The 57,671-nt window shown below is 34.6% G+C and carries 47 protein-coding genes and 1 pseudogene; 16 read left to right on the forward strand and 32 right to left on the reverse strand.

What is annotated here, in order from left to right:
• The first annotated feature begins 288 nt into the window (after positions 1-288).
• Positions 289-1,182, forward strand: a complete 894-nt coding sequence (locus ABD692_RS20620; protein ID WP_344770029.1) for a winged helix-turn-helix domain-containing protein — start codon at positions 289-291, stop codon at positions 1,180-1,182.
• 42 nt (positions 1,183-1,224) lie between these two features.
• Here ABD692_RS20620 and ABD692_RS20625 read toward each other — a convergent pair whose 3' ends face one another.
• The 5 genes from ABD692_RS20625 to ABD692_RS20645 are packed head-to-tail and all read right to left on the reverse strand — an operon-like array spanning position 1,225 to position 5,064.
• Entirely contained in the window at positions 1,225-1,695 is a 471-nt protein-coding gene (locus tag ABD692_RS20625) for a cupin domain-containing protein (protein ID WP_344770031.1), read from the reverse strand.
• A gap of 37 nt (positions 1,696-1,732) precedes the next feature.
• The gene (locus ABD692_RS20630) at positions 1,733-2,794 is read right to left on the reverse strand and encodes an alpha/beta hydrolase (RefSeq protein ID WP_344770033.1); all 1,062 of its coding nucleotides are present in this window, start codon (positions 2,792-2,794) and stop codon (positions 1,733-1,735) included.
• Position 2,795: 1 nt separating this feature from the next.
• Positions 2,796-3,542, reverse strand: a complete 747-nt coding sequence (locus tag ABD692_RS20635) for a carboxymuconolactone decarboxylase family protein (RefSeq protein WP_344770035.1) — start codon at positions 3,540-3,542, stop codon at positions 2,796-2,798.
• Between the two features lie 26 nt (positions 3,543-3,568).
• On the reverse strand, positions 3,569-4,003 hold the full coding sequence (locus ABD692_RS20640; protein ID WP_344770037.1) for a nuclear transport factor 2 family protein: 435 nt from the start codon (positions 4,001-4,003) through the stop codon (positions 3,569-3,571).
• A gap of 11 nt (positions 4,004-4,014) precedes the next feature.
• Entirely contained in the window at positions 4,015-5,064 is a 1,050-nt protein-coding gene (locus ABD692_RS20645; protein ID WP_344770039.1) for an alpha/beta hydrolase, read from the reverse strand.
• A gap of 204 nt (positions 5,065-5,268) precedes the next feature.
• Here ABD692_RS20645 and ABD692_RS20650 point away from each other — a divergent pair, with 204 nt between their 5' ends.
• The 3 genes from ABD692_RS20650 (at position 5,269) to ABD692_RS20660 (ending at position 9,641) form a co-directional block, all read left to right on the forward strand.
• A complete protein-coding gene (locus ABD692_RS20650) occupies positions 5,269-6,165 on the forward strand; it encodes a helix-turn-helix domain-containing protein (RefSeq protein WP_344770041.1) in 897 nt (298 codons plus the stop codon).
• Positions 6,166-6,350: 185 nt separating this feature from the next.
• On the forward strand, positions 6,351-8,441 hold the full coding sequence (pta, locus tag ABD692_RS20655) for a phosphate acetyltransferase (protein ID WP_344770043.1): 2,091 nt from the start codon (positions 6,351-6,353) through the stop codon (positions 8,439-8,441).
• 3 nt (positions 8,442-8,444) lie between these two features.
• The gene (locus tag ABD692_RS20660; RefSeq protein ID WP_344770045.1) at positions 8,445-9,641 is read left to right on the forward strand and encodes an acetate/propionate family kinase; all 1,197 of its coding nucleotides are present in this window, start codon (positions 8,445-8,447) and stop codon (positions 9,639-9,641) included.
• Between the two features lie 50 nt (positions 9,642-9,691).
• On the opposite strand, the gene ABD692_RS20665 is transcribed toward ABD692_RS20660, so the two are convergent.
• Both ABD692_RS20665 and alaS read right to left on the reverse strand, forming a co-directional pair.
• A complete protein-coding gene (locus tag ABD692_RS20665; protein WP_316758912.1) occupies positions 9,692-10,255 on the reverse strand; it encodes a hypothetical protein in 564 nt (187 codons plus the stop codon).
• 213 nt (positions 10,256-10,468) lie between these two features.
• Positions 10,469-13,084 (reverse strand): alanine--tRNA ligase, encoded by a 2,616-nt coding sequence (gene alaS, locus ABD692_RS20670; RefSeq protein ID WP_344770047.1) that lies wholly within the window; start codon positions 13,082-13,084, stop codon positions 10,469-10,471.
• A 116-nt stretch (positions 13,085-13,200) separates the two neighbouring features.
• Here alaS and ABD692_RS20675 point away from each other — a divergent pair, with 116 nt between their 5' ends.
• Positions 13,201-13,536 (forward strand): MerR family transcriptional regulator, encoded by a 336-nt coding sequence (locus ABD692_RS20675; protein ID WP_344770049.1) that lies wholly within the window; start codon positions 13,201-13,203, stop codon positions 13,534-13,536.
• Positions 13,537-13,839: 303 nt separating this feature from the next.
• On the opposite strand, the gene ABD692_RS20680 is transcribed toward ABD692_RS20675, so the two are convergent.
• From ABD692_RS20680 to ABD692_RS20735, 12 genes and pseudogenes are all read right to left on the reverse strand, one after another.
• Positions 13,840-16,008, reverse strand: coding sequence for a S9 family peptidase (locus tag ABD692_RS20680; protein ID WP_344770051.1), 2,169 nt, complete (start codon positions 16,006-16,008; stop codon positions 13,840-13,842).
• A gap of 94 nt (positions 16,009-16,102) precedes the next feature.
• Complete coding sequence (locus ABD692_RS20685; protein WP_316758902.1) at positions 16,103-16,753, reverse strand: DUF4412 domain-containing protein; 651 nt, start codon at positions 16,751-16,753, stop codon at positions 16,103-16,105.
• Positions 16,754-16,775: 22 nt separating this feature from the next.
• Positions 16,776-17,552, reverse strand: coding sequence for an enoyl-CoA hydratase/isomerase family protein (locus tag ABD692_RS20690; protein WP_344770053.1), 777 nt, complete (start codon positions 17,550-17,552; stop codon positions 16,776-16,778).
• 7 nt (positions 17,553-17,559) lie between these two features.
• Positions 17,560-19,647 (reverse strand): annotated as a pseudogene (locus ABD692_RS20695) (ComEC/Rec2 family competence protein).
• A gap of 3 nt (positions 19,648-19,650) precedes the next feature.
• Entirely contained in the window at positions 19,651-21,681 is a 2,031-nt protein-coding gene (locus ABD692_RS20700) for a helix-hairpin-helix domain-containing protein (RefSeq protein ID WP_344770055.1), read from the reverse strand.
• Positions 21,671-22,471 carry a PorV/PorQ family protein gene (locus tag ABD692_RS20705; protein WP_344770057.1) on the reverse strand — a complete coding sequence of 267 codons (801 nt, stop codon included), beginning with the start codon at positions 22,469-22,471 and terminating at the stop codon, positions 21,671-21,673. The genes ABD692_RS20700 and ABD692_RS20705 overlap by 11 nt, the downstream gene beginning before the upstream one ends.
• A 118-nt stretch (positions 22,472-22,589) precedes the next feature.
• The gene (locus tag ABD692_RS20710) at positions 22,590-23,300 is read right to left on the reverse strand and encodes a DUF3307 domain-containing protein (protein ID WP_344770059.1); all 711 of its coding nucleotides are present in this window, start codon (positions 23,298-23,300) and stop codon (positions 22,590-22,592) included.
• On the reverse strand, positions 23,300-23,911 hold the full coding sequence (locus tag ABD692_RS20715; protein WP_344770061.1) for a hypothetical protein: 612 nt from the start codon (positions 23,909-23,911) through the stop codon (positions 23,300-23,302). Before ABD692_RS20715 ends, ABD692_RS20710 begins: the two co-directional genes overlap by 1 nt.
• 169 nt (positions 23,912-24,080) lie before the next feature.
• Entirely contained in the window at positions 24,081-24,377 is a 297-nt protein-coding gene (gene trxA, locus ABD692_RS20720) for a thioredoxin (protein WP_344770063.1), read from the reverse strand.
• Between the two features lie 93 nt (positions 24,378-24,470).
• On the reverse strand, positions 24,471-25,802 hold the full coding sequence (locus ABD692_RS20725; RefSeq protein ID WP_344770065.1) for a dihydrolipoamide acetyltransferase family protein: 1,332 nt from the start codon (positions 25,800-25,802) through the stop codon (positions 24,471-24,473).
• Positions 25,803-25,849: 47 nt separating this feature from the next.
• Positions 25,850-27,103 carry a competence/damage-inducible protein A gene (locus ABD692_RS20730; RefSeq protein ID WP_344770067.1) on the reverse strand — a complete coding sequence of 418 codons (1,254 nt, stop codon included), beginning with the start codon at positions 27,101-27,103 and terminating at the stop codon, positions 25,850-25,852.
• Between the two features lie 3 nt (positions 27,104-27,106).
• On the reverse strand, positions 27,107-29,764 hold the full coding sequence (locus ABD692_RS20735) for a putative LPS assembly protein LptD (protein ID WP_344770069.1): 2,658 nt from the start codon (positions 29,762-29,764) through the stop codon (positions 27,107-27,109).
• Between the two features lie 74 nt (positions 29,765-29,838).
• Between ABD692_RS20735 and ABD692_RS20740 the strand changes: the two genes are divergently transcribed.
• From ABD692_RS20740 to ABD692_RS20750, 3 genes are all read left to right on the forward strand, one after another.
• Complete coding sequence (locus ABD692_RS20740) at positions 29,839-30,702, forward strand: N-acetylmuramoyl-L-alanine amidase family protein (protein WP_316758875.1); 864 nt, start codon at positions 29,839-29,841, stop codon at positions 30,700-30,702.
• A gap of 10 nt (positions 30,703-30,712) precedes the next feature.
• On the forward strand, positions 30,713-31,489 hold the full coding sequence (locus tag ABD692_RS20745) for an N-acetylmuramoyl-L-alanine amidase family protein (protein ID WP_316758873.1): 777 nt from the start codon (positions 30,713-30,715) through the stop codon (positions 31,487-31,489).
• Between the two features lie 169 nt (positions 31,490-31,658).
• Positions 31,659-32,615, forward strand: coding sequence for an MlaD family protein (locus ABD692_RS20750; protein ID WP_316758870.1), 957 nt, complete (start codon positions 31,659-31,661; stop codon positions 32,613-32,615).
• A 144-nt stretch (positions 32,616-32,759) separates the two neighbouring features.
• Here the strand turns inward: ABD692_RS20750 and ABD692_RS20755 are convergent, their stop codons facing one another.
• The 5 genes from ABD692_RS20755 to ABD692_RS20775 all read right to left on the reverse strand — a co-directional run bounded on the left by ABD692_RS20755 (position 32,760) and on the right by ABD692_RS20775 (position 36,536).
• Positions 32,760-33,665: a ribonuclease Z gene (locus ABD692_RS20755; RefSeq protein WP_344770100.1), complete on the reverse strand. Its 906-nt coding sequence runs from the start codon at positions 33,663-33,665 to the stop codon at positions 32,760-32,762.
• Positions 33,666-33,734: 69 nt separating this feature from the next.
• Positions 33,735-34,112: an STAS domain-containing protein gene (locus ABD692_RS20760; RefSeq protein ID WP_316758868.1), complete on the reverse strand. Its 378-nt coding sequence runs from the start codon at positions 34,110-34,112 to the stop codon at positions 33,735-33,737.
• Between the two features lie 45 nt (positions 34,113-34,157).
• Positions 34,158-35,102 carry a phosphoribosylaminoimidazolesuccinocarboxamide synthase gene (locus ABD692_RS20765; RefSeq protein WP_316758866.1) on the reverse strand — a complete coding sequence of 315 codons (945 nt, stop codon included), beginning with the start codon at positions 35,100-35,102 and terminating at the stop codon, positions 34,158-34,160.
• A 106-nt stretch (positions 35,103-35,208) separates the two neighbouring features.
• On the reverse strand, positions 35,209-35,487 hold the full coding sequence (locus ABD692_RS20770; protein WP_344770071.1) for a hypothetical protein: 279 nt from the start codon (positions 35,485-35,487) through the stop codon (positions 35,209-35,211).
• 89 nt (positions 35,488-35,576) lie between these two features.
• Positions 35,577-36,536: a PhoH family protein gene (locus tag ABD692_RS20775; RefSeq protein ID WP_316758862.1), complete on the reverse strand. Its 960-nt coding sequence runs from the start codon at positions 36,534-36,536 to the stop codon at positions 35,577-35,579.
• 103 nt (positions 36,537-36,639) lie between these two features.
• Between ABD692_RS20775 and ABD692_RS20780 the strand changes: the two genes are divergently transcribed.
• The 3 genes from ABD692_RS20780 (at position 36,640) to ABD692_RS20790 (ending at position 38,232) form a co-directional block, all read left to right on the forward strand.
• A complete protein-coding gene (locus tag ABD692_RS20780; protein ID WP_344770073.1) occupies positions 36,640-37,419 on the forward strand; it encodes an SAM hydrolase/SAM-dependent halogenase family protein in 780 nt (259 codons plus the stop codon).
• A gap of 167 nt (positions 37,420-37,586) precedes the next feature.
• Positions 37,587-38,105, forward strand: a complete 519-nt coding sequence (locus ABD692_RS20785) for a hypothetical protein (RefSeq protein ID WP_344770075.1) — start codon at positions 37,587-37,589, stop codon at positions 38,103-38,105.
• A complete protein-coding gene (locus tag ABD692_RS20790) occupies positions 38,086-38,232 on the forward strand; it encodes a hypothetical protein (RefSeq protein ID WP_344770077.1) in 147 nt (48 codons plus the stop codon). The genes ABD692_RS20785 and ABD692_RS20790 overlap by 20 nt, the downstream gene beginning before the upstream one ends.
• A 67-nt stretch (positions 38,233-38,299) precedes the next feature.
• On the opposite strand, the gene ABD692_RS20795 is transcribed toward ABD692_RS20790, so the two are convergent.
• Both ABD692_RS20795 and serC read right to left on the reverse strand, forming a co-directional pair.
• Entirely contained in the window at positions 38,300-39,250 is a 951-nt protein-coding gene (locus ABD692_RS20795) for a D-2-hydroxyacid dehydrogenase (RefSeq protein ID WP_316758853.1), read from the reverse strand.
• A gap of 60 nt (positions 39,251-39,310) precedes the next feature.
• Entirely contained in the window at positions 39,311-40,384 is a 1,074-nt protein-coding gene (serC, locus tag ABD692_RS20800; RefSeq protein ID WP_316758851.1) for a 3-phosphoserine/phosphohydroxythreonine transaminase, read from the reverse strand.
• 256 nt (positions 40,385-40,640) lie between these two features.
• On the opposite strand from serC, the gene ABD692_RS20805 reads away from it, so the two are divergent.
• Complete coding sequence (locus ABD692_RS20805) at positions 40,641-42,254, forward strand: S8 family peptidase (protein WP_344770080.1); 1,614 nt, start codon at positions 40,641-40,643, stop codon at positions 42,252-42,254.
• 134 nt (positions 42,255-42,388) lie between these two features.
• Here the strand turns inward: ABD692_RS20805 and ABD692_RS20810 are convergent, their stop codons facing one another.
• The 4 genes from ABD692_RS20810 to ABD692_RS20825 all read right to left on the reverse strand — a co-directional run bounded on the left by ABD692_RS20810 (position 42,389) and on the right by ABD692_RS20825 (position 50,218).
• Positions 42,389-44,542 (reverse strand): GH92 family glycosyl hydrolase, encoded by a 2,154-nt coding sequence (locus ABD692_RS20810; protein WP_344770082.1) that lies wholly within the window; start codon positions 44,540-44,542, stop codon positions 42,389-42,391.
• A gap of 285 nt (positions 44,543-44,827) precedes the next feature.
• Positions 44,828-46,951, reverse strand: a complete 2,124-nt coding sequence (locus ABD692_RS20815) for a carboxypeptidase-like regulatory domain-containing protein (protein WP_344770084.1) — start codon at positions 46,949-46,951, stop codon at positions 44,828-44,830.
• 145 nt (positions 46,952-47,096) lie between these two features.
• Positions 47,097-48,521, reverse strand: a complete 1,425-nt coding sequence (locus tag ABD692_RS20820) for a glycoside hydrolase family 125 protein (protein WP_344770086.1) — start codon at positions 48,519-48,521, stop codon at positions 47,097-47,099.
• Positions 48,522-48,988: 467 nt separating this feature from the next.
• Positions 48,989-50,218 (reverse strand): contractile injection system tape measure protein, encoded by a 1,230-nt coding sequence (locus ABD692_RS20825; RefSeq protein WP_344770088.1) that lies wholly within the window; start codon positions 50,216-50,218, stop codon positions 48,989-48,991.
• A gap of 523 nt (positions 50,219-50,741) precedes the next feature.
• On the opposite strand from ABD692_RS20825, the gene ABD692_RS20830 reads away from it, so the two are divergent.
• Together ABD692_RS20830 and ABD692_RS20835 are read left to right on the forward strand one after the other, a co-directional pair.
• Positions 50,742-51,095 (forward strand): MmcQ/YjbR family DNA-binding protein, encoded by a 354-nt coding sequence (locus ABD692_RS20830; protein WP_316758839.1) that lies wholly within the window; start codon positions 50,742-50,744, stop codon positions 51,093-51,095.
• Positions 51,096-51,129: 34 nt separating this feature from the next.
• On the forward strand, positions 51,130-52,317 hold the full coding sequence (locus ABD692_RS20835; protein WP_344770090.1) for an acetyltransferase domain-containing protein: 1,188 nt from the start codon (positions 51,130-51,132) through the stop codon (positions 52,315-52,317).
• A gap of 58 nt (positions 52,318-52,375) precedes the next feature.
• Here ABD692_RS20835 and ABD692_RS20840 read toward each other — a convergent pair whose 3' ends face one another.
• Together ABD692_RS20840 and ABD692_RS20845 are read right to left on the reverse strand one after the other, a co-directional pair.
• Positions 52,376-52,957 carry an HPP family protein gene (locus ABD692_RS20840; RefSeq protein WP_316758835.1) on the reverse strand — a complete coding sequence of 194 codons (582 nt, stop codon included), beginning with the start codon at positions 52,955-52,957 and terminating at the stop codon, positions 52,376-52,378.
• A gap of 170 nt (positions 52,958-53,127) precedes the next feature.
• A complete protein-coding gene (locus ABD692_RS20845) occupies positions 53,128-55,413 on the reverse strand; it encodes a GH92 family glycosyl hydrolase (RefSeq protein ID WP_344770094.1) in 2,286 nt (761 codons plus the stop codon).
• A gap of 186 nt (positions 55,414-55,599) precedes the next feature.
• On the opposite strand from ABD692_RS20845, the gene mnmA reads away from it, so the two are divergent.
• Both mnmA and aqpZ read left to right on the forward strand, forming a co-directional pair.
• A complete protein-coding gene (gene mnmA / locus ABD692_RS20850; RefSeq protein WP_316758831.1) occupies positions 55,600-56,691 on the forward strand; it encodes a tRNA 2-thiouridine(34) synthase MnmA in 1,092 nt (363 codons plus the stop codon).
• Between the two features lie 195 nt (positions 56,692-56,886).
• Positions 56,887-57,594 (forward strand): aquaporin Z, encoded by a 708-nt coding sequence (aqpZ, locus tag ABD692_RS20855; RefSeq protein ID WP_344770096.1) that lies wholly within the window; start codon positions 56,887-56,889, stop codon positions 57,592-57,594.
• The last annotated feature ends 77 nt before the right edge of the window (positions 57,595-57,671 follow it).

Consider the following 57,671-nt stretch of genomic DNA (forward strand, 5'->3'; position numbering starts at 1 on the left):
GTAAAAAGTCAATGTAAACCCTGAACCGGACGAAATAACAATTGTAAAGAATACTTAGTATTAACAGTTCCCAACTGTAAAGACTTTTCCGGACGAGACAATAAATGTTAGCCATATAGGTATATAGCCCATATAGAATATATAGATAGAAGACCTAAGTCGCAGGTTCTATCGCTAATGTACACGCCTTGTTTGTATGTGGGAAGGCCAAACGTATTAAAAAGAACGCTTTTTATACGATCATACAGACTAAAGATTTAGTATTTTTGTAAATAAAAACCTGATGTTATGAGTCTTAGTCGAAATATCTTAGTTGAAAAAGGCAAATACATCTATGGATTGATATTGCTTTTGACTGGAGTGGTAATCTGTGTGGCTTTTAATAAATCAGGCAGCCACGATTTCGATCTGGCCAGAAGGGAAATTCTGATTCGTAGGATTGGGCACGAATTGCTTTTAAAGTCTGGCGATAGCACTTCGAGGGTTTTGCCCGTAAAGAAGCTGGCAGAAAATGAATATCAAATTAGATTCGAGAAGGCCTTTACCTTTCAAACGGATGATCTGGTAAACATTACCCAGCGGGTTTTTGCGAACGATCCGATTACGGGGGATTATGTAGTTAATGTTCTGAATGGCAGCAGCAAAAACGTTTTTTATGGATATGCGATCTCCAAAAATAAAAAAAATGAAATTGTGCCCTGTAAAGGAAGAGTGCAACCTAAGGCGCCCTACACGATCGATATTAAATTTAAACCAAAAGATATGCACACCGCATTAAATGGATACCTTTTGGGTGGATTACCATTTTTAGCATTCGTCGGTTTTATTTTTTTTAAATCGGTTAAGCCGAAGAACCCATTACCTGATCATAAAGATCTTAAGGCCTTTACTTTAGGCTCCACATTATTTGATGCACAGCAACAACAGCTAATTATAAATAAAGAGATCATAAATCTAACGGGTACTGAAACACGTTTGCTCCTTATTTTTTCCTTATCTCCAAATGAAACCATACAAAGAAGCCGATTGCAAAAAGAAATCTGGGAGGATGAAGGTGTGATCGTTGGCCGGAGTCTGGATATGTTCATATCAAAACTTAGAAAAAAACTGGAACCCGATGCGAATGTAAAAATTGTTGTTATTCGTGGTAAGGGTTATAAACTGGAAATTAACAGCATTTAATTGAAAAAGATCGGCTAATCAGATCTTGTGGGAAAATGATTTTTATTCGCCTACATACTGATATTCTTCATCTGTTACTTTGCTCAACCAAACAACGGTTCCTTTATTAATATTGGTTCCAATGGCACGGTGTGTCATCCGATCGGTAGCCGATGCGCCGTGCCAGTGATGAACGTTTGGTAAACATTTTATAATATCGCCCTTTTGTATAACCTGAACTTTTTTTCCTTGTTCCTGGTACCAGCCCTTACCTTCTGTTACCAACAAAATTTGCCCACCAGGATAATGCCAGTTCGTTCTGGCACCAGGTTTAAAACTTACAGAACCAATATGGCTATTATAAGCGGTGTCTGCTGGCATTAACATATTGAGCCGAACCTCCCCTGTAAAATTACCATTGCGTACTTGGTTACCCTCAGAAAAAAGGGCTGTTTTAACTGGTTTAGTTGCAATTTTTGGGTGACAGGCCGTGAAGAATACCATACCGATCAAAGCAATCATTATATTTTTCATGTGCTATAGTAAGATTTGATAATTAAGCGTTTTTGTTTTATAAATTATCCTGGTAGAAACTGTTCAATTTAGCTACGGCCTGTTTAACATATTCTGGCTTATAATAAGTTTGAATATGCGTTGCACCCTCAATTACATATAGTTCTTTCTTTTTAGCATTTGTGGCTTTGGCAATAGCATCATCGGTCATATATTTTGTATCAGCATTGCTTCCAGCAATCATTAATAACGGTTGATCGATTAATTCAATCTGGCTGGTGGCATCCCAGGTCATTAAATCCATTAAACTACTGGTGGTGTACAAAAAGGTAGAATTAGGGTGTGCATGAGTTCTGTAATAATAATCCATACCCTCGCGATACAAACCAGCTGGCATTTTAGTAATCTCCTCATCGGTTACGCTGGCCACCCCAGTTAAAAGAATTTTACCACTTGCAGCTTCTTGTACTCTGGCATCAGAAGCTTGTTTTAAACGTTCTGGTATGGTATTCAATTGAGAATTTAAGAAGCCATTACGTCTAACCTCGCCAGAATTGAACATACTTAGCGTGGCAATGGCTTTGAATCTTTTATCGGATTGGGCAGCTTTTAGAGCGTAACCACCCCCACCGCAGATGCCTAAAACGCCTAAACGTGATGGATCAGCGCCAGCGTACTGGCTAATAAAGTCGGCCATACCACGAATATCTTCGGTACGGAATTGGGGCTTGTCTGTATGGCGTGGCAAACCACCACTTGCACCTTGGTACGATGCATCTTCAGCCATTGTGATATAACCAGCCTCTGCCAAACGCTGTGCATATAAGCCTGCGGTTTGTTCCTTTATACCGCCATTAGGGTGCGCCACTACAACTGTAGGATATTTTTTTGATGCATCGTAATTTGCTGGTGTATAAACGTTTGCAGCAATATCAATTCCGCTTAATTTATAAGTTACAGGATGAATGTTTACTTTTCCTGGTTCATTTTTAATAATCGCCCCATCATATACCAAGGTCCATGGGTTTTGTTCATGCTTCTTTTCAATGGATCGTGCATACACAAATTCTGTAGGTACGATGAATGCGGCTAATGCTATTATTGATGTTATATTTCTCATTTTATTTTTGGCTTACTAATACTTCGTTTAAAACTTTTTGGGCTGCTTTTGCTTCCTTTTTTCCAATGGTGGATTTAATGATTTCTACAAATTGTTGCAGCTGATTTGGGCTGATGCCTGTCTTTAAGGTAATGTTTAAATGGCTCTTAAGCATAGGTTCTGCTTCTCCTATGGCTGATATAACAGAAATGGTAACCAATTCTCGTTGGGCATAGGTTAGGATATCGCGTTCAAATATATCTGCAAACAAATGCTCTTTTAAAAAGGTATCAATTACTGGCGAAAAAGCCGAATATCCTGAAAGTTCAACTGGTTGTGGTGCTTGTGTAAGTTCGCCCAGAATACTTTTACCGCGGTTATATTTTGTTTCCTGCGACTGGATTTTTGTCGCATCCTTTCCAGCATGATCATTTATACCTTTTGCTTTACGATATTTGGTAACGTCCATTAAAGTTTGAAGCGCACGAATACTTCGTGGAAAACCACAATAGGCATAGGCATGCACCAATACTTCTTTGGTTTCATTTAAAGTCAAACCTGCATCTAGCGCCTTGTTCAGTTCGATCTTTAACTGATCTAAATCACCTTTTGCAGTTAATGAGGCAACTTTAATAATGCTCTGCTCAATCAAACTTAGGCTTTTATGATCTGCTGCTACTTGCTTCGCGTTTACAGATGGGCTAAACAATAAGGTATTCATCATAAATAGTATAAATACGTAAACCGTAATACTTTTTTGCTTTATCATTATTGATATTTATTTCATTAATCGGATTATGATCCCGTTGTTTTAGTAAAAGAAAGTGAAGCAAGTTTCCAGGTCTTCTGCTCCCTTACATACACTTCTGTTACGATAAATGGATTGGTTACCTCATTTCCACCCACTACAGCTAAAAGAGTAATTCGATTTAAAAGAACAGCTGTATTGCCAATAATATTAACAGAAACTTGATGTATATCTGCTTTTTTATACCAAATTCCACCGCTTTTAATCACGCTAACCTCTTGTTGCTTACCCCACGAACCACCCATGTGTACAAATACAGATTGATCATGAAATAATTTAGTTAAGGTATCAACCTTTTTATCGGCCATCCATTGCCATTTATTTTTAGAAAGTTCGATAATTTCTTTTTCAGCCTCGGTTTGTGCAAACACTGCGCTAATCCCTGCCAGCGTTAAACACAGCATAATAAATATCTTTTTCATCTGTGTATAATTTATTTATCTAATTTTTTCTCTTTTAACCATTTGCCAAGTACTTCCGCAACTTCCTTGTTGTTCAAATCAGACATTGGAAAGTGTGTATTACCTTTTATTCCGATTTCGGGTAAAAGAACAATAGAAACATCACCACCATGCGCATTAACAACCTTAGCCCACTGTTTCGCCGTAGCAAGTACATTTCGCCAGAAGTTTAATGATGCTGCATCAGTTTCCGCTTTCGGAATAAAATCACCGTAGTAAACTACAATCGGCATTTTAGTTAGCTTCATAAATTCGGCCATTGATACGCCTGCCCCGCCACGGTTACCTTCAGGCACCTCTCCTTCGGGGAAAACAAATCCACCTGGTTCGTAAGAAACAATAGCTTTAATGTGGTTGCTCTTCATGGCGGTTTTCCAACCAATAATGCCACTGGCAGAGTGCGTAAAAAACAAGCCATCTCCTGCTCTATCGAATACCTTCGACATGGCATTTACAACAGATGCTTCATCCACATTACCAGTGTTGGGTGTCATCATTCTAAAAAAATGATCAATTGAGGTAGAGTCTTTTGGAAACTGAACACCCTCATTAAAGTTTGGATATAATCCGATGCGGAATTGGGTAAACCAGGTTTGATCGTCGGGCACTGCAGAAATCTGACCTGGTTTGGTTGTTTGTCCTGCATCTCCCCGCCCAGGCTGATCAACTAAATAAACCCCAAAACCTTGTCTTAAAAAGATCTCAGAAAAGCCTGCTCTGCCATCGGCTGTAGTTTGCCAGCTGCGTTTAGACTGGCCGTAACCGTGTAAAAACACCATAGGGTATTTTTTTGCCTTAGCAGGAATCTGATAAAAAACATCGGCATGGTCTCCATGACGGGTTTGGCCGCCTTGAGCCACATTCCAGGGTTTGGTTGCATCGAAATCCCCTTGGCTCTTAATCACAATTCCGCCTGCAGAAAATGTCCCTTGCTCTTTGATTATAAGATTGCTATTTTGTGAAAATGCCGTACCCAGCATGGTTCCATATATTATTATGGTTGATAATATTCCTTTGACCATTATTTTTCCTTTTGTAAATCCCTTAATCTTCTGTTCTTGGATAATTCTGAATGCTCATCCAGAACGATCTATACAAAGGTCTGCCTTTGAGTTTAGTATATTGGTATACAGATTACGCTTTATATAACCATAATTACTGATATTCGTAATTTCAGAAAAATCGGGGTTTTTAATCTATATTTTTACCATTCTTGAAATACAATTATGAGCAACATATTCAATTTTGATACAATAAGTGATTATAATCAATTCAATAATCAAGAAACCAAGCATCCATTAGTAAGTGTGATCGACTTTTCGAAAGCTAATAAGAGAACTGGCTCTACAATGAATTTTGGTTTGTATTGCATTTTTCTAAAAGATGTTAAGTGCGGGGATTTAAAGTATGGCCGTCATTATTACGATTATCAGGAAGGCACTTTAGTTTTCGTTTCGCCAGGCCAGGTTTTGGATGTAGAGAACAAAACAGATTTATACCAACCTATGGGGCACGGACTGGTTTTTCATCCAGATCTGATCAGAGGAACCTCGCTTGCTAAAGCCCTTTCTGAATATAATTTTTTTAAATATCAAACCAATGAGGCGCTTCATTTATCGGCAAAGGAAAGACAACTGGTATTAGAAACTTTCTCAAAAATTGATGGCGAATTAAAGGAATCTATAGATAAACATAGTAAAAAGCTCATCACATCTAACATCGAGTTACTACTCAATTATTGCGACCGCTTTTACGATCGTCAGTTTATAACCCGTGAAACTGTTAACAAAAGTATAATCGAAAGACTTGAGGATTTGCTTAATACTTATTTATCATCCGAAAAACCGTATTCAATGGGGCTACCATCCGTTGGTTTTTGTGCTGATGAGCTACACCTTTCGGCTAATTATTTTGGTGATCTAATCAAAAAAGAAACAGGTAAAACGGCCCAGGAGTACATACAGGATAAACTTATTGAGGTTGCGAAGGATAAAGTTTTTGATTCGAATAAATCGATTAGTGAGGTTGCCTACGACCTGGGTTTTAAATACCCGCAACATTTTATTCGCCTGTTTCGGAATAAGGTTGGTTTAACGCCGAACGAATATCGTCGCACGGTATAAATTTCAGGTAATTAAAAATAAACACATAAGAATCATTTGCTTTTTCCATGAAATTAATGGAGGAAAAAAGATCTCTGTATTATATTACTAAGAATCATTCTAAACAATAATGAATTCTTATATTTGAAATATTGCAAACTATATTGGCAATATTTGTTTTATAGATACAAATTTTTACTCTTCGAATGACTAAAAACATCTTTATAGCTTCGGCAGAACCTTACACGGGTAAGTCGGTAATTGCTTTCGGAATGATTAATATGTTGCTAGCCAAAACACAAAAGGTTGGTTATTTTAAACCCATTATTGCTCAGGATGATCCAAATGAAAAAGATAAGCATGTAGAAGCCATGATCGATTATTTTTCGCTTCCTGTTAAGTATGAAGATGCTTTTGCCTTTACTCGTCAGGATATGCTTCATCAATCGGAAAATAGCGGAGACATTATTAATACAATTATCAGCAAGTACAAAAAACTAGAGGATAACTACGATTTCACCGTAATTGAGGGTAGCGATTTTTTAGGTGAAGGCATGGCTTTTGAATTCGAATCGAACGCTTTAATGGCGAAAAACCTGGGCGCTCCTGTACTAATCGTTGTTTCTGGTAAAAATAAAACAGCCAGTCAGCTTTTTAAAACAGCAATTAATATTTATAGAAACTTTCTATTAAGAGATGTACAGGTTTTAGGCGTTGTGGCCAACATGGTAAATCCAGAGGAAGCAGAACGCATTAAGCAAGCGCTAACAAATCAACTTCCTGCCGAATTACTTATTGCTGTGATTCCAATTGAAAGCGGCTTACAAAGTCCTACAATGCAAGAAATTACCGAAGCGCTTGATGCAGAAATTCTTTTCGGCGCCGATTTAATGGACAATCAGGTTGATAATTTCGTTACAGGCGCTATGATGTTGCCCAATTTTTTACGCCACATTAAAGATAATCTGCTAATTGTAACTCCAGGCGATCGTGGCGATATTATAATTGGTTCTCTACAGGCAAATTTATCTGCAAACTACCCAAAAATTGCTGGTATTGTTTTAACCGCTGGCAGCTTGCCAGATGAACCAATGATTAAACTTATCGAGGGGCTTCAAACCATTATCCCAATTATTTCGGTACAGAAAGGTACTTTCGAAACAACAACTGCTATTGGTGCAATCCATTCTAAAATAACAATTGATAATAAAAAGAAAATAGCATTAGCCATTGAGTTATTCGAAAAATATGTTGATTTGAAGGCTTTAGATGATAAAATCATTACTTTTAGCTACGAAGGCATTACGCCACATATGTTTCAGTATCAGTTGGTAAAATGGGCTAAAAGCCAGAAAAAACACATCGTTTTGCCAGAAGGTAATGATGAAAGGATTTTAAAAGCGGTAGAGAAATTAATTACACAAGACATTGTAAACATTACTTTATTAGGTGATCCACTTGAAATTGGTACATCCATTAAACGACTAGGATTAAACCTGGATATAAATGCAATTAATATTCATAATCCAGCCCTATCAGAGCATTATGATAATTACGTTGAAACTTTATATGAATTACGTAAAGCTAAAAATGTAAATATGGAAATGGCCAGAGATATGATGACGGATGTTTCCTACTTTGGGACCATGATGGTTTATAAAGGTGATGCGGATGGAATGGTTTCGGGAGCTGTTCATACTACCCAACATACCATACGGCCGGCTTTACAATTTGTAAAAACAAAACCTGGTGTTTCCGTGGTATCATCTATATTTTTTATGTGTTTGCCAGAACGTGTTGCCATATTTGGCGATTGTGCGGTTAACCCAAATCCAACGGCTCAGCAACTTGCAGAAATTGCCATTTCATCAGCAGAAAGTAGTTCTAAATTTGGTATAGAACCTCGAATAGCCATGTTATCTTATTCTTCAGGTACATCAGGAGAAGGTGAAGACGTTGAGCGGGTTAGAGAAGCCACGGCAATTGTAAAAGCCAGACATCCAGAACTTAAAATTGAAGGTCCAATTCAATACGATGCTGCGGTAGATCCACTGGTTGGTCAGCAAAAATTACCAGGATCAGAAGTTGCAGGTAGAGCAAGCGTTTTAATTTTCCCAGATTTAAATACTGGAAATAACACTTACAAGGCTGTTCAGCGGGAAACTGGCGCACTGGCCATCGGGCCAATGTTACAAGGCTTGAATAAGCCAATTAATGATTTAAGCAGAGGATGTACTGTAGATGATATTTTTAATACAGTAGTAATTACCGCAATTCAGTGTCAGGATATTAAATAATTTATGAATATTTTAGTTATCAATTCAGGAAGTAGTTCTATTAAATATCAACTTTTCAAAATGCCTTTGCAACAAGCTGTTTGTAGTGGTTTAGTTGAGCGAATAGGTATTGAAGGCTCTTTTATCAAACATAGTGTATTCAAAAACCAAGAAAAAACCGTAATTGAGATAGAAGCTTTTATTTCTAATCATGGTGAGGGACTAAAACAAGTTCTTGCCTTACTATCAGAGGGCGAACATGCGGTGATTTCTAAACCTGAGGATGTTGTTGCTGTTGGGCATCGGGTGGTACATGGTGGCGAACATTTTGCTGGTGCAACCTTAATTAATGATGAAGTTAAGCAACAGATTAGAAAACTATTCTCATTAGCGCCGCTTCATAACCCTGTTAATTACAAGTGTATTGAAGTTGCAGAACAAACTTTTACTTCAGCAAAACAAGTAGCAGTTTTCGATACCGCTTTTCATCAAACAATACCTCGGCAAGCTTTCAGGTATGCAATTCCAGAATGGTATTACAAGGAACACAGTATTAGGGTTTATGGTTTTCATGGTACAAGCCACAAATATGTGAGTGAACAGGCTATTCACTCGTTAGGTAAAGCTGATTCTAAAATAATTAGTATTCATTTAGGGAATGGCTGCAGCATTACGGCAATAAAAAACGGCCAGTCGATTGATACCAGCATGGGTTTTGGGCCTTTAAGCGGACTTGTAATGGGCACCCGATCGGGCGACATTGATCCATCGGTTATTTTTCACTTAATGGAACATGCTGGCTATACTTTAGAGCAGCTTAGTACTTTACTTAATAAACAATCGGGTTTATTGGGGGTTGGTGGCTCAAGTGATATGCGTGATATTAGAAAACTGATTAGCGAAGGTAATGAAAACGCAAAATTAGCGATAGAGCTTTACGCTTACAGGATTAAAAAATTTATAGGTTCTTACGCTGCAGTTTTAAATGGAATCGATGCAATTATATTTACAGCTGGTGTTGGTGAAAATGATTTAGAAATAAGAGCAGCTGTTTGTAAGGAATTGAGTTATTTAGGAATAGAGCTGGATGAGGCTAAAAACAAAGGATACAAGCAAGAATTAACAGATATTAGTCGAGCGGATTCGAAAGTTAAAATATTAGTGATCCCTACAAACGAAGAATACGAAATTGCGAGTCAATGTTTTAATTTATTAAACTAAAACATTCAATTCATTGAAATAAGAAAGAGGCTCAAGGCCTCTTTCTTATTTTAAAATCTTTTACCAAGCGTAATTCCAATTCTAGGATAAGCTTCTATCGTACGTTTATTACCTAAAAAACGGCCGACACCACCATAAATTTCACCAGTGAAACCATTTCTGGTTAAAAACTTAGCACCTACTGCAGCACCTAAGCCAAAGTTTGTAGTTGCTTTTGATACATTGCTAATAAAATACATATTGGCATTAGAGTTAAAATACATGATATATCTATCTCTTACAGAGCCAATCGCTGCATTACCTTCAATAAAAAAACCAGCAGCCCTTTTCTTTCCAAAATACAACCTGTAATGCGGAATTGCTAAAAACCTATACTCCGAAAAATCATCGTCATCTCCTATTCCAGCCGATAAAGAAATACCAACGCCCATATTGTCTTCTAAAATCCTTTCGTAGCTAATTTCAGGTAATGCCAAAATCGAAGTCAGCAAGTTCACTTTTAGTTCGTTTTTCCCTGTTTCAGCACTGTTGGTCTTTTTTTCTGAAGAATTATTTTGCGCATGAGCTAAAATAGCACCGCCCAGCAAAATTGTAGTTAAGAGTATTTTTTTCATTTAGATTAATTTTAACGAAACTAATAAATTAGTTTAATTTTTAAAATAGTAATGGATAATTATTGATTACCAAAATATCTTGAAAAGCAATTCCGTAATTAATTGGCTAAAATATTGCATTATACATTCTATAAAAAAATAGAGCAGTTCTTAAAGTTGGTATGCTACTTTAAGAACTGCTCCATTACCAATTCCATGAGGATTTTCTATAAATTAATGCGGAATAAAGCTTTCAGCTTTTTCTAGTACAATTTTTAATCCTTCTGAATTTTTACCACCAGCAGTTGCGTAAAATGGTTGGCCACCTCCGCCACCTTGAATTTCTTTACCCAACTCGCGAACGATGTTCGATGCATTCATTCCCTTTTTAACTAAATGATCTGATAGCATTACCGTAATTCCAGGTTTACCCTCAATTTCTGTTGTGAAAACTAGAAACAGATTATCAACCATGTCTTTTAGTGAGAAAGCAAGATTTTTAATCGCATCTGCACTCTGCAAATCAATATGTTTAGCAATCAGGTTTATACCATTAATACCTCTTACGTGATGTACAATTTCATGTTTCAGGGTATTAACTCGTTCTAAAGTAGATTTTTCAATCTCTTTTTTCAGTTTGGCATTTTCATCAAGCAAAGCTTGAACAGAAGCTGATAAATCTTTCGAACCGTTTAACAAGGCTTTTAAATGCCCAAATTCTTTACGTTGCTCTAAGAAATATTGCTCGGCTTTATCGGCAGTAATGGCCTCAATTCTGCGAACGCCTGCTGCAACAGCGCTTTCAGAAATGATTTTGAAAGAACCGATTTGTCCTGTTGCTTTTACATGTGTACCGCCACAAAGTTCTTTAGAGAAATGATCATCAAAAGTTATCATACGAACAAAATCGCCATACTTTTCGCCAAATAAAGCGGTTACGCCACTTTGAATCGCGTCTTGATAAGGTACATTTCTCTGTTCCTTCAATTTTATGTTTTGCCTGATTTTTTGATTTACAATTACCTCAATCTGGGCCAATTCTTCGTTAGTTACCTTTGCGAAGTGAGAAAAATCAAAACGTAAATAATCTGCATTTACTAATGAACCTTTTTGGTTTACATGATTACCTAAAACTTGCTTTAAAGCTGCGTGGAGTAAGTGCGTAGCAGAGTGATTATCTTCCGTTAAAACACGCTTATCTTCATCTACAACCGCCCAGAACTTACCTTCCAAATTATCTGGAAGTATATCTGCAAAATGAACAGTTAAACCGTTTTCCTTTTTTGTATCGGTAATATCAATCCAAAACTGGCGGCTATGATCTTCTAAACGTCCCGTATCTCCTACCTGACCACCACTTTCTGCATAAAAAGGCGTTTGGCGCAAAACAATTTGATATTGCTCTTTACCTTTAGCTTTTACTTTACGATACTTTAAAATTTCCGTTTCAATTTCTAAGTCATCGTAACCTACAAATTCACTTTGATCATCAGAATTTACCGTAACCCAATCGCCTGTATCAATTGCTGTAGCAGCACGACTATCGTCTTTTTGCTTTTTAAGCGCTTGTTCGTAAGCTTCTAAATCAACCGACCAACCTTTTTCACGAGCCATTAACTCAGTTAAATCGATTGGGAAACCGAAAGTATCAGATAGTTCGAAAGCAAAACTTCCTTCTACTTTATTATCTGTAGCCTGATATTTCTCAAATCTCTGAATTCCTGTAGATAAAGTTCTCAAAAACGAAACCTCCTCTTCTAAAACTACTTTCTGAACAAAATCTTGCTGAGAAATCAGTTCATCGAAAACCCCTTTAAATTGCTCAGCCAATAAAGGAACCAACTGATTTAAAAACGGTTCTTTAAAGTTTAAAAAAGTATACGCATAACGTACCGCACGGCGTAAGATTCTACGAATAACATAGCCTGCTTTATTATTTGATGGCAATTGACCATCAGCAATTACGAACGAAATGGCCCGAATATGATCAGCCATAACACGCATAGCGATGTCAGTTTTCTCGTCGGCACCATATTTAATGCCTGATTTCTCAGCAATAAACTGAATCATCGGCTGGAAAACATCGGTATCGTAATTAGAACTTTTTTCTTGTAAAACACGTACTAAACGCTCAAATCCCATTCCTGTATCTACATGTTTAGCTGGCAAACTTTGCAATGAACCATCTTTTAAGCGGTTAAACTGCATGAATACATTATTCCAGATTTCGATAACCTGCGGATGATCGGCATTTACCAAAGTAGCACCATCAACTAAAGCTTTCTCTTCATCAGTACGGCAATCTACATGGATTTCAGAACAAGGACCGCAAGGACCTGTATCGCCCATTTCCCAGAAATTATCTTTTTTGTTGCCTGGCAGAATATGGCTTTCATCAACATATTGTTTCCAAAGGTCGTATGCTTCCTGGTCTTTTTCTAAACCTTCTTTTTCATCGCCTTCAAAATATGTTACGTATAATTTTTCTTTCGGAATTTTATAAACTTCGGTCAATAATTCCCAGCTCCATGCAATGGCATCTTTCTTAAAATAATCGCCGAAACTCCAGTTACCCAACATTTCGAACATGGTATGGTGATAGGTATCGATACCAACCTCCTCTAAATCGTTGTGTTTACCAGAAACACGTAAACAGCGTTGAGTATCGGTAACACGGGCATATTTAATTGCGGCTTCGCCTAAAAACAAATCTTTAAATTGATTCATACCTGCGTTGGTAAACATCAAAGTTGGGTCGTTTTTAACCACAATTGGCGCTGATGAAACAATATGATGTTGTTTCGATTCAAAAAAACTAAGGAATGCCTGTCTAATCTCTTTTGCTGTCATTACGTTTTATAATTGAGCAACAAAATTAAAATTTTATTGCGTTAATAAGGAAAAATCGAGCTACATTTGAACACTTTAATTAATCGATGTAAAACCTTAATAATCAAGCACAAGTTATGCCGTACAAAGAAAGAGACATTAATAAGATGTATTATACTATGGGCGAAGTGACTGAAATATTTAACGTAAACGCTTCTCAAATCCGTTTTTACGAAAAGGAATTCGATATACTGCAACCTAAGAAAAACAAAAAAGGCAACCGTTTATTTACACCAGAAGACATTGAAAATTTGAAAATTATTTTCAACCTGGTTGATGAAAAGGGGTTTACTTTAAAAGGCGCAAAAGATTATTTAAAAAATAACAAAGGCGATGTTAAAGAGAATCAAAAGATTATTGATTCGTTAGAAAAGCTAAAGGGATTTTTAGTGAATTTAGCTCAGGAATTATAAACTTTCCATTGCTTCCATTAATTTTTACTAAATCGTAAAGCTAAGCAGTAAATTTATTTTTAGAGTTCTATTTACACCAGCGCACCGTTTTCGTGCTGCAACTAACATTTTGGCATATTGGTTTGGCGTAATGCTAGGCTTACCTAAATAGAAGTACAGGTTTTGCAATTTAAACCCGATTGCAATGGAAATACTTTTTGTTGCATAAACGATAGGATTGTGAAGGAAATGGACCAAAAAGATTGAAATAAAAAGCGGGGCTATCGAAACCGATTCCCCGCTACATTGGTTTTCAGAAATATCTTATTTTGCTCCAGGAGGGCAATTTTCTTTCAAAAATTTGGTGTATGTAAGTGATAAATGCTCACTTGTTCCTTCGCCTTCAGAAATACTGTGGGTGCGATTAGGATAACTCATTAACTGAAAAACCTTTTTGTTTTTAATTAATTCGTTGATTAACATTTCTGCATTTTGATAGTGAACATTATCATCGCCAGTACCATGAATGTACAATAAATTGCCTTTAAGGTTTTTTGCATAAGTAACAGGTGAACCTTTTACATACGCCTCTTTACTTGGGAATGGCGTGCCCATATAACGTTCCTGATAAATATTATCGTAAGTTAATTGGTTACCAACTGCTGCAATGGCAATACCCGTTTTGTAAATTTCAGGATATTGGAACATCAGGTTTAAGGTTGATGAACCGCCACCACTCCAGCCCCAAACGGCTACACGGTCTTTATCCATAAAAGCATTTGTTGCCAGTAATTTTTTGGCTGCCATAGCCTGATCGCGAATATTGATTACACCAATGTTTTTATAAATACTTTTGCGCCAAGTAGCACCTTTTGGAACAGGTGCACCGCGATTATCCATTGAAATATAGATATAGCCATCTTTTGCCATATCGCCAGCGTATAAAAAGTTTCGGCCTGCTCCGTATGTATCGGCAGCAGTTTGTGAAGCTGGTTCGCCATAAACGTAAAACACAACCGGATATTTTTTATTGGGATTAAAATCATCTGGTTTTTTCATCCAGCCGTCTAATTCGATACCATCTTCGGTAGTTACTTTGAAAAATTCTACTTTGTTTTTAGGCGCTTCTTGCTTAGATAATTGCATGGTAATGCTACCATCTATAGTAAATGGACTTCCAGTGGTGAAATTTATCCACTCATTAATTGGTCTAACCACCGAACTATTGTACGTATGGCGAGCAAAGGCTGCATTTGGAGAAATATCGTAATTGTGCGTTCCTGGTAAAATAGAAGGTGTTACCTGCTCTAATTTACCTTTACCATCTAATTTAGTTTTGAATAAATATTTCTGGGTAGCATTGGTTGGCGAAGCAGTAAAATAAACATAATTGTTTTTACTATCGATTAACTTAACGTCGATTACATCGTAATTTCCTTTAGTAACCAATGTTTCTTTTTTACCATCGCGACTAATTCTATACAAATGATTCCACCCATCCTTATCAGAAAGAATGGTAAACTCCTTATTATCAGCTAACCATTTCCATTCGTCTTGAGCATCAATCCAGGCTTTTGCTTTTTCTGTGTACAATGGTTTTGCAATGCCTGTTGCAGCATCACAAACAAATACAACACTTTCGTTTTGCTCCCGATTAAGTTGTTGCAAAATTACTTCGTTGCTATTCGGAATCCATTGCATACGAGGAATGTAATGCTGGATATTATCGCCAGGAACTTTTAACCAATTTGTTTTAGCCGTTGCAATATCAACAATGCCAACTTTACAAGCCGATGGGTTTTCGCCTACTTTTGGGTACTCAACAGGAATGGTATAAGGATAAATAGAATCGGTGTTGTTAATCATCAAAAAGTTTTTGATTTTAGTTGCGTCGATTTGCCAATAAGCAATGGTTTTACCATCCGGACTCCATCTAAAGCCATCTCTGCAATCAAATTCTTCTTCGTAAACCCAATCAAATGTACCGTTAATCATTCTGTCTGTTCCGTCAGTTGTTAAGGCTTTCGAAGCTGTGCCATCTACATTTTCAACATATAAATTATGTTTGCTTACGTAGGCTACTTTACTCCCATCTGGAGATAATTTGGCAAACATTAATGATGAAACTGGTTTGTCTTTACCAATTTGGGTGATTTTATTGGTAGTTAAATCAGCCAACCAGTAATCGCCACGTGTATCATAACGCCATACTTTTTTACTGTTTGTGTAAATTAAAGCTTTTGTACCATCGGTTGAAAGTTGGAAACTTCTAACGGCAATTGGCGCATTTTTACCTGATGGCGTTAATAATGCTCTTGAAATGATCGTTTTTTTGTCGCTTTTTGGAAGTGTTACCGAAACGATTTCGCCGCCTGCAATTTGATAGTAAGAATTTCCATCTTTTGCCCAGTTTATGCCTTGGGCTTTTACATCAGCAATTGCAAAAAAAACGATGCAAATAACTGATAATTTGAGTAATAAGTTTTTAATCATATAAGTTAGGTCATAAAAAAAGCTTTTTAACTTTTCGGCTAATTTAAATAAAAAGCCGGCAGTTAAAAAGCCTATATTAATTGAAAGTGGTTATTTATTCGCCACCGCCTTGCATTGCTTTTAGATCAGCATAAGTAATTTCATCGTATCCAGCTGGGATTTTAGTTACCGATAATTCGCCAACCTTACCTTCTGTTATCGATTTCAAAGTTATTGTTGCTTCAGGTGTATCAATTAAAACTACAAAGCCTTTAATGTCTTTAAAATCAGTTGTTGCAATGTTAATAGGCACGTCTAAATCATTGGTTACCCAAAACTCGCCTACGCCACCTTTACTATCTTTAAAAGTGTATTTTTCTGCATTGTAGCCTGCAACACTTTTCTTTTCTCCTGTTGCTTTAAAATCAGAATATTGAGGTCTTGCAGCTTTCGATTCTTCCATATCTGCTTTCGACATTTTAGCAGCTAATTGTTTTTGAGCCACAGGAATATCTACCAAAGTTAAACCGGTTCCGCTTTTGCTATCAAGAAAAACGCCAATAGCAGCAGGGCCAAAGTTTAATTCTAATTTTGAAATGTCGCCATTGAATTTAACTTTTTGTTCTTCTGGTGCACCAGGAGCACTAATTTTATATTTTACTCCATAAATTAAAGTGCCTTCTGTTATTTTCTTTTGTGCATGTGCAATAACTGCAGTACCTACTAGTATTAAAGCTAAAACGCTTGTTTTGATTGATTTTAACATGTTTTTATATTTAGTTTTTAGTTTACCAATTAATTTTTTCTTTGTTTAAGAATGATGCAATACCTTTTTTAAAATCTTCGCTCTCTCTAACGCGAGCATTAATTTGTACAGCAGTTTCTAAAGTTTTTTCTAATAGAGGTTTTGTTGTTTGACTAATTAATTGCTTTGTTATCATTAACGAATTACCAGAACTTTCTCTACACAAACTTAATGCAAATTCTTTAACCTTTAGATGAATTTCTGATGAATTTGTTACAAAGTTTATCAATTTATATGCTAACGCCTGCTCGGCTGGGAACGTTTTTGCAGTAAGTAAAATCTCTTTAGCAATAGTTTCATTAACCTTTTGCATTAAAAAGCAAGATACAATTGCTGGTACAAAACCAATTTTAACTTCGGTATAACCAAAGTTGCTTTCGGGTGTTGCAAAAACAATATCACAAATTGTTGCTAAGCCGCAACCACCAGCAATTGCATGTCCTTCTACCTGAGCAATTACAATTTTTGGAAGATAATAGATTGTAGTAAAAAGCCTTTTTAAATTATTAGAATCGGCTACATTTTCTTCGAAGGTATTATTTTGTAGTTGTTGAAGATATTCTAAATCTGCTCCAGCACTAAATGTACCTCCATTAGCATTTAAAACTATAACTTTTACAAATTCATCTTCTTCGGCTCTTATAAAAGCATCGGTTAATGCAGTTATTAAATTAGGGTTTAAAGCGTTTCTTTTTTCAGGTCGATTAATTGTTATCGTTGCAATTCTATCTTCTACGCTATACAACACCAGATTTTCCATCAATATATCATTTAATTAGTTGCACCAAATATGCAGGATTTTTCTTTAAAATATGATGCTCTAACTTTATATTTTCAGCGAAAGCTTTAATTTCTGCTATTTTATAATCTCTGTTTGTTGCATCGATAATTAAGTTTCGATACCGAATTTCTTTAGGAAGTTTTTCTAATTTGAACTTCGTATTTCCAGTAATCCAAATGCTTGAAAAATCCCCATGAACTAGCAATTTCTTGTAGTTTAAAGACTCATCTAGTATTAAAATCTTGTATTTATTGAAGATGATTTGCTTATTCATTAGGATAAAATTCGGCAAAATGGTGTCTTTTTTCAAATTGACAAAATTGAACTTATTAACTTGAGACTGCTCTAAAGCAGGTTTCACAAAGAATTGAAAATTTTTATCATTTTCCGGTAAATCAGTTACTATAACCGCTTTTGAGCCACTAATAAAAGCTGCTGCATAGTTTTTTCTTAACGTGAAAAAGATAACTTTCTTTTGGCTGATTGTTTTCCAATCGTTATAAGCAATCAATGATTGATATGAAATGAAAAGTAAAAATGCGGTAAACATGCATCTTTTATTGTACTTAACTAATGCATAAACAAATAATCCTAAAGCAAAACTTAGTAAAATAAGCTCTGGTAGATTTATCCAAACTGATGATAAAGTAGAGTAAGGTAAGTCTGCTATCCACTTTAAAGTATTGTTTGTAGATACAATGATCCACTCAAAAATTGGCGAGAGTTTATCAACGAATGGAATAAGTATAGCAATGCCTAAAATCATGATGAGGATTAAAGGAATAGAAATAAATAAATTTCCGAGTAAAAAATAAACAGGAAATTGATGGAAGTAATAAATGCAAAGTGGAAAGGTTACCAATTGAGCGGCTAAAGAAAGGGCTATTAATTCCCAAATTTTGTTTATCCATTTGTTTTTAATGTAAATGTGCTTATAGATTTTTCGTTGGAGATAAATTAAACCGAAAACGGAAATATAGGATAGTTGAAAGCCAACATCCCAAATTAGAAAAGGATTGTAAACCAATTGGCAAAATGCGGCGAAAGCGAGTGTATTGTAGCCATTCTTATTCTTGGCAAATGTTTTAGCAACAATAAAAATCGTTATCATAATTGCAGATCGAACAACTGACGGGGATAAACCTGTAATTAAAGCATAAGCTCAAATTAAGCTGCAGATTAATATGAATTTTAAAATTTTCGTTCCTTTCCTCCTATCTAAAAATAATAGCATAAAATCCAATACAAAAAAGATAATGGCTACGTGACTTCCAGAAACTGACAATGCGTGAATGGTTCCTGTTTTGGAATACGCGGCTAAAGTTTCTTTGCTTAAATCTGCACGGTAGCCCAAAATTAAAGTTGATGCAACTGCAAAAGCTTCCTCATTCTTAAGCAATTTCCTATATTTTTCGATTTGCTTTTCTCTTAAATCTAAAGCAAATTTTATAACTGGGTTTCCAATATTATTTTTGGTTTTAAGTATCTGCTTTTGATTTAAAAAAGTTTGCATATAAATATTCTGGCTCGCTAGCCAATGTTTAAAGTCAAATTCTGCAGGATTATATGGTGGTTCTACTTCTAAGCAATTCGCAGCTACAATCAACTCATCGCCATATTTAAGTTTTATTGGATTTATAACATCTAGTTTCAAAGCTAAAAGCAATTGCACACTTAATTTAACCTGTTCCCCTTTTTTATACCCAGAAACCACTCTTGCTTTAAAACGAAGTATGTTGTTGCTTTGCTCGGGTTCGTTGTTTACCCAAATCTTTAACTTTTGATAGTCTTCTTTACCAAAATAATCAAACTTAAGTTTTTCGTTATTTAAAAGGCAAAGCAATCCTCCTAAAATGAAGAAGAAAACACACATCAGGATACCTATTACACCTTTGAATTTGTACGTATTTAGTTTTTTGTAGGTAATATTGAGTACTAGTGTAGAAAGTAATGTTAAACCAAAAATTATCGAAACAATTAAAACCATTTCTTCTGTTTGAAAAAAATAGAAAACTCCAATTCCAATAATAAGGGATGCTAAAATTCGAACAAAAACATATTCTGCTTTAAACATATATTAAAATTGGTATCGTAGCTGAATTTTAACTTCTGACTTTTTATTGCCTTGAATTTCATCTAAATAAGTACCTACGGTTTCTACATCTTTGTAGTAGAACATGCCATACCTAGCCCAAATATTCAGTTTTTTGGCTAAATTGTATTTTAGATTAATGTAAGTTCTAAATCCGCTGCCACTGTACATTCCAAAGGCAAAACTGTACAATACATCATCTTCGTAAGCGTAAATCCGGCTGTTATAGCTTGGTGTATCGAAATAGGCTATTCTTAAATTTCCAGTAATTTTCGAGAACATAGGAGAATAATCTACATCCTGGTAAATTAAGTAGCCGAACTCTTTATTTGCATCACCTTTTTTATATTGAGAAATCTCTAATCGGTTTTGAAAACTCCATTTCTTGTTTAACTGCCAACTTACTTCCCCTCGATAACCTTCTTTCTTTACCTCGTCTAAGAAATTTATCGGCACATCTAAATCCGTATTTTGCTCTTTGTTCTCCGTTTTAAATCGAGCTAAAACTTTAAAGGTTTTAGTTGGTGTGTAAACCATCTGACCTAAAATTTCATATCCTTTTGATGGTGCATCAACTCTAAATTTTAACCATGGAAATTGAAAATAATCGCCATAAAAAGAAAAAGCCCAGCGTTTGCTTGGAACGATATTTAGGCCCGCATAGAGTCCTTTCTCGTTAACCGCCTCGCTAGCTTCGGCAACGGCTTGATTGAAAAAACTGTGGTAATTTTTACTGTAATTACGATAAGTTATAGCAGCAGAAACTATTGCCGATAAACTAATTAAAGCGCCATTTACGTAAGCAAACCCACTGTTTATACTTTTGGCTCCCTCTCCGTAGAAATATATATTTTTATAGGTGTAGTTGTAATAAATTCCGAGATTGGTTAACGAATTCCCTGTAAAACTAAACTTATCGTAAATTGCTGTTTGAGTAATAAAACTATTTCCATACTCTGTTTGATAAGCAATAGCACCAATTCCAAAGTCATTTTTAGTATATTGAATTACAGCACCATAAATCTTTTGACTTAAAGTGTTCTTATTCTCGATTTCTGTAGGTGTTCGGTGTAAACCAGTTTGATTTATAGTCGATTGAACTAAATTTCCTTCTAAATCTAAATCCTGACTAGCATCTAGTTTTCTAAAGGAAACAAAAGGTGTTAGATCAATATTTTTATAGAGGTTTATCGTCATCGAAATTCCTCGTAAAAAAGAATATTCATTAGTAGATGTATAGGGCCGTAAACCTAAATCTTTCTTTGCTACGCTGGCTACATCGGACCCTTTGCCAAAAGAAAAACCAGACCATAACGTTAAACCTTGCCCAAATTGCAAAGAGTAATCGCCTAGTACCAGTTTTTTAATTCGACCAAGTTTAAATAACGCTACATTTGCCGAAACATAATCGAAAGGTTTACCAATAAACTTTTCGCCAGCATCTTTATCTAAGGTTAGCGCTGCCGAAACTATGGTACCGTAATGATAGCGATAACGTGTTTGGAAGCGTTCTGCTGAACCTAAATAGCGGTTTCCTGGTAAACTGGTATAGCCCTTTTGTTTTTGCATCGTTTGTGCTAAACGTATCATCAAATCACTTTCTCCAAGATTAAAAATTTCCTTAAAATTTAGTTTTTCATATTCAGTTGCAGCAGTGAGTGTTACGAATGGAATTAAGCATTGTACCGTTTTTGCGTCGAATCCATCGATGGATTGGAGTTCTAATACATCAACAAAATTTCCATTTTCTTTAATATGACTAAAGAAATTACTGATTTGTAATGGGGAAAGAAAAACAAAGGTTTTTAATTCTTCGGGTGTTGTTTTGTTCAAATTAATTGGATGTTTTCTATACCTGGTTAAAACATCAATCAATTCTGTCATGTCGTAATCATCTGGTAAATTTTCAGCGACACTTTCTATAACATCCCGAACATCAATTTCTTGTTCGTTAGTCTGTGCATTTGCAACAAATCCGATCATTACAAATAATATGGTAATTAATTTAGAACGCATAACCCAGAGCCATTTGAGGCTCATAACCAAGATTAGTATCGTAGGTTGTGGCCATGTCTATTAAAAACTTTCTGTAGTTCAATCCAAAACCTACATATTGCTTAAAAGGCTTTGCACTCAAGCCTCCCCGTAAACTCAATAAATCAAACATTTTGTAATCGATACCTAGTTTTATATCTATTGATTGATCTAGAGTTTTGGAGATTGTGGTTGCTATTAACACCTTATCAGATGCGAAATAACTTGCACCTATGTTGTATGAAGTTGGTATTGCTGCAAAAACTGTTGTGGAACTAAATTTTTCCTTTGATGGATTATTTACAAATGCACCAAATGTAAAATCATTATTAAAGTGATATAATAATCCAAAATCAATAGAAAAGCCATTTGATGAGCCGTAGTTGGAAATTTTTAACTGATGATAATTGCCGTTTAAAGCTATTGATAGCTTTTCGCCAAACTTTTTCGCGTAAGCAAAACCAACCTTACTTTCATTATATTCTGAGAAACCATATCGCTGGAAAGTTGTTCCTATAAAATCGTTTTTAAATGGGATTACGGCCACCAAGCCTTGTGTGCTAATCTCATTACCAAAAAAATGCTTAGTGTAGTTTAATGAAACAGTTGTTTTTTTGAGCCTTGAAATTCCTGATGGATTGGCTTGTAGCGACCAAACATCGGTTACAGCAGCGCCATTATTCCCCATAGCTGTGAGCCTGGGACCTAAATTATTTTGCGCAAAAAGAGCATAAGTTGATAAGAGCATCAACAAAGAGCACAGTATTTTCATAATCGAGCGTTAACAGGATGTATAAAGAATAGAGTGATTTGTTGTCTGTTACCTTAAATCTAGTGAAATAATTTTAAGAAAATAACTTTGATATTAAAAATAATTTAAATGCTAAATATTACCGAGTCCATCCCACTATTCCTAACGAAACTATAATAGCAATTCCGAAACTCAATAGCGTTCCAATTAAAACATATTCTGTTAATTTTAAATCATGCGCTTCCTTTAAATCTCCGAAACGGAAAATAGATTTGGCTGCGAGTAAAAAACCTACTGCTTCAAAGTGATTAGTAATTATAAAAACAAAGATTAAAACACGTTCTAAAACTCCAATATATTTTCCTGCATTTTGCAACGATTTTGGGCTTTCATCATCACTTTCTGGCAACCATTTAGCAATAATAACTTTCATAATTATTGATGTTGGCAAAGTTAAGAAGAGCACTCCAGCTGCAAGAATCCAAGTTTTAATATCATTGATGTAACTAATATCTAAATATCCTTTATAAAAAAAATGCCAAACTAGAAGTATGGAAGAGAAATGTAATAACTGATCAATAAAAAATAATAGGCGGGCATTTTTCTTAGTTTGAAATATAGATTTTCCAGCATCGATAAAAAAATGCAATACTCCTATAGATAAAGCCATTTTCCAAACTCCAAAACTCAGAAATATCAAAAAGATCAATCCAATATGTACTGCAATATGCATATACAGTTTAGCTGATTTAAGTTTCTTTCGCTCCTTATCTTTTACCCAAGAATTCGGTTGCAAGAAGAAATCGCCAATTAAATGTACAAGAATGAGTTTAATTAAATAGATATCCATTATTTAGAAAATATTTGGTTCAATTTTTTACGATACAACTTGTCCATTTCCATCAATTCTGAATAATGTGCACGCTTTAAAGCCTCACTTACTGATGATTGCGTTCTTCCAGAAATTGTAGCCAGTTCGCTTTGTAATAAATTTCCATTTTCCATTGCAAGCTTTACCATTTCGGCAGCTACAAGTCCCCAACTATCCATTGGAATTAATGCCAGCTTAATTAAAACATTAATTTCTTCATCAAATTCTGGAAATTCAGTTTTAATTGCCAAATTAACTTTAGCTTGTTTTAAACTATCAAAAGCTATCCCTGAGTTAACAAAAGCATCTCCAGTAGATTCTGAAAGTTTTTTGCGATTACTTTTTACTTCACCAATACCAATGCCCATTCTTACATCGGCAGGCTTATTTAACTTTATACAGGCTTTTAAATAGGCTACTGTTCTAATGGCGTTTTCAGGTTCTACTTCTAGCTGAAAACTATCTCCTCGATAAATCTCCCACTTATTGTTTTGTCCTAAAATTACTTTAAAAGCCGCTTTTAAATTTGTTAACCAGCTATCTTTAATCTTTCTTGAGCCTACAATATCACCTGTTATAATGCAAATCATATTACAATATCGGATTAAATAATTAAAACAAAAAATAATATCGGGTAATTACCCGATATTTCACTTTATCGGCTAATTACCCGATAATTTGTTTTATCGGCTAATTAGCCGATAACTTAATTATTCTTAACTTTGATTTATGATGATATAATCTGAATTTGTAAAAAAACTAAGAATGCAAATTCATAATCTGCTTTAATTGAGAAGCTTGTAAAACTCCACTTTGCCGCCAAACAGGTTTTCCTTTCTTAAATAAAATCAAAGTTGGTACACTCTGAACATTATAAGTAGCAGCTACTGGCTGATTTTTATCGATATCAATTTTAATAATTGTGGCAGAATCGCCAACCTGAGATTTCAACTGCTCTAGAATAGGCTTCATCATTTTACATGGACCGCACCATTCAGCGAAAAAATCAACCAAAACGGGTTTTTCGCCATTTATCAATTCAAAAAATTTAGACATAGTTTTAATCTTTAACTAGAAAACAAAAATTGGATAAATTTGATTTTAAATTAAAAAAGTCAAGCTTTTAAAAACCTGACTTTCTTTTATTAATTAAATTTCTCTGTTCAAATCCCAGGTTTCCAAGTAATCAGCAACTCTGCGCACAAACATTCCTCCTAACGAACCATCTACAACTCTATGATCGTAAGACAATGAAAGGAACATCATGTGGCGAATCGCAATTACATCGCCATGTTCAGTTTCCAAAACAGCTGGCTTCTTTTTAATTGCACCTACAGCCAAAATAGCTACCTGAGGTTGGTTAATAATTGGCGTACCCATCACATTACCGAAAGAACCTACGTTTGTTAAGGTAAATGTTCCGCCTTGTGTTTCATCTGGTTTTAGCTTTGAATTTCTAGCCCTCGAAGCTAAATCGTTAACAGCCTTAGTTAAGCCAACTAAGTTTAATTGATCCGCATTTCTAATCACGGGAACAATTAGGTTCCCGCTTGGTAATGCTGCTGCCATACCAATATTGATATTATTTTTCTTAATAATTTGAGTTCCATTAACTGAAACATTAATCATCGGAAAATCTTTAATTGCTTTAGCTACAGCTTCTACAAAAATCGGCGTGAATGTAATTTTCTCATTTTCACGTTTTTCGAAACTATTTTTTACTTTATTGCGCCATAGAACCATATTGGTTACATCGGCCTCAACAAATGAAGTTACGTGTGGTGAAGTTGATTTACTCATCACCATGTGATCGGCAATAAGTTTACGCATTCTATCCATTTCAATAATTTCGTCGCCACCAGAAACTGAAGTAGTTGAAGGTTTGTTTGGAGTAGAAACAACTGATGGCGCTGCAGTAGACTTGTTTTCTACAGCTTGTTGCTGCGTTGTAGAAACTGGCTGCCCAGCGTTCTTACTATTTATATAATTTAATAAATCGTCTTTATTTAAACGACCATCAGCACCAGAACCTTTAATTGAATCGAGTTCTGCTGTTGAAATATTTTCTTGAGAAGCTATACTTTTTACTAACGGAGAATAGAAACGATCAGAGGCCGAAAGAACAGTTTGCGGAACAGTTTTTTCAACTGGTAATTGTTCGATACCAGGAATAACTTCAGTTTTTTCATCAACTACAGGAGCAACTTCAGTAACTGTTTCGGTTTTAACCTCGCTTCCACCCTCAGTTTCAATAATTGCAATTACATCTCCAACCTGAGCTACCTCATCTTCTTTAAATAATTGCTTTACCAGCTTACCAGCTACTGGCGATGGAACTTCAGAATCTACCTTATCGGTAGCTATTTCAAGAATGGTATCATCTAAATCAATAGAATCACCTGGTTGTTTTACCCATTTAATCACCGTTGCTTCTGCAACGCTCTCACCCATTTTTGGTAACAATAATTCGTATTGAGCCATATTAAATTACAGTATATTATATTGGTATTGCGACAAAAATACAGTTTTTATTCGTTCAACTCGTCTTCCTTAAGTAGATTTAATAACATTGCTAAGGCCGATGCAGCCGAACGTTCGATGTTTTGAATACGTTTGTTACTGAAAGTAAACACTTTAGCTACAGTTTTATTTTTTGATGAAATTGCAATCCAAACTGTTCCAACTGGTTTATCTTCTGTCCCTCCATCGGGTCCGGCAATTCCACTTACTGCTATAGAATAATCGGTTTTGAAATGTTTTATTGCTCCTTCGGCCATTTCTATAATGGTTTCTTCACTAACAGCGCCAAATTTTGTAAGTGTGTTTTCTTTTACGCCGAGTATAGATTCTTTTAATTCGTATGCATAAGCTACTGCGCCACCAAAATAAACCGAAGAACAGCCTGGATGCTGCGTAATTAAATGAGCAATATATCCGCCAGTACAGCTTTCGGCAGTCGATAAAGTTAAGCCCCGAGCTTTCATAATATTCAAAATCGCTTTTTCAAGCGGAATATCTTCATCAACTACAACGAACTTTTTAACCTTTTCAATAATTTGTTTAGAATATAGCTCTACTTCAGCTTTTAATGCATTTTCATTATCGCCTTTGGCGGATAAACGTAAACGCACCTGACCTAACTTTGGTAAATAGGCTAATTTGATATGTAGAGGCAAACTGTCTTCAATTTCCTCAATTTCTTTAGCAAGAAATGATTCGCCAATATTTGCTGTAAGAATTGTTTTATGAACAATTGATGGTAACTTAAATCTTGATTTAATTCTTGGAAGAATTTCATCATCCATTAAATACATCATCTCGTAAGGCACGCCAGGCATCGAAACAAAAATTTTATTGTTTTGCTCGAACCACATGCAAGGTGCAGTTCCGTTTCTGTTTACAATAACTTCGCAACCATCAGGAACATCTGCTTGTTGTATGTTTATATCCAATAACGGGCGATTATATTTTTTAAAGATTGATGCCACCATTTCTAATGCTCCATCATCTCTACGAAAACCCATACCAAAATATTTGGCTAAAGTTTTCTTTGTAATATCATCTTTAGTTGGCCCTAAACCACCTGTTATCAAAATTATGTCAGCGCGTTTTTCGGCTTCGGCAATCGAAGTTAAAATGTGTTGCTCATCATCAGAAACTGATGTTATTTGTTTTACAGAAACACCAATTAAATTTAATTGCTTAGCCATCCAGGCCGAATTGGTATCTACAATCTGACCAATTAGAATTTCATCGCCAATGGTTATAATTTCTGCTAACATAATTTATTGATAGGTATTATAGAAACCTTGTCTTTTACTCAGTTTTAAATCTTGCAGGATAGAAGATTTAACCTTAATTGTTACCGAATAACTTTTGTATGCACCATAAGGAATCCAGTTTACACTCATATCCCAGCAGTGCAAGTCACGGTAAATTGCAATATTCATTGGTGTTAAGCCATTATTTTTGAAATCGTAACCTGCATTAAAAGTAAATTTCCACTTTGGTGTAAGGTTAAAATCGCCATTAAAATTTAATGTATTGGTAATTTGGCTTACACCTAAAATATTAGAGTAGTTAAAACTATATTGAAATGCAAAATTCCAGGGAATGTTAAAATCAACAAACGCATTAGGGTCGCGGTTAATTGCATTTAATTGTTCCGATTTAAGTGGTGTCATACCTTGCTTTTCAACTTGCCCTTTTAAATTATCGTAATTTTCGTTTTTCTTTTTAACTGCATCAGCATTAAAGCCGTAATCGAAAGAGAAGCCAAAACTTTGCAAACGTGGTAAAAACTTACCACCTTGCCAAAAATAACGGCTATCTTCTAATTTCTGAACAAATACACCATTGTTAGTAGAATCTCGTAGCAAATATGGATTTAAAACACCATTGTAATTAATACCTAATTTATCGGTAAACTGCGAACGACCACTAAAGCTTATATCGGATAACTTTCTTGTTTTTTGAAGAAAATTATAACTACCGCTAAAAGTTAAACCTTGAATAATTGGTATTTTCCTACTCCCTGTACCAGTTGTATCTTTTGGAGATCTAACTTTTAATTCAGTCGTATTATCTAAAGTAAAGCCTATGGATGCTTGTCTTCCTCCAAAAGAACCAGGAAAAGCACTTTGCTCGAAAATTGAATAGGTAACATCTCTGCCAGTGCTCAAGTCTCTAATTCTTTGTCCGTTTTGATCTAAACCATATTTGTAAATTCCTACCGAAGGATCAGCAAAATCAGGAGAATAAGTAAAACTAACCGATGGCGTCATTACGTGCCTTAATTGTTGAATGTTACCCAGGTTTTTAAATTCTTTACTTTTACCATAAACCTTGGTAGACATACTGGTCGATAAATTATAACTTCCAGCCCGTTTAAAACCTGTTAATGTATCGGTTCTAAAAGTATAAGTTCCATCAGTATATTTTGTATAACGCTTATCTATAGTTTGGAAATTCCAAACTTCATTATAGGTTCCACCCAAACTAAATGTTAAGTATTTAAGCAATGTAAAGTTCATCCCGATAGGGATATTATGAGAAAAACCACTTTTAAGCTGTCGAAGTCCTTCTGGTTTAAACAAAATACTATCCTTTGTAGAAATGCTATTATTTCCTTGTAAACTATAGCCTACTGTAATTTTTTGATACCATTTCTGCTCGCCTGTCCTGTCTTTCGAATCGAACGGGCTTATAGTTGACATATTTAAGTTAAACTGAGGAAGCTGTAAATCTATTTGTTTGGTACTAAAAGTTTGGTTGGCACTTAATGCTGTACTAAAGTTAAATAATCCGCCAGCTAAAACCTTAGAGTATGCAATCGAACTGGTCGAAACATTTTGAGCAATAGCACTCTGATCGTAAGATGAGTTTGCGGCTGTTGCGGTATAATATGTACTCGAACTCAAATTTACACTGGCGGTAAAGGTAGAGCCCGGGTGAGCATTTGCATTTTGACTGTGTGACCAGCCTACCCTGAAATTTTTCCCTACATTTTCTTGGCCTTGAATACCATTTCTGGAATTTGCATAGTTAATATTTATATTTCCGTTAAACTTATAACGCTGAATATAATTGCTGGATAAAGTTCCTTCATAGGATCCATTGGTGTAAATGGTACCCAATATTTTCGCATCCCAATAATCGTTAAGGCCTAAATAGTACCCTGCATTTTGGAGGAAGAAGCCACGTGAAGCATCCTCTCCAGGGGTTGGCAAAAGTATCCCCGAAGTTCTTTTATTTGTTTTAGGAAAGAAAGCAAATGGTAAAGCAAAAGGCGTAGGCACGTCTTCTATAATCATATAAACGGGGCCGGTTATAATTTGCTTTTCAGTGGCGATGCCTTTACTAATCATTAATCCAAAATGAGGATGTGGCAAATTACAAGTGCTGTACATCATATTTTTGATGTGTAACTCATTATCTGCCTGTTTCTTACTCTGTCCGCCAGAGAAAAAACCATCATCTTGTTGCGAAAAAACACCGAAAACCTTGGCTCTGGTTGTGGCAGAATTATAATATAACGAATCAGCTATCGCAGAACCTTCGGTACCAGATTTAAAAATAGGTCGGCCTACATATCTTTTTGTTTTTGGATTTGTTCTCCCGCTGGCAAAAATTACATTATTCTTCTGATCGTATCGAATGTAATCAGCATCCAATTCAAAATCACCATATACAACCCTTGCATTTCCATACATGTATATAATATTTTTGTCTTTGCTCATTACAACCGAATCGGTTGCTTTGTATTCTACTTTTTTATCGAGATCGCTATTATTTTTCGATTTTATTTTTGAGGTATCCCTTTTAGAAGTGTCTTGTTGGATAAGCTGTTGCAATGAAAAACGAGAAAATGCGTTAGCTTTACCAACAGCTAGTGTTAATAAAATGACAGAAAATAGTAAAATAGAGTTGCTAAGAAGTTTCAAATTCGTATTTGAATGTTATTTTTGCACAAATGCTTAATCAAAAACGTTCAAAATTAGTGAAAAATATACCATTGATGTACCTTAAAAAATTTTTAACATTTATTATTTGTTTAACGTTACTAAATACGTTTGATAATCAAGCCTTTGCGCAAGAGTATAAAATTAAAACAATTGTTATCGATGCTGGTCATGGAGGTAAAGATGGTGCCACGCACGGAATTTATTCTAAAGAAAAAGATGTTGCTTTAAAAACAGCTTTAAATTTAGGTAAGGCTTTACAAGATAGTATTAAAGACATAAAAATTATTTACACCCGCGAAACGGATGTATTTATTCCTTTATACGAACGTATTAATATCGCCAACAATGCAAAAGCCGATCTTTTTATTTCTATCCACTTAAACGATATGCCCGTGCGTGTATCGAGAGTGGTTGATTATTATAAAAAAGTAAAAGGTAGAAAAGTACCAGTATATAGAACTATAACTTCTAAAAGCACTTCTACCAGAGGTACAGAAACATTTGTTTCGGGTACGGGCCGATTGGGCGAACAAGATGAGGTTATCAAACGAGAGAATGCTTCGATGTTTTTAGAGGATAACTACAAAAAGAACTACGAAGGTTTTATTGCCAATACCCCTGAAAATGATATTATGATATCGTTAATGAAACAAACTAACCGAGATAGAAGTTTAAAGTTTGCTTCAATGCTTCAGCAAGAATATGTTAATGCAGGCAGAATTAACCGCGGTGTACAAGAAAAAAGTCTTGCTGTTTTAGCTCGTGCGGCAATGCCAGCAGTTTTAACCGAAATCGGTTTTGTAAGTAATCCTGATGAAGAAGATTATATGAATTCGCAAGAAGGTCAAAACGAGATTGTAAACGGAATTATTAAAGCAATAAAAAGTTATAAACGCTTATCTGAAACATCTTTTTAATTATTTATAGATGAAGATTAAACTTTTAGTTGCATTTCTTTTTGTTTTATTAATTACTATCAATCAAAGCTTTGGTCAAGGCTATCGCATCAAAACAATCGTTATTGATGCTGGTCATGGAGGTAAAAAACCAGGTGCATCAGGAAGTTTTTCGAAAGAAAAAGATATTTCGTTAAAGGTTGCTTTAAAACTTGGGAATAAAATAAAAGAAGATTTACCTGATATAAAAGTTATTTACACCAGAACAAAGGATGTTGATGTAGATCTGTATCGTAGAGCAGAAATTGCCAATGAAGCCAATGCTGATCTTTTTATATCTGTTCATTGTAATTCTATGCCACCAGGCAATAAAGGAATTAAAGGTGTAGAAACCTTAGTAGCTGGTTCTCACCGATTAAAGGAACAAGATGCTGCAATCCGTGAGAATGCAGATATCAAACTTGAAAAGAATTATAAAAGTAAATACGATGGTTACGACCCCAATAACCCAACAACGTTTATAATTTTATCACTATTAAAAAATGCCTTTCGCGATAAAAGCATTAAATTCGCAAAATTAATTCAGGATAGTTATATAAAACGCGACGAAAGATTTAGCCGTGGAGTTAAAGAACAAGGAGTTTTAGTATTACAGAGATGTGGAATGCCTGCAGTTCTTACCGAAGTTGGATTTATATCGAATAAAGCTGAAGAAATATATATAAACTCTGAAAAAGGACAAAATGAGATTGCTGAATCCATATTGGCAGCAATTAAAACCTACAAAAAAAACATTGAAGTAAAATAACTGGCACTATAAGTGTTGTTAATTTTGTTAAAAAAATAACAAATACCAAACAAAAACGTTGATGCAATCATTATGTATTATAAATACCTTTGCACAACAAAAATAATAGAGCGCTCTAGCAATTATTGATAATAAAAAATCAGGATTTGCAGCCAATAAACAGAAACACATGAAAATTAAGAACGAAACCAAAGTAGGTATTTTAGCTGCATTTGCCATTGCTTTATTAATTATCGGCTATAACTTTTTGAAAGGAAATTCAATTTTTTCGAGCGAAACAACATTGTTTGCCAGATATACACGAGTTGATGGTTTAACTGTTTCAAAACCAATTTTAATTAACGGTTATCAAATCGGCCGCGTTGCAAAACTTCAGTTAGAGCCAGGTGGCACAATTTTAGCAACCTTAAGTGTTAATAGTAAATACGAAATCCCTGAAAATAGTATTGCCCGTTTAGAAGGCACCGATCTTTTAGGTAGCAAGGCTATTGTAATGTCGTTAGGCGATTCTAAAAAAATGGCAGAAGATGGTTTTACACTTAATGCTAATGTAGAAAAGGGATTAATGGATCAGGTTCAGCCAGTTCAAAAGAAAGCTGAATTAATTATTGGCAAAATGGATTCTATTTTAAGCAGTGTGAATTCTATTTTAAATCCAAACTTCCAGAAAAATGTTGATAAGAGTTTTAACAGTATAGCTGGAACACTTGCTTCTTTAGAAACCACATCGAAAAAAGTTGATGGTTTAGTTGGATCGGAAAGTGCACGTATTGAAGCAATATTTAAAAACGTTGAAGGTATTACAGCTAACTTAAATAATAACAATAAGAAAATCAGCGATATTTTAACCAATATAAATACCGTTACAGATAAATTTGCTGCAGCTAATTTTAAGCAAACCTTAGATAATGCAAATAATGCAATTGCAGATTTACAAAGTGTAATTTCTGGAATTAAAGATGGTAAAGGAACCTTAGGTTTACTGTTGAATGATGATAAAATGTATAACAACTTAAATAGCGCTTCAAAAAATCTTGATGAGTTAATGATAGATTTAAAAGCAAACCCTAAGCGTTACGTACACTTCTCCGTATTTGGAGGTGGCAGCAAAAAAGATGATAAATAAATAATATAAAACTTATAAAACCGAAAGCCCTACAGCAAAACTGTAGGGCTTTCTTTATAGAATAAATTATTGTTGCTGCTTTATATCTTGTTTTAAAGAAGGGATATCTAAACTATTTTCTTGCTTTAGAAAATAGAAACACAGTTACAAACTAAAAGTTCTACCTTCTACTGCCAACTCGGTATTTTCAAAAACAGATTGCGCTTCTTCTAAAAGCATTTGTAGTGTTTTGTAACGAGAGGAAAAGTGTCCTATCAGCAATTTATCTATTCCATTTATCTTAGCAATCTCTCCTGCTTGTAATGCAGTTGTATGATGGGTTTCGTTTGCCCGATCCAAAAGTTCGTGCATAAAAGTCGCTTCGTGATAAAGCGTATTGCAATTTTTTATGATAGAAAAATATCGTTCGTCATACATGGTGTCCGAGCAGTAAGCGTAGCTTCTAGGTGGATCTGCTGGAGTTGTATAATCTTCACTTCTTATAATTGTGCCATCTGGCAATTCTACATCCATACCCTTTTTTAAAGCGGTATAGTAAGCCATTGGAATATCATCAGTTTTTTCTTTAATCAGCTTTCGTTGCCTTTTTTTCTGCTCAAAAATAAAACCAGTAGTTGGAATGCGATGATTTAAAATTATAGTTTTAACTATCAAATCGCCATTCTCAAATATCTGCTGAGATTCATTCGCCTCAATCGGAAAAAATTCAATTGGATAGCGGAGCGTAGTATCTGAATATTTAAACTGAATTTCTAAAATTTCGAGCAATGGTTTTGGCCCAAAAATTTGCATGGGCTTAATTCTGCCATTTAAATGCAAACTCGAAAGCAAACCAATTAAACCAAAATAGTGGTCGCCATGTAAATGACTAATAAAAATATGATCAATGCGTGCGGCCTTAAGATTGTACTTGGCTAATTGCAGCTGCGTTCCTTCTCCACAATCAATTAAATAATATTTCTCATTACAATTTAAAAGCTGTGCCGATGGATTCCTGTTAAAAACAGGTGTAGCCGAACTGCTCCCTAAAATTGTAACTTCGAATTTCATCATGGTAAGATATAAAAAGCCTCGTAGATTTTTGGAAACTACGAGGCTTAAATTTTATTTTAACGGTAATTATTTTGCGCCTCTAAACTCTTTCTCTAATTCATCCATAAAGATGAAATCTGTTGCTTCTGCTAACGTATTAACAAACGTAACAGATTGAAATATGTTTGATAATTCGATAATTGATGCTAATTCATCATTAATTCCTGTAACGATAAACAAACCTCCTGCCGATTTACAAAGTCTATCCCCTACCAACAGGCAGCTCAAATCCTGAGCATCATTACATTCCTTTACCTGACTTAAATCAACTATAATATTGTTAAAACCTTCTGCGTTAAGTAAGTATAATTCTGATTTTAACCCAGGGGCATTATCATTGGTAAACTTAGATTCTTTTAACTTTAAGGTTACGTATTTATCGTGTTTATCTACTGAAAATTTCATCTCTTCTAATCTTTATTTTACTAATGTATAAATTTTCTTTTGAAACTATAGCGTTTCTAAAGCCTTTAAAACATTGCTTTCAATTCGGTTTGAAATGGCATCGGCATCAGCTTTAATAAACTTTTCGCCAACAATTTTTTCATATAGCTCAATGTAACGTTCAGATATGGAACTAACAATCTCTGGTGTCATTTCAGGAATAACCTGACCATCCTTACCCTGGAAACCGTTTTCAATTAACCATTTTCTAACAAATTCTTTAGACAATTGCTTTTGGGGTTCATCCGCATTTTGACGTTCCTGATAACCTTCTGCATAGAAATAGCGAGAAGAATCTGGTGTGTGAATCTCATCAATTAAATAAATAACACCATCAGCTTTACCAAATTCATATTTCGTATCAACCAAAATTAATCCGCTTTTTGCGGCAATTTCAGTTCCGCGTTGATATAAGGCAAAAGTATACTCTTCTAATTTTTCATAATCAGTTATGGAAACAATGCCTTTAGCCAAAATATCTTCTTTCGAAATATCCTCATCGTGCCCAACTGATGCCTTTGTAGTTGGCGTGATGATTGGTTGAGGCAGTTTATCATTTTCTTTTAAACCATCGGGTAAAGAAACACCACAAACCGAACGTTTGCCTGCACTATATTCTCTCCAGGCATGGCCTGCTAGATAACCTCTTATTACCATTTCTACTTTAAATGGCTCGCAAATACGCCCTATCGTAACCATCGGATCTGGAATATCTAATACCCAGTTTGGAACAATATCTTGCGTAGCAGATAAAAATTTTGCAGCAATTTGATTTAAAACCTGCCCCTTAAACGGTATGGCTTCTGGTAATACAACATCAAATGCAGAAATACGATCTGATACAACCATAACCATAAAGTCATCAGATATAGTGTACACATCGCGTACTTTACCTTTGTAGAAATTGCTCTGATTTGGAAAATTAAAATGGGTTTCTTTTAGTGCTTTCATGAGGCCATAAAAATAAGTAAAAAGTCCGAAAGTCAGCAGCTATAAGTTATAAGATAAAGTGTTTTTAATAAAAAACCTCGCAGTTTTAATAACTACGAGGTTTAATTTATTCTAAATTTTTTAATGCTTTTTCAAATGATTCTTCTGAAATGGTAGCGATTACAATATTCTTTACTTGAATATCAATTCTATCATCTAGCTTAAATAATTGAAGTCTTCCTTTAAAAATATGCACCTTATCTTTTTCCAAAAAAGAAAATAAGTTTTTAAGCTTTTCTTTACGACAAACCCATTCGTCATTATTTTTAGAAATGATTAGTCTTACCGTATGGGGTAATTTTTCAAAAGAAAGTTTTAAATTGTTTTGAAGACTGATGCTTTCCATAAAAATAAAATCTATGTCTAAAGTTTCATTTATTTGAAAGAATCTGAAATGAATTCACGGTGATGATTATTTATTTTACTTGCCAACTTCTATTGTATATCACCATAAGCTTTCAGAATATCTTTTACCAATTTATGTCGAACAACATCTTCTCCGCTAAGATAAATAATGTCTATTCCCTTGATATCTTCTAAAATTCTTAAACCATTAAACAAGCCAGACATTTGTTTTTTAGGTAAGTCAATTTGAGTAACATCGCCTGTAACAATAAATTTTGCGGTTGGCCCCATACGTGTTAAAAACATTTTTAACTGCATATCAGTGGCATTTTGAGCCTCATCTAAAATTACAAAGCAGTTATCTAATGTACGCCCACGCATAAAAGCCAATGGAGCAATTTCGATAGTTCTGTTTTCGATATAAAATTTCAACTTCTCTGCAGGAATCATGTCATCCAAAGCATCGTAAAGCGGACGTAAATACGGATCAATTTTTTCTTTTAAATCACCAGGTAAGAAACCTAAATTTTCTCCTGCCTCTACTGCTGGGCGGGTTAAAATAATACGCTTAATTTCTTTATTCTTAAGGGCACGAACCGCTAACGCAACCGCTGTGTAGGTTTTACCTGTTCCAGCAGGGCCGATTGCAAAAAGAATATCATTTTTGGCAATACTGCTTACCATTTTACGCTGATTTGCCGTTCTTGCCTTAACTAATAAGCCGTTTGTACCAAAAACAATCACCTCACCGCCCCCACCAGTTGGCTGTTCTACATCTTTTTTTGCTACTCCGTTTGCCTTCGAACCTAATATCGATTCGACATCATTATTAGTTAAAGAACTGTACTTTTCAAGGTGTGCTACGAGTTGGTTAAACTTTTCTTCGAATGACTTAAGTTCCTGTTCATCACCGAGAACTTTAACATCACTCCCTCTTGCTACAAGTTTTAACTTTGCAAAAGCACCTTTAATCATTTCGTAATTCTCATTATTTGCTCCCCAAAAATGAGCAGGATTTACGGTGTCCAGAGTTAATTTTAATTCGTTCAAATTATAGTATTTTAAAAAGTTATCGGGCTATATTAATTAAAATTTGAATATTTGCAGACGCTTATGCCTCTACACAAGAATAAGCAATAATAATGAATTTTTAATGGGTATAATTACTTTAACAACAGATTTAGGTTCGAAAGATTTTTACCAGAGTGCCCTTAAAGGTAGTCTGTTAACGCTTATGCCTAACGTTAATTTAGTTGATATTACGCATGAGGTTCCGTCATTCAACATTTCTTATGCTGCTTTTGTATTAAAAAACGCATATCCTTACTTTCCAAAAAATACGGTACACCTTATCGGCATAGATTCGGTGTACAGCGAAAACACTAAATATATTGCCGTAAAACACCGCGATCATTATTTTGTTGGAGCCGATAATGGAATCTTTTCTTTGCTTTTTGATGATGTTCCAGAGGATGTTGTTGAGTTAAATATTATGCAAGATTTAAAATATTTACATTTTCCTTTGGTTGATATTTTTGTGAAAGCTGCTACGCATTTAGCTAAAGGAGGCAGATTAAGAGATATTGGTTTACCTGTAGCAGAGATTGAGCAAAAGATGCTTTTACATCCTGTTATTGAGAAAGATATCATTCGTGGAAGTGTGGTTTATATTGATACATTCTGTAACGTAATTACTAATATTACTAAAGAATTATTTACCAAAATTCAAAAGAATAGAGATTTTACTTTATACTTTAGAAAAAGCGAAACCATTACCCAACTAAGCTGGCATTATAACGAAGTGCAAGAGGGTGAAAAACTATGCTTATTCGGAATTAGTAACCATTTAGAAATTGCAATTAATAAGGGTAAAGCAAGTGGCTTATTAGGTTTACATCTTGGCGATATCGTTCGGGTTGAGTTTCATCCTTAGTTGAGCTGAAAGCTTAAAGGTTAAAGCTGAAAGTTTTATAAAAGGAGACACAGAATTACGGCCGTCATTGCTTCGTGCCATGCAATGACGAAACTTTGTAAACCAATTACAACTGAGCTGATGAACATCGACTCAAACAACTTCCACGCTTTTCACGTTTATACAAAATGAAGAAATATTTTTATCTGCTTTCCATCCTATTCGTGAATTTTCAGGCTTTTGCCCAGCAAGACACAGCAGCATACGCTGCTCAAAGGGTAAAAGTAAATACGTTACTGGCTGAACGAAGCACTAAATTTGGTCAGTACGATGAAAGTTTAAGTCAACGGACTGGAATATTCGGTTGGCAAACCAAAAAAGATATTAAAAACTCAAATGAAATTCTTCGGCAGGTGGTTTTAACTGATAATAATATTTTTAAAGAATTAAAAGTATTAATGGATTATAAAGACTTGCAAAATCAGCAAAAAGTAGCCGTGGCCGATAATTCTGAAGAAAGAATACAGAACTATATGCGTTCTATTAAAAAACTTCAAGACCAAAATGAAGCGTTAAAAAGTGAAAACGCTAAAAAAAATAGTGGAAGCTTTTCATCCTATATCATTGTTTTCTTACTTTTAATTATGGCTGGCGGATTTTATTTCTTCAATAAGAAAATTAAAAGTTATGAAAAAAGGACTGTTTAAAGTTTTGGCGAAGATTAATAAAATTATTCTGCCAAGTTTATATAAGAAAGATCCAAATAAGCTATCTGCTTTTCAGAAGGCGATTTTAGGTTATCGTTATTGGGTTACAACGAATGCATTAGATTAAACTAATAAAGCCATATTGAGCCTGTCGAAATATCATTGTCTTCGACAAGCTCAAAATGATAAGTAGATTATTTCTTAAAATGCTCAATAATCAAAGTTGCTAATTCCGTACCAATACGTTCTTGCGCTTCGTTAGTTGATGCACCAATATGCGGTGTTAAAGAAATTTTTGGATGAGTTAAAATCTCAGCCAAAGGTGTAGGTTCGTTATCAAAAACATCTAAACCAGCGAAAGAAACTTTACCAGAATTTAAGGCTTCAATTAAGGCAGGCTCATCAATTGTTCCACCGCGAGAACAGTTAACAATACCGACGCCATCTTTCATTTTAGCAAACTCTTCAGTGCCTAAAATCGGTTTATCAGCAAATGGTGTATGTAAACTAAAGAAATCACTTCCAGTAATTACTTCATCTAAAGAAACTGTTTTAATTGGAATACTTACTGATTTACCACCTTGAAATTCTAAAGTGATTTCAGATTCTGATGGATATAAATCATAAGCCAAAACATTCATACCTAAACCTAAAGCAACTTTTGCAGTTGCACGACCGATACGTCCGAAACCTATAATACCGATGGTTTTACCACTTAATTCAGTTCCTTTTGCGTAAGCTTTTTTTAGGTTGTTAAATTGGGTTGCTCCCTCAACAGGCATTTTACGATTAGCATCTTGTAAAAATCTGATTCCTGTAAATAGGTGCGAAAAAACTAATTCAGCCACAGATAATGAAGATGCGGCTGGTGTGTTTACGACAGCAACACCAACACTTCTAGCATACTCAACGTCGATATTATCCATACCAACTCCACCTCTACCAATTAATTTGATGTTTGGAACAGCGTCAATCAGTTCTTTTCTAACTTTAGTTGCACTACGAACGGTAATTGCATCATAGTTTTTTAAAGCTTCTGCTAATTGATCTTGAGGAATAGTTTCTGTATCAACCTGGAAACCTGCCTTTTCTAATAATTCTTTTCCGATAGGGTCTATTCCATCGTTTGCTAATATTTTAATCATTGTTATTGATGATAGCGCAGATTAAACCATTCATTTAATCTACGAGATTATAGTTTTAAATTAGTTCGCTTTTGCTTGGTTTTCTTCGAACGATTGCATCGCATCAATCAAAGCGTGTACACTTGTAATTGGCAAAGCATTATACATTGAGGCACGGAAACCGCCCACGCTTCTATGTCCTTTAATACCAACGATACCTTGATCTTCTGCAAATTTTAAAAATGGTTTTTCCAATTCCGCGTTTTCCATCACAAAACAAATATTCATTTTAGAACGGTCTTCTACAGCGCAAGTACCTTTAAATAATGGATTACGATCAATTTCTCTGTAAAGCGCTTCTGCTTTTTGTTTATTTTCTTTTTCAATTTCAGCAACGCCACCTTTTGATTTTAACCAACGAAGATTTAACAAAGCGACATAAATAGAGAACACAGGTGGTGTATTGTACATTGAACCGTTATCAATATGCGATTGATAGTTCAACATCGATGGAATTTTACGATCAATTTTACCTAAAATTTCATCCTTAACAATTACGATGGTTAAACCAGCCGGACCAACATTTTTCTGGGCACCAGCGTAAATTAAATCGAATTTTGAAACATCAATTACACGGCTCATAATATCCGATGACATATCGCAAACAATCGGAACAGTCGTTTCAGGTGCTTCGAAAAGCTCTGTTCCGTAAATTGTGTTGTTAGATGTATAGTGAAAATAAGCACTATCTGCTGGAATTTCAAAATCTTTAGGGATAAACGTATAATTTGCTTCCTTAGAAGATGCAACAACATTCACATTGCCAACAAATTTAGCTTCTTTTAATGCTTTAGTTGCCCAAACACCTGAATCTAAATAACTTGCCGTTTGTCCATCGCCCAATAAATTCATTGGAACCATTGCAAATTGCAAACTTGCACCGCCTTGTAAAAATAAAACGGAATAACCCGATGGCACATTTAATAACTCTTTTACCAACTTATCAGCTTCAGCAACAACTGCCTCAAATTCGGTTGTTCTGTGCGAAATTTCTAAAATTGATAATCCATCGTTAAAATCTAAAACTGCCTGTGCAGCTTGTTTAAACACTTCTTGAGGTAAAATACAAGGGCCTGCGCCAAAATTATGCTTCATCTTATTATATAATGTTTTATGGCGGTAAATGTAAAATTTTTAAAGCAGTTATGACTATAAAATCGTATCATAAAAAATTAAATTTTGTTAAAAATTAGCACGAATTATATGGTTTTGTTACATTTTTTGTAATTAAAAAAATAGAAGCAAAATGCCTTTACGCTTTTAATTGTGCAGTAAACATCATTTTTTTGATGTTTTTCTGATTTCACAAAAATTAAAACTATATTTTGCCGTTTAATACAAAAAATAATAAATGAATAAGAGTAGAATTTTTAGAGCGTCATTAGTCGCATCATTTGTAATTACATTACCTTTTTTAGCCAATGCACAAAAAGCAAACTGGCAAAATCTCGACCTTAAAACTGATTCTGTTTTCGGAATTGGTACAGAAAAAGCATATAAAGAACTTCTTAAAGGGAAAAAATCAACGAAAGTTATTGTCGCAGTTAACGATGGTGGTGTTGAATCGACACATGAAGATTTAAAGAGAATTATGTGGGTAAATACCAAAGAAATACCTGGTAATGGTATTGATGATGATAAAAACGGTTACATAGATGATATTAATGGCTGGAATTTTATTGGCGGGCTAAAAGGTTCTGTAGATCACGAAACTTTAGAATTAACTCGTTTGGTTCGTCGTGATCAGGTTAGATTTGCCAATACAACAGATGCTAATGTTTCAGAAAAAGATAAAAATGCATTTGAAGCTTTTAAAATTGAACGTTCTGATTTGGAGACTCAATTAGGAGAAGCCAATGCAAATTTATCGGGTTTAAATGGATTTAAAGCTGCTTTAGATGCTGTTGTAAAAAAGATCGGTAAAACCAATCCAACTGCAGAGGATTTTGCCAATTTTAAACCTGTTACCAATGCCGACGCCCGCATTCAGGAAGTACTTGCTGATGAATTAAAAAAAGGAAGTTTTGCCGATTTTTATAATGAGCAAATTACAGAGGGTGTAAAATACTACACAGAGCAAATTGAGTATAACTTAAATGTGAGCTACGACCCGAGAAGCATTGTAGGTGATGACCAAAATAACGATACAGAAAAGTTTTATGGCAATAATGATGTAGCTGGTCCGGATGCAATGCATGGAACACATGTGGCAGGAATTATTGCCGCCGATAGAACCAATAAACTGGGTATTATGGGCGTTGCTGATAATGTTGCAATTATGGCTGTTCGTTGTACGCCAAATGGCGATGAACGCGATAAAGATGTAGCAAACGGAATTCGTTATGCTGTTGATAATGGAGCTAAAGTTATTAATATGAGTTTTGGCAAAGCCTATAGCTGGAACAAAGCCGTTGTTAACGAGGCAATGAAATACGCTGCCTCGAAAGATGTTTTAATAGTACAGGCTGCAGGTAACGAAAATAAAGATATTGATAAGGAAAATAATTTTCCAAATCATAAAGATTTAGATGAAAAAACAATCTCATCATGGATTACGGTTGGAGCCTCTGGTTCTAAAGACGATGAAACATTGAAAGCGAGTTTCTCTAATTTTGGTAAAACACAAGTTGATGTTTTCGCACCTGGCGTTAAAATCCACTCAACTATTCCTGGTTCTAAATATAAAGATCTGGATGGAACAAGTATGGCTTCGCCTGTTGTAGCTGGTTTAGCTGGTTTAATTCGTTCTTATTACCCAAAATTATCTGCTGCACAGGTAAAAGAGATTATAGTAAAATCAGTTACAAAAGTTAATCACAATGTGGATTATAAAAAAGGTGAAGAACCAGATGCTCCTAAAGTATCTGTTCCTTTTGCAGATTTATCTATTAGTGGTGGAGTTGTTAATGCTTATAATGCATTAAAATTAGCAGCTACTTACGAAGGTAAAAGTATTACAAAGTAGTTTAACAATTGATTTTAAAAGGCGAATTTCATCAAGATATTCGCCTTTTTTTTTGAATTGAAGATAGAGTCATCCCATTTTTTTTCGATAATAACTTTAGCTTAAGAAAGCTTTTTGCTTACTCAATAACATTCCTATTTAGTTATTATATCTATTCTTCCACCTTTTATAAATAAATCGTGTGAAACAAAGTAGCCCTTATTTTCTTTTCCATCTACTATAATTTTAGTAATCGCTCTACCCTTTTCAGGTTTTGTTATGGTAACCATTTTTCCATTACTTGCTCTCCATTTTACTTCATCAAATAGTGGAGCTGTAACAATATATTCAGCATCGGTAGCAGAAAATGGATATAAACCCAGGGCACTGAATACGTACCACGACGACATTTCGCCTGCATCATCCATGCCGCAAAGTGCTAAGCCATCATCACCAATTCCGTATAAATTATTTAGTATATTGTCTATAATTTTCTGAGATTTTTCAGGTTTTCCAATAAAATGATATGCAAATGGAGCTTCATGATCGGGTTGGTTGCCGTGGCAATATTGTCCTATCATCGTTTCTACATTTCTGGCGATATAGCTTGGATTCCATGGCACCGTAAACAAAGAATCTAATTTCGATTCAAAACCTTTCGGACCACCATATAATTCTATTAATCCTTCCATATCGTGTGGCGCGAAAAAAGAAACCTGCCAGGCATTTGCTTCTCTATACATATATTCATAATATGGAAATTGCGGATTAAAAGGTGTAATCCAACTTCCATCGGCCAACTTTCCCCTCATAAACCTGCTAGAAGGATCAAACATATTTTTATAGTTTTTAGATCTGGCCATCAAAATTCTATAATTAGCGGTATCTCCTAATTTCTTGGCTATCTGGGCTACAGAATAATCATCGTAAGAATACTCTAAGGTTTTGGAAACACCTGCACTTGCTTTTGTTTCAACGACTGGATTGGCAATATCAGGTTCTGAGATAAAACCTTTCTTTATATATTCTTCAATATGCGGTCGAGCACCTTCTGGTGTATTGGCATTTTTTAGCAGAATTTGATAAGTTCCCTTGATATCAAAATTATCAATACCCCTTAAATAAGCACCTGCAATAGATGACGAACCATGGTCGCCATGAAAAAAAGTTGGTATAAAACCTTTCTTATCCCCTACATCTTTCATTGATTTAATTACATCCAATGTAACTTCAGGAGAGATTAGACCTAACAGCACATCTTTATTACGGTATGTATCCCACAACGATGGTTCAGTATAATAATTAAAGCCCGTATTAGCCACTTTATTCTTAGCATCGGTAAATTCGCCATTTACATCGCTACGTAATGCAGGCCACAAAAACGAACGGTACAAGCATGAATATAACATTACTTTTTGCTTTTCCGTACCACCTTTTACTTGTATGGAAGATAAAATTGCTTCCCATTTTTGAGTAGCTTCGTTGCGAATATCATTAAAGGTTTTCTTGCCAATTTCTTTTAATACATTTTGTTTCGCATTTTCAGTGCTCACAAATGATAAACCTATTTTAACTTCTACAGGCGCTTTACTCCCATTTGCCAAATGGACGATTGCATAACCTGTACGTTTTCCTTCTTCTGTTTTTTCGAGTTTCGCAATGTTAGTATTTATAATAGCATAAAAATAAACGTTTTCGCCGCCCTGAAATCCTTTAATAACAGAGGTTCCTTCTTGCTCGATATTCCAGTTGGAAACTTTACTGTTGGCCTTTCCTAAATCAAAAAGAATTTGTCTGTTTTTATCGTTTTTAAACTCGTATTTATGATAACCAGCTCTTAACGTTGAGGTTAGGCTAACATTCACATTGTAGTCGTCTAAATAAACCTGGTAAAAACCTGGAGCAGAACTTTCATTTTTATGTGAAAATTTAGAGCCAAATTTGCTTCCAGGATTAGACATTGGCAAAAGTGGAATATTGCAAAGATTCCAGTGGCCTTTGTTGGTATGTGTAAATCCTAATATTACAGAATCTTCATACTCGTAACCTGCACCAGAACCATACTCTGTCATCGGACTTAACTGAACCATTGCATTTGGCAGAGAACTACCAGGGAATGTTAAACCTGCCCACGAACGCCATCCTTTTGGAAGTTCATAACCTAAAATTTTAGGATCAGTTAATGGAGCCGTTCCAATAAATGTATTCACATATCTGGAATAATTACTATTCGTTTGACTTTTTACAGCAATAGATGACAGTAAAAAAAATAATGTTAGGTTTAATAAATTCTTAGCTCGGTTTCTCATACTAATGATACATTTTGGTCGGTATATCAAATATAAAAATTTCAACCAATGCGATTAAAAAGTAGCATTAAAGTTACCCTAAATCGTTTTATTAAAATACTATGATTCTAAAATATTTAGTGTTTAAAAAAAATAATTAATTATCCGACACAGTATGTTATGATTTAGAAATGGAAGAAATGATCAATTATTTATTATGATTTGGACAGATACCCAGCAGCAAATAATCTTAGGTAAATTCAACCAATAGATTTGGTTTACATAATTCTTCAGTAAGCTCTTTATTTATTCTACTCTATAAAAATATTCTTTTCTAAAAAGTATTCCAGAGGTACTAATACCTTCAATAATCATTCGATAATTTCCAGCAATATCATTGTTCTTAAATGAGAAACTAGCTTTACCATTTTTATCTGTTATTAAATCTGGCTTCCAAAATAAGGTAGAGCCAGCATCATCCCTGTCGTTGGCATTAAAAATATCTGCTTTGGAAAGAGGAAATTTATATGTAACAATATTTTTAGATGTTGTTGAATTGTATTTTCGATCACCTTTTTTAGTTGTAATAACAATTACACCGCCAGCACCACGAATTCCATAAATACCCGAATAAGCCACATCTTTCAAAATCTCTATGCTTTCTACATCATGTATGGCTGGTAAACTGCTTGCCACACCATCAACTAGAATTAACATGGGTACTCCAGGTGCGCCCCTAGAGGAATAAATATTACTGTCAGCAAAAGGAAGCCCGCCTCTAATCGCACCTGTGAATCTTATACCTGATACTCTTAATAGAATTGTCCAATCTATTTCGTGCTCTAAATCTTTCTCTGTAAAAACTTTATCTGCTTGCCCAGGGCCATTTAAATTAAAAGAATGTGAGTTTATCAACTTAGGCTTGGGATTATAATCTCTAATTTCTACATCTTTTAGGTTGATTCCATCTTTATTAATTAACGGTTTTCCTTTCTGATTTTTAAGCGTTACAATTTTTTTCTGTTTAGGAGTATTCACACTATCTAGTAAATACCTCTTAAACGGCTTTACAATTAGGGGATTATCTTTATCTAATTCTATTATAAGCTCTTTGAATTTCTTTGTTTTTGCCTTTACAATAAAACTTCCATAAATTAAACTATCGGGAATACCGAAACGAAATAGCCCAGCTGAATCACTTACTGTACTCATAATATTGCCGCTACCTAACTCTGCTGGAAATAAGGTAATCTCGGCGCCCTGAATAAATCGCTGTTTTTCATCTACGACTTTACCCGACAATTCTGCCAGATGATTGGTGTTAGTTTTACTTTCCCATTTAGAGTTGCTAAACAATGGGCGCTCCCAATTTTTAGAAAGTAATATATTATCTAATTCGACAGGTTTAGATAAATAATAATTTGCATAATCTATTCCATTTTCGAAATCGGCATTTAAAAGCAGATTGCTGTAAATTGTACTTTCATTCTTTTCAATAAAAGGAACTACATCTGCGTTAGTTACAGAAATTGAAAAACTGCCAATTAAAGGTTTACCAAGCCAATTTTTAACATCTAAGTTAACTGTAACATTTTCTTTCTTTTTGTAAATTGGTGCTAAATCATTGAGGGTTAAAATACCACTTTCCTTAACGGGATTAAATGCCATCTTTTGATCAATAATCAAATCGTTTGCATTTAACAAAGAAAAATTAATTATACCATCAGGCATCTTATTTTTAGGAATGGTTAGATGAATTTCTCGTTCAGTCATTTTTGTTTTAAACATGAATAAGGGCTTCCCATTGGATAAAGGAACAAGGGTTACCTCTTCCTTATTTAATAGCTCAGTATCCGTAGAAATAGTTAAATACAGACTATCCAATTTCGTATTGTCCAAATTAAGTTTATATCCAGCACCGTTTTTTAATGAATCAAATGAAGGTTTATAATCAATGGATTGTCCGTTAGCTATTGAATTATTTTCTGATAATTCATCAGCAATACAAACCAACTTATTAAACAAGAATTTACCCCCACTATTCTTCATCGATGAGGTATAAGCTCTGAGTCGATAGAGACCAGAAGGAAATTGATCTGATAAAGGAATATCTCCCATCGAAAAGCCAAAATTTATTGGAAACTGCAAGCTTTTACAAACAGAATCTTTTGTATTTATTAATTCAGCGTACAAAAAAACGCTTCTTTCGCTTGGTTTATGATCAACAGCATTAACAGCATAAGCTTGGAACCAAATAGTATCAGTTGGTCGATAGATTTGTTTGTCTAAATGAAGATGAAGTTTCTCCTGGGGGGAATTATTAAGGTAATCATTAATCTTTTTAACAAAAGGCTGATGTTGATTTGTTGACTGTCCGAACGATTGTATAAAACAAAGCATTAAGCCGATGATCAAACAATTTCTAATCATTTGTTGATAAAATTTGGTTAGAGAGATTCGTTAATTATTTAACCTTAAGTAAAATGAGGATTAGATTAACCTAAAATATGAAATTAATCCCAAACTTATTACTAAATAAAAAAGCCTGTTTCGGTTATCGAAACAGGCTTAACAATTAAACTTTTAATAGAGCGGGTTTTTCATGATAAGTTCGCCATAATAACTCACCAAATAAAGTATTAGACCACGCAAACCAAGCTCTTGTAAACTTGGCAGGGTCGTTTTTATCGAAAGATTCGTGCATAAAGCCCTTACCTGCATGCGTTTTCTGTAAAGTATTTATACACATCTTTATTTCTTTATCATCGGTAGAAGTTAAAGCCCTCATAGTAATACTCATTGGCCAAATCATATCCTGGCCAGCATGTGGACCGCCTATTCCCTCAGCTGCTGTACCTTTAAAGAAATATGGATTATCAAGCGAAAGCGCAAATTTTCGAGTATTTTGATAAATGGGGTCGTCTAGTTTTACCGAACCTAAATATGGTAACGCCAATAAACTTGGTACATTCGAATCATCCATTAAATAAGAACTACCAAATCCATCTACCTCGAAAGCGTAAATTTTGCCATATTTCGGGTGGTTAACTATCGCGTGTTTTTGAATCGCTGCATTAACTTCATCAGCTAAATTTAATAAACTACTTTCTAAAGTAGAATCAGGTTGTAAAGCCTTTATCATCTCTGCCGCTTGTTTTAAACTCGTTACTGCAAAGAAGTTCGACGGAATTAAAAAAGGAAATATGGTTGCATCATCACTAGGTCGAAATGCCGAACAAATTAAACCTACTGGATTTACTGGAAAACCATAACCCGCCATTGGTAAACTATCGGTCGGATGGGCTGTTTCTCGTTGAAAATGATATGGTCCTTTAGTTGTTTTACGTTGTTGCTCTTTAAATGTTTTCAAAGTAGCCTCAATTCCTTTTTTCCAATCGGCATCAAACGGTGTTTTATCGCTTGTTTTTTTCCAGTAATGATAAGCCAAACGGATTGGATAACATAAAGAATCTATCTCCCACTTACGCTCGTGTATGCCAGGTTGCATTGTAGTTTTATCTGTTTTCCACTCACCTACTTTTTCTGGATCGCCGTAAAAAGCATTTGCATATGGGTCTTTTAAAACACATTTGGTTTGATGAATAATAACACCAGCAATTAATTTTTTCAATGGAATATCTTCATTCACAAATTGCAAATACGGCCAAACTTGTGCAGAACTATCACGTAACCACATGGCATCAATATCTCCAGTTATTACATAAGTATCTGGGCGGCCATTTTTTTCGGAGTGATAAACTGTGGTATCCAACGTGTTTGGAAAACAATTTTCGAAAAGCCAGCTTAATTCAGGGTTTTTAACATTGGCTTGAAAGGTTTTAATTGCTTCATCAACAGCATTACTTTTAAAGTGTCTTTTACCTTCTACAACCCTTACAATCGGAAATTCAGGCGCTAAATTTGCAGCAAAAGAAAATTTTGAAGCTACAACACCTGCACCTAAGAGGCTCGTGTTTTGTATAAAAGTTCTTCTTTTCATAATTATTTTGTGTGTTATATTTAGTTCTGGTTAACATTCACTCTAATCAGATATATTATATAAACAAATTAAATTCTAACCGTCATTAATATTAAGACGGTTCATCTGGTTAGTGCTAAAACAAATATATATTAAAATATGCTGAACTTCAAAATCAAAAACATCAATTATGGCATTCCTAAATCGTTTTTCTTATGTGGTATTGAATTTACACATAAAACCCGTTTACAAATGAATACACTGTGAAAGATTTAGAAAAACAATAAGCACTACTGGCTTTTATTTTATTTTCACCCTGCCTAAATAGATTTAAATATCCACATCTGACGAAGCCCATTGTTTACAGGGTGGTGATAATCTTTGGATGGAGATCAGCGAGTATTATAGTGCAGTTACATAGTATTGAAATACTTCTTTAAACTACATGACTTAGGTTAAAAACTTCATCGTTTAAGCGTATTGTAGGTTTACCAGCTTACATAAATAAGATGATTATTCCAGGGTAATTTAATCGTCGATAGTCCCCAAGGTAATCGGCCAAGCAAAACATCAAAGCCTTTTTTTTCTACATTTAACGACCAATCATTTTCTTTTTTATTTAAGCTTCCATTTCTGAGTAAAAAAGTATCCGTCAATCCTTGAGCGGAAGATGTCTTCAAATCGACCCAATTCTCAAGAACAGCCATTTTAAGATCATTAACCTCTGCCATCTCTTTTTCAGAGAAATTAATTGAACTAATATCGATTACTTCTTCTGGCTTAACACTGCAAATAATCTTATTTAACAATAACTGACTTTCATCTTTAGGTAATTGATTGTAAACCAAATAGTGTAAATAAACAACCGCTTTCTGTCTGGTTAAATTATCTTTAAAATTATTCTCATTTAACCATTCGAGATGAGAAAACAAATTTTTAAAGAATGGCCACAATAAAACCAAACCTGCATTGTTGATGGTTGTAGAGCGAGTTGGAACTTTGTTTTTCAGAAGCTTAACCTTCTCTTTTGTTTTAATCGGGCGATTTTGTACAAGCAACCGATTAGAAATCGCAGTAAGGCTAACTAACAATACTTTTTCATTCTTTTTCCCGCTGACTTTTTCGATTATATCTTTTAATATTAAAATAACAGATAATGAAACTTTGCTTTGCCCCTCACAAATTTTTATTAACCAGCTTTCAAACGCTATATCTTTTAAAGGAACTTTAGAGGAGATTAACTGATTTAGCCAACCTTCTACTAAAATTTGAAAGTCGATTGGCTTAAGGGAAGCAAGGAAATGCTTTAAAAGTTTATCACTTAAATTAAATCTGTTATATAAACAGAAAAAATCTGTTATGGTAATAAGTTTTTCTAGCCTTTCCATTACACAAGCATCAGGTTTTAAAGATTGTATAAATTGCAGAAACAACTCATAATCATCGATAAAAAGATTGTATAAAATTTTTTCTGGTTTAAAACTAGAAGATGGTGATATCCACAATGGATTTGAGCCCGTTTGGCAATGGTAAGATAGCGCTTCATAATCATTTATGCGACTCTCTACCCGATCACTTAAACGATGATGGTTTCTAATCGTTTTTTTTGAAAATCTCCCTGCATTTTTAAATAAATTAAGTTCATCTTGGCCCAAAGGAAAAACAGCGTTTAACTGAGGTAAGTTATGTTCAATTAATTGATTAAATGACGTTACCATAATTTTTTATTTTATAGTTGCTGTAAGTCTACACAAAGAAATATGGCCTGAGCCAAACTTTGAATTCACATTATAGAATTGATAATCATAGTCTTATAAGATTAATTCAACTTTCAGCATAGTTATGATTAACATAAACCTAAATATTAAATTTTCAGAGTTATTAACAAATAAAAAAAAGTTATCAACCTGCTGTAAATTAAATAAACCTATGTTATAATACATAAATCACGGTTTTTAAACTTTTATTAATCAACTAAAAATCAAGTTATTAACATTTGTTATTTACTCCTTATGGGAATAAATTCTTGTTGTTTATCATTTAGAAAAATGGTAGTATTTTTTAGCAGTTAAAAAGCGCTACAATAATTTAAAAAATTGTAACTTTAAAAATACAACACGAAAAATATTTTGCAATATGTTCTTAGTCAGTTTATTAAAATCTGTTTAACTAACAATTTTCTAAAACTGAAAATAAAAACCGAATATTAAACCATACCTACAAAGTAAGATTATTTTTATAATGATTCATTTTAAGGATAGTACTCTTCAGGCATTAGAATTTATCAGACAGGCTGTAATGGAACTGCCTTCTGTAACTGAAAAAATTTGCTTTGAAACGCCCGCTTTTTATGCAAATAAGAAGATATTCGCTCGAATAAAAGAAGATGGTGAAAGTTTGGTTTTATACAATGAAGAAAGAAATCTTTGGATAAATAAAGACCCAAAAACTTTTTTTATAACACCACATTACGAAAATTATAAATACATGCTCATTAATTTAGAACGAGTAGAGCCAGAAGAACTCAAACAGCTTCTAAAATTGGCATGGCAGCAACGTGCTCCCAAATCAGCTGTCAAGCAAATGAATTTGTAATACAGCAATCTTAAATCCCTACAAACCTTTAAAAATGAATCCTAACCAAACTACTCTATCAAGGCGTATTCTATCTATTGATATTTTGCGTGGATTAGTTATGATAATTATGGCTTTAGACCATACTCGCGACTTTTTTCATATTGAAGCCATGACTAGCGATCCGCTAAATCCAGATACGACCACAGCTTTTTTGTTTTTTACCCGTTGGATAACCCATTTCTGTGCACCAAGTTTTGTATTTCTTTCAGGGCTATCAGCATATCTTTCGGCGCAAAATAAAACGCCAGCAAAAGCAAGTTCGTTTCTACTAAAAAGAGGTTTATGGCTTATAATAGTTGAGGTTGTGATTATTACATTTGGTTTAACTTTCAACCCACAATACAATTTTGTAATCCTTCAGGTTATATGGGCCATAGGTTTTAGCATGATTCTTTTAGCTTTATTTAGCAGAATTTCTTATAAGCTAGTTTTGGTAATTGGATTACTTTTAGTACTTGGCCACAATATATTTGATCTCTTTCCTACCCCAAAAGATGAAAATGTAGGTTTAATTTTAAAGATATTTTTTACTGCTTTTGGTACTGTTGTGCCGCTAGGAAGCAATCACTTGATAGGCGTGTTTTATGCAATCTTACCATGGACAGGCATTATGTTTTTAGGTTATGCTGCTGGGAAATGGTTTAATGTGGATTATAGTGCAGTTAAGCGTCATCGTAATCTTCTAAATTTTGGTGCATTGGCTTTAGTTCTTTTTGTTGCTTTGCGCTTACTTCGTTTCTACGGCGATCCTGTACCATTGAAAGAATATCATGATGTTTTCAAGAATTTGCTTTCGTTTTTAAACGTTAGCAAGTATCCACCATCATTAGAATATACTTGTATTACCATTGGAGTTGCTTTGCTCATACTTTCTGTTACAGAGAATGTGCAAAACAAGGTAAGTAGAGTATTGTCGGTTTATGGCAGTGTTCCTTTTTTCTATTACGTGCTCCATTTCTATCTTCTGCATTTCATTTTAGTATTGCTCTTCTTTTTAGAAGAAAATACAACACAGCAAATCGTCCAGATTCCCTTTTACTTCAGACCACCAACTTTTGGCTACAATTTATGGATCGTCTATTTAATATGGATATTTGTTGTAGCAGCCCTTTATTATCCATGCAAGTGGTTTAAAAAGTATAAAGCAACACATAAAAATTGGTGGTTAAGCTATGTTTAACAATGGTTTTTAAAGTGTTCATTACAAGTTTAACTAAGCTTGCAAACTGCTTTCAACATTACCTTCTGTACCTTCTCCAAACTAAAAACCATTTTTTATTTATTGGATAGGTTCGGTGGGATGTTCTGTTGTTAAAGAAAATGGCAACCAGTAAAAGTATAAATGCGCCAGATAAAACTGGGCTAAAAACATATAGATAACCTAAAGATTGAATTTTGGCAGAACCTATATTTGCAATTAAAGCCGTTGCACCACCAGGAGGATGCAAAGTTTTAGTAATCTGCATGATAACAATAGATAAGGAAACCGAAAGTGCAGAAGATAGCCACACTTCCCCAGGAATTAGCTTATGAATGGTTACGCCAACTAATGCACAAAAAAAATGACCGCCAATTAAATTCCTTGGTTGTGCTAATGGACTATTAATTATTCCATAGATTAAAACTGATGAAGCCCCGAACGAACCTATTAAAAAGAGATTATCATAGGCGGTAAAATATTTAGAATTAAGCAATCCAATTAAAGCAATTCCACAAAATGATCCCAAAAAAGTCCATAAGTGTTCTTTTTTGTCAATAAGTGTTTCTTTATAAACAATATACCTCGCGGTTCTTAAATGTCTTTTTATTCTTTTCCTCATAATTAACAGGCGCTAAATTAAAAATAGTTTTGCCTTGTAGGATACAAAAATTAGAGATAAGCATTTTAAGTTTATTCGAAATCTTTTCACAAAAAAATAATCTTTAAAAGACAAAAAACCGCCAGCATTTTTTGCCGACGGTTTGTTTGTACTAGGGATGTGTTTATTATTTATTTTTTCGGTTTGGCCGACATATAGAAAGTTAACTTACCTCCATTCGTTATATCAGCATGTTTTATTTGATGATTGGTAATTTCTTTTCCATTTAATACAACTTTTTGAACGTAAATGTTTTTATCGCTTTGCTTAATTGCCTCAACAGTGAAAGTTTTGCCATTTTCTAAGTTTAGAACAGCATTGTTAACAGAAGGACTTCCTAATGAATAGATATCAGAACCTGGAGAAACGGGATAAAAACCTAATGAAGAAAACATATACCAGGCACTCATTTGTCCACAGTCATCGTTTCCGCCTAAACCATCAGCTGTAGGTTTGTATTGCATATTCAAAATATGGCGAACCTGAGCCTGCGTTTTCCAGGGCTGATCTGTCCAATTATAAAGATAAGCAATATGATGTGCAGGTTCATTTCCATGCACATAACCACCAATTATACCTTCACGAGTAATATCTTCGGTATGAGCAAAAAATTCATCAGGCAAATGCATGGTAAATAAAGTATCTAAACGTGCCGTAAACTTAGCTTTCCCGCCCATTGCTTCGATAAGTGAAGCTGGATCATGAGGGACAAAAAAGCTATAGTTCCAACTATTTCCTTCAATAAATCCCTGTCCTTCTGTATCTTTTGGATCAAATTCTTTTTTAAAAGTACCATCAGCTAGTTTGGGGCGCATAAAGCCTGAAGCTTTATCCCAGTTATTTCTCCAATTTTTAGAGCGCTTAATGAATTCGTTGTAAACATCTGTACGATTCAATTTTTTAGCCAGTTGTGCAATTGCCCAATCATCATAAGAATACTCCAGGTTGTTTGAAACAGAAACACCACTTTTATCAGCAGGAATATAACCTAAATCCATGTAATAGCCTATCCCTTCATAATCACGATGTTTTGCGGTTGCAATACAAGCGTCCAACGCTTTGTTCGGATCGCCATTATAGGTACCTTTTATAATTGCATCGGCAATAACCGAAACACTGTGGTAACCACTCATACACCAGTTATCGTTTGCATAATGCGACCAAATGGGCAGCATATGTAAACTGCTTTGATCGTAATGCGCCATCATCGATTTAACCATATCATTACTTCTGCCTGGTTGCATAATATTAAAGAAAGGGTGTAAAGCCCGATAAGTATCCCACAAAGAAAAAGTAGTATAATTGGTAAAACCATCTGCTTTATGGATCCCTTGATCTAAACCTTTATATTCTCCATTAACATCGGTATAAGTTGTTGGATTAATGAAAGCATGGTAAAGGGCAGTATAAAAATTTATTTTATTATCATTTGAAGTCGTTACCTGAATTTTATTTAATTCTTTGTTCCAAACAGATTGTGCTTGCGCTTTTACTTTGTTAAAATCCCATCCTGCAATTTCAGTACGCATATTTTGCAAAGCATTTTCCTGACTTACAGGAGATAAAGCGAACTTAATCTTCACTTTCTCCCCTTCTTGAGTATCAAAATCGAAGTACATTTTCAGTTTCTTTCCTGCAATTTCAGGAAAGTTTTTATCCTGGTTAAATTTCCCCCAGAAACCTCTGTAAGCCTGTTTTGGATCATAGCTTTTACGTCCGTAGCTTTTAAATGGCTTGGAAAAGCTCATTGCAAAATAAACGGTTCTTGTTCTGGCCCAGCCATTTGTTTGGCGATAACCAGTTACCAAAGTATCATTAACAACGCGAATGTATGTCCATACGTTTTTTTCCTCATAATTATAAATTCCAGCCATCAAATCTAAAATGATATGCGATTGATCTGATTTTGGGAAAGTATATTGGTGCATACCTACTCTTGCTGTAGAAGTTAATTCTGCAGTTATGTTATCATCATCAAGTTTCACTTTGTAATAACCAGCTTCTGCAACCTCATTTGCATGCGAAAAGGCTGAGCGGTAACCCGATTTAGGATTGTTTGCGGTACCTGGGTTTAACTGTAATTTACCTTGAGTAGGCATAATTAAAAAATCGCCTAAATCGGAATGGCCCGTACCACTAAAGTGCGTATGGCTAAAACCAGTTATGGTTTTGTCTTCATATTTATATCCCGCACAATATTTGTAAACATCGCCATTATACTTACCATTAACTTCATAAGATAAAGTATCTGTTTCTGGGCTTAATTGCACCGCACCGAAAGGCACTGTTGCCCCAGGGTAAGTGTGGCCCATTTTTGAAGTACCGATTATTGGTTTAACATACTGCACTAAGTTTTGCTGTGCAGATACTGCAAATGCTGAAAGCAAAAGACATGGCAGGATAAATTTTTTAATCATATCAATATAAAATTTAACTTATTTTTTGAAATTTCTAAGGTATTAATTTTAATGTATATCTTTAAAAATTATCATACTAAATCGTTTAACTCATGTAAAAAATACAATCAGCTTTTTACAAGTAGTTGACTCGTATTCAAAAAAATCAACTAAATAAACCTTATTTTTGCACCCAATAGTTTTAAAATGAGCAAACACGGTAGAATTCTGGTAGCCATGAGTGGCGGGGTTGATAGTTCGGTAGCAGCAGTAATGTTACATGAGCAAGGTTATGAAGTAATTGGATTAACCATGAAGACCTGGGATTACGCAACTTCTGGTGGAAGTAGTAAAGAAACTGGCTGTTGCTCATTAGATAGTATTAACGATGCCCGTACGCTAGCTGTAAATTATGGCTTTCCGCATTACATTCTTGATATTAGGGATGAATTTGGAGATTACGTTATCGATAATTTTGTTGATGAGTATCTGGCAGGAAGAACACCAAACCCATGTGTATTATGTAATACACACATAAAGTGGGAAGCTTTATTAAAACGTGCTAATAAACTGGATTGTGAATTTATTGCCACAGGACACTACGCAAACATTCGCCAGCAAGATAGCGGTCGCTATGTAATTTCTAAAGGAAAAGACGAAAACAAAGATCAATCATACGTACTTTGGGGTGTTTCTCAAGAAAATCTTTCCCGTACAAAATTCCCTTTGGGTAGTTTTGCTAAATCTGATATCAGACAAATGGCTTTGGATATGGGACAAGAAGAGCTTGCCAAAAAATCAGAGAGTTATGAAATTTGTTTCGTTCCTGATAATGATTACAGAGCCTTCTTAAAACATAAAGTAGAGGATCTAGAAGATCGAGTTGCAGGTGGTAATTTCATTTTAAGTAATGGAATGGTTGTAGGCCAACATAAAGGTTATCCTTTCTACACAATTGGTCAACGTAAGGGCTTAGGTGTTGCATTTGGCGAACCTATGTTTGTTACCCAAATTTTACCAGAAAGCAATACCGTTGTCTTAGGCAAAGCCGATGAATTAGAACGTCGTGAAGCAATGGTTAGAAATATTAACCTGATAAAATATGCAAGCATTGAAGAACCAATGAATGATGTAATAACTAAAATACGCTACAAAGATGCTGGTATGCTAAGCACAATTGTACAGGAAAAAGATAGAATGCGTGTAGTATTCGACCACAATGTTTCTGCAATTGCTCCAGGTCAATCGGCAGTATTTTACGAAGGCAACGATTTACTGGGCGGTGGCTTCTTGGTTTAAACATCAATCCAAATAAAATTCAATCCCTATCACTAAAAATGTTAGGGATTTTTTTTTGATTCAATTATTTATTTAACCAAAACTCCTTTCAAGAATATTCCTAAAAACTATATCTACTGGTAATTTTTGCTTTACTTTGTCGCATTAAATCGTCCCATTATAATTTTTTCAGTTAGTAACTTAAACATTAATTATATGGAAACATCAACATTCTCAAAGTTTAGCGCCGAATTTCTTGGCACATTAGTATTGGTTTTAATGGGTTGCGGAAGTGCAGTAATTGCAGGTGCAAATGGTACAACAGGCGTTGGCTTGCTAGGAATATCATTCGCGTTTGGCTTATCAGTAGTGGCAATGGCTTATGCAATTGGGCACATTTCAGGTTGCCACATCAATCCCGCCATTTCCATCGGTATGGTTGTAGCAGGTAGAATGAAAGCTAGTGATGCTGCATATTATATTGTTGCCCAGATTTTAGGCGCAATTGCAGGTGCAGGATTATTGTATCTTATTGTAAGTAACCATCCTGGTTTTGAAATGAAACCTTGGGCTTTAGGTTCAAATGGATGGGGTACTGGTTATCTAGGTCAGTACAATTCAACTGCCGCATTTGTAGCTGAAGCTGCATTTACGTTTATCTTTCTGCTGGTTATTTTTGGTGCAACTTCAACAAAAAATATCAACGGCGGTTTTGCAGGTTTAGCAATTGGCCTAAGCTTAGTGCTTATTCATATCGTTGGTATTCAGGTTACTGGCGTTTCTGTTAATCCAGCTCGTAGTATTGGCCCTGCTGTATTAGCAGGTGGCGAAGCTTTAAAACAAGTTTGGATGTTTATTTTTGCACCAATTGTTGGTGCAGTTTTAAGCGCCTTAGTTTGGAAAGCTGTTTTAGAAAAAAACTAGTTTAAAGATTTATAACGGATAATGCAAGATGGATAACCAGCTTCAAAAAATCTTCTAAAAAATCTTCTCTAAAAGTA

It is taken from the genome of Pedobacter ginsengiterrae (assembly GCF_039537385.1).
GTDB classification, from domain to species: Bacteria; Bacteroidota; Bacteroidia; order Sphingobacteriales; family Sphingobacteriaceae; genus Pedobacter; species Pedobacter ginsengiterrae.

What these genes read in the sequence shown, in the direction of transcription:
- ABD692_RS20715 (WP_344770061.1), bottom strand. Translation starts at nt 23,911, where the DNA reads ATGATTTGCATTATAACAGGTGATATTGTAGGCTCAAGAAAGATTAAA.
- aqpZ (WP_344770096.1), top strand. Translation starts at nt 56,887, where the DNA reads ATGGAAACATCAACATTCTCAAAGTTTAGCGCCGAATTTCTTGGCACA.
- ABD692_RS20810 (WP_344770082.1), bottom strand. Translation starts at nt 44,542, where the DNA reads ATGAGAAACCGAGCTAAGAATTTATTAAACCTAACATTATTTTTTTTA.
- ABD692_RS20685 (WP_316758902.1), bottom strand. Translation starts at nt 16,753, where the DNA reads ATGTTAAAATCAATCAAAACAAGCGTTTTAGCTTTAATACTAGTAGGT.
- ABD692_RS20825 (WP_344770088.1), bottom strand. Translation starts at nt 50,218, where the DNA reads ATGGTAACGTCATTTAATCAATTAATTGAACATAACTTACCTCAGTTA.
- ABD692_RS20805 (WP_344770080.1), top strand. Translation starts at nt 40,641, where the DNA reads ATGAATAAGAGTAGAATTTTTAGAGCGTCATTAGTCGCATCATTTGTA.
- ABD692_RS20645 (WP_344770039.1), bottom strand. Translation starts at nt 5,064, where the DNA reads ATGGTCAAAGGAATATTATCAACCATAATAATATATGGAACCATGCTG.
- ABD692_RS20665 (WP_316758912.1), bottom strand. Translation starts at nt 10,255, where the DNA reads ATGAAAAAAATACTCTTAACTACAATTTTGCTGGGCGGTGCTATTTTA.
- ABD692_RS20760 (WP_316758868.1), bottom strand. Translation starts at nt 34,112, where the DNA reads ATGAAATTTTCAGTAGATAAACACGATAAATACGTAACCTTAAAGTTA.
- ABD692_RS20675 (WP_344770049.1), top strand. Translation starts at nt 13,201, where the DNA reads ATGCCGTACAAAGAAAGAGACATTAATAAGATGTATTATACTATGGGC.
- ABD692_RS20745 (WP_316758873.1), top strand. Translation starts at nt 30,713, where the DNA reads ATGAAGATTAAACTTTTAGTTGCATTTCTTTTTGTTTTATTAATTACT.
- ABD692_RS20700 (WP_344770055.1), bottom strand. Translation starts at nt 21,681, where the DNA reads ATGCGTTCTAAATTAATTACCATATTATTTGTAATGATCGGATTTGTT.
- ABD692_RS20755 (WP_344770100.1), bottom strand. Translation starts at nt 33,665, where the DNA reads ATGAAATTCGAAGTTACAATTTTAGGGAGCAGTTCGGCTACACCTGTT.
- ABD692_RS20780 (WP_344770073.1), top strand. Translation starts at nt 36,640, where the DNA reads ATGGGTATAATTACTTTAACAACAGATTTAGGTTCGAAAGATTTTTAC.
- ABD692_RS20705 (WP_344770057.1), bottom strand. Translation starts at nt 22,471, where the DNA reads ATGAAAATACTGTGCTCTTTGTTGATGCTCTTATCAACTTATGCTCTT.
- ABD692_RS20750 (WP_316758870.1), top strand. Translation starts at nt 31,659, where the DNA reads ATGAAAATTAAGAACGAAACCAAAGTAGGTATTTTAGCTGCATTTGCC.
- ABD692_RS20660 (WP_344770045.1), top strand. Translation starts at nt 8,445, where the DNA reads ATGAATATTTTAGTTATCAATTCAGGAAGTAGTTCTATTAAATATCAA.
- trxA (WP_344770063.1), bottom strand. Translation starts at nt 24,377, where the DNA reads ATGTCTAAATTTTTTGAATTGATAAATGGCGAAAAACCCGTTTTGGTT.
- pta (WP_344770043.1), top strand. Translation starts at nt 6,351, where the DNA reads ATGACTAAAAACATCTTTATAGCTTCGGCAGAACCTTACACGGGTAAG.
- ABD692_RS20740 (WP_316758875.1), top strand. Translation starts at nt 29,839, where the DNA reads ATGTACCTTAAAAAATTTTTAACATTTATTATTTGTTTAACGTTACTA.
- ABD692_RS20725 (WP_344770065.1), bottom strand. Translation starts at nt 25,802, where the DNA reads ATGGCTCAATACGAATTATTGTTACCAAAAATGGGTGAGAGCGTTGCA.
- ABD692_RS20820 (WP_344770086.1), bottom strand. Translation starts at nt 48,521, where the DNA reads ATGAAAAGAAGAACTTTTATACAAAACACGAGCCTCTTAGGTGCAGGT.
- ABD692_RS20690 (WP_344770053.1), bottom strand. Translation starts at nt 17,552, where the DNA reads ATGGAAAATCTGGTGTTGTATAGCGTAGAAGATAGAATTGCAACGATA.
- ABD692_RS20845 (WP_344770094.1), bottom strand. Translation starts at nt 55,413, where the DNA reads ATGATTAAAAAATTTATCCTGCCATGTCTTTTGCTTTCAGCATTTGCA.
- ABD692_RS20710 (WP_344770059.1), bottom strand. Translation starts at nt 23,300, where the DNA reads ATGGATATCTATTTAATTAAACTCATTCTTGTACATTTAATTGGCGAT.
- ABD692_RS20630 (WP_344770033.1), bottom strand. Translation starts at nt 2,794, where the DNA reads ATGAGAAATATAACATCAATAATAGCATTAGCCGCATTCATCGTACCT.
- ABD692_RS20635 (WP_344770035.1), bottom strand. Translation starts at nt 3,542, where the DNA reads ATGATAAAGCAAAAAAGTATTACGGTTTACGTATTTATACTATTTATG.
- ABD692_RS20770 (WP_344770071.1), bottom strand. Translation starts at nt 35,487, where the DNA reads ATGGAAAGCATCAGTCTTCAAAACAATTTAAAACTTTCTTTTGAAAAA.
- ABD692_RS20795 (WP_316758853.1), bottom strand. Translation starts at nt 39,250, where the DNA reads ATGATTAAAATATTAGCAAACGATGGAATAGACCCTATCGGAAAAGAA.
- ABD692_RS20620 (WP_344770029.1), top strand. Translation starts at nt 289, where the DNA reads ATGAGTCTTAGTCGAAATATCTTAGTTGAAAAAGGCAAATACATCTAT.
- ABD692_RS20790 (WP_344770077.1), top strand. Translation starts at nt 38,086, where the DNA reads ATGAAAAAAGGACTGTTTAAAGTTTTGGCGAAGATTAATAAAATTATT.
- ABD692_RS20785 (WP_344770075.1), top strand. Translation starts at nt 37,587, where the DNA reads ATGAAGAAATATTTTTATCTGCTTTCCATCCTATTCGTGAATTTTCAG.
- ABD692_RS20650 (WP_344770041.1), top strand. Translation starts at nt 5,269, where the DNA reads ATGAGCAACATATTCAATTTTGATACAATAAGTGATTATAATCAATTC.
- ABD692_RS20730 (WP_344770067.1), bottom strand. Translation starts at nt 27,103, where the DNA reads ATGTTAGCAGAAATTATAACCATTGGCGATGAAATTCTAATTGGTCAG.
- ABD692_RS20680 (WP_344770051.1), bottom strand. Translation starts at nt 16,008, where the DNA reads ATGATTAAAAACTTATTACTCAAATTATCAGTTATTTGCATCGTTTTT.
- ABD692_RS20625 (WP_344770031.1), bottom strand. Translation starts at nt 1,695, where the DNA reads ATGAAAAATATAATGATTGCTTTGATCGGTATGGTATTCTTCACGGCC.
- ABD692_RS20815 (WP_344770084.1), bottom strand. Translation starts at nt 46,951, where the DNA reads ATGATTAGAAATTGTTTGATCATCGGCTTAATGCTTTGTTTTATACAA.
- serC (WP_316758851.1), bottom strand. Translation starts at nt 40,384, where the DNA reads ATGAAGCATAATTTTGGCGCAGGCCCTTGTATTTTACCTCAAGAAGTG.
- ABD692_RS20840 (WP_316758835.1), bottom strand. Translation starts at nt 52,957, where the DNA reads ATGAGGAAAAGAATAAAAAGACATTTAAGAACCGCGAGGTATATTGTT.
- mnmA (WP_316758831.1), top strand. Translation starts at nt 55,600, where the DNA reads ATGAGCAAACACGGTAGAATTCTGGTAGCCATGAGTGGCGGGGTTGAT.
- alaS (WP_344770047.1), bottom strand. Translation starts at nt 13,084, where the DNA reads ATGACAGCAAAAGAGATTAGACAGGCATTCCTTAGTTTTTTTGAATCG.
- ABD692_RS20765 (WP_316758866.1), bottom strand. Translation starts at nt 35,102, where the DNA reads ATGAAAGCACTAAAAGAAACCCATTTTAATTTTCCAAATCAGAGCAAT.
- ABD692_RS20835 (WP_344770090.1), top strand. Translation starts at nt 51,130, where the DNA reads ATGAATCCTAACCAAACTACTCTATCAAGGCGTATTCTATCTATTGAT.
- ABD692_RS20640 (WP_344770037.1), bottom strand. Translation starts at nt 4,003, where the DNA reads ATGAAAAAGATATTTATTATGCTGTGTTTAACGCTGGCAGGGATTAGC.
- ABD692_RS20830 (WP_316758839.1), top strand. Translation starts at nt 50,742, where the DNA reads ATGATTCATTTTAAGGATAGTACTCTTCAGGCATTAGAATTTATCAGA.